Source organism: Micromonospora sp. NPDC048898 (genome assembly GCF_043198035.1).
Lineage (GTDB): Bacteria > Actinomycetota > Actinomycetes > Mycobacteriales > Micromonosporaceae > Micromonospora.
Window position 1 is genome coordinate 1 of sequence record NZ_JBICUF010000026.1, and the last position, 56,275, is coordinate 56,275.

51 protein-coding genes, 1 tRNA gene, 3 pseudogenes and 1 riboswitch (1 of these 56 cut by a window edge) are annotated in these 56,275 nt (G+C 72.1%); of the genes and pseudogenes, 31 read left to right on the plus strand and 24 right to left on the minus strand.

Going from position 1 to position 56,275, the window contains the following annotated elements:
* Positions 1–210 precede the first annotated feature (210 nt).
* The 5 genes from ACGFIQ_RS34410 to ACGFIQ_RS34430 form a co-directional block, all read right to left on the minus strand.
* Positions 211–711 (minus strand): hypothetical protein, encoded by a 501-nt coding sequence (locus tag ACGFIQ_RS34410; protein WP_393250225.1) that lies wholly within the window; start codon positions 709–711, stop codon positions 211–213.
* 238 nt (positions 712–949) lie between these two features.
* A complete protein-coding gene (locus ACGFIQ_RS34415; protein ID WP_393250227.1) occupies positions 950–2,020 on the minus strand; it encodes a coiled-coil domain-containing protein in 1,071 nt (356 codons plus the stop codon).
* 5 nt (positions 2,021–2,025) lie between these two features.
* Positions 2,026–2,157, minus strand: a riboswitch (cyclic di-AMP (ydaO/yuaA leader).
* 112 nt (positions 2,158–2,269) lie between these two features.
* Positions 2,270–3,187 (minus strand): cation diffusion facilitator family transporter, encoded by a 918-nt coding sequence (locus ACGFIQ_RS34420; RefSeq protein WP_393250229.1) that lies wholly within the window; start codon positions 3,185–3,187, stop codon positions 2,270–2,272.
* A gap of 107 nt (positions 3,188–3,294) precedes the next feature.
* Positions 3,295–5,409 (minus strand): HelD family protein, encoded by a 2,115-nt coding sequence (locus tag ACGFIQ_RS34425; protein WP_393250231.1) that lies wholly within the window; start codon positions 5,407–5,409, stop codon positions 3,295–3,297.
* Between the two features lie 108 nt (positions 5,410–5,517).
* Entirely contained in the window at positions 5,518–6,462 is a 945-nt protein-coding gene (locus tag ACGFIQ_RS34430; protein ID WP_393250233.1) for an alpha/beta fold hydrolase, read from the minus strand.
* A gap of 158 nt (positions 6,463–6,620) precedes the next feature.
* Between ACGFIQ_RS34430 and ACGFIQ_RS34435 the strand changes: the two genes are divergently transcribed.
* Positions 6,621–7,247 (plus strand): carbonic anhydrase, encoded by a 627-nt coding sequence (locus ACGFIQ_RS34435; protein WP_393250235.1) that lies wholly within the window; start codon positions 6,621–6,623, stop codon positions 7,245–7,247.
* A gap of 238 nt (positions 7,248–7,485) precedes the next feature.
* Here ACGFIQ_RS34435 and ACGFIQ_RS34440 read toward each other — a convergent pair whose 3' ends face one another.
* Positions 7,486–7,815 carry a hypothetical protein gene (locus tag ACGFIQ_RS34440; protein ID WP_007463527.1) on the minus strand — a complete coding sequence of 110 codons (330 nt, stop codon included), beginning with the start codon at positions 7,813–7,815 and terminating at the stop codon, positions 7,486–7,488.
* Positions 7,816–8,124: 309 nt separating this feature from the next.
* Between ACGFIQ_RS34440 and ACGFIQ_RS34445 the strand changes: the two genes are divergently transcribed.
* From ACGFIQ_RS34445 to ACGFIQ_RS34455, 3 genes are all read left to right on the plus strand, one after another.
* On the plus strand, positions 8,125–8,616 hold the full coding sequence (locus ACGFIQ_RS34445; protein ID WP_357070672.1) for a DUF3145 domain-containing protein: 492 nt from the start codon (positions 8,125–8,127) through the stop codon (positions 8,614–8,616).
* 88 nt (positions 8,617–8,704) lie between these two features.
* Positions 8,705–10,438, plus strand: a complete 1,734-nt coding sequence (locus ACGFIQ_RS34450) for a glycoside hydrolase family 3 protein (protein WP_393250237.1) — start codon at positions 8,705–8,707, stop codon at positions 10,436–10,438.
* Positions 10,439–10,493: 55 nt separating this feature from the next.
* Positions 10,494–10,712, plus strand: a complete 219-nt coding sequence (locus ACGFIQ_RS34455) for a hypothetical protein (RefSeq protein WP_112582579.1) — start codon at positions 10,494–10,496, stop codon at positions 10,710–10,712.
* A 51-nt stretch (positions 10,713–10,763) separates the two neighbouring features.
* Here the strand turns inward: ACGFIQ_RS34455 and fabF are convergent, their stop codons facing one another.
* From fabF to ACGFIQ_RS34495, 8 genes are all read right to left on the minus strand, one after another.
* Positions 10,764–11,990, minus strand: coding sequence for a beta-ketoacyl-ACP synthase II (gene fabF, locus ACGFIQ_RS34460; protein WP_393250239.1), 1,227 nt, complete (start codon positions 11,988–11,990; stop codon positions 10,764–10,766).
* Between the two features lie 2 nt (positions 11,991–11,992).
* On the minus strand, positions 11,993–12,232 hold the full coding sequence (locus ACGFIQ_RS34465; RefSeq protein WP_030330276.1) for an acyl carrier protein: 240 nt from the start codon (positions 12,230–12,232) through the stop codon (positions 11,993–11,995).
* Positions 12,233–12,317: 85 nt separating this feature from the next.
* The gene (locus ACGFIQ_RS34470) at positions 12,318–13,262 is read right to left on the minus strand and encodes a beta-ketoacyl-ACP synthase III (protein ID WP_393250241.1); all 945 of its coding nucleotides are present in this window, start codon (positions 13,260–13,262) and stop codon (positions 12,318–12,320) included.
* Positions 13,259–14,185: an ACP S-malonyltransferase gene (locus tag ACGFIQ_RS34475; protein WP_393250243.1), complete on the minus strand. Its 927-nt coding sequence runs from the start codon at positions 14,183–14,185 to the stop codon at positions 13,259–13,261. The genes ACGFIQ_RS34470 and ACGFIQ_RS34475 overlap by 4 nt, the downstream gene beginning before the upstream one ends.
* Positions 14,186–14,282: 97 nt before the next feature.
* The gene (locus tag ACGFIQ_RS34480) at positions 14,283–15,686 is read right to left on the minus strand and encodes a PucR family transcriptional regulator (RefSeq protein WP_393250245.1); all 1,404 of its coding nucleotides are present in this window, start codon (positions 15,684–15,686) and stop codon (positions 14,283–14,285) included.
* Complete coding sequence (locus ACGFIQ_RS34485) at positions 15,578–16,417, minus strand: septum formation family protein (RefSeq protein ID WP_393250247.1); 840 nt, start codon at positions 16,415–16,417, stop codon at positions 15,578–15,580. Before ACGFIQ_RS34485 ends, ACGFIQ_RS34480 begins: the two co-directional genes overlap by 109 nt.
* 93 nt (positions 16,418–16,510) lie before the next feature.
* Positions 16,511–17,194: a response regulator gene (locus ACGFIQ_RS34490; RefSeq protein ID WP_393250249.1), complete on the minus strand. Its 684-nt coding sequence runs from the start codon at positions 17,192–17,194 to the stop codon at positions 16,511–16,513.
* Positions 17,191–18,390, minus strand: coding sequence for a sensor histidine kinase (locus ACGFIQ_RS34495; protein ID WP_393250326.1), 1,200 nt, complete (start codon positions 18,388–18,390; stop codon positions 17,191–17,193). Before ACGFIQ_RS34495 ends, ACGFIQ_RS34490 begins: the two co-directional genes overlap by 4 nt.
* A 314-nt stretch (positions 18,391–18,704) precedes the next feature.
* On the opposite strand from ACGFIQ_RS34495, the gene ACGFIQ_RS34500 reads away from it, so the two are divergent.
* Entirely contained in the window at positions 18,705–19,031 is a 327-nt protein-coding gene (locus tag ACGFIQ_RS34500) for a hypothetical protein (protein WP_357522658.1), read from the plus strand.
* A 67-nt stretch (positions 19,032–19,098) separates the two neighbouring features.
* On the opposite strand, the gene ACGFIQ_RS34505 is transcribed toward ACGFIQ_RS34500, so the two are convergent.
* Positions 19,099–19,746, minus strand: coding sequence for a hypothetical protein (locus tag ACGFIQ_RS34505; protein ID WP_357070639.1), 648 nt, complete (start codon positions 19,744–19,746; stop codon positions 19,099–19,101).
* A 253-nt stretch (positions 19,747–19,999) separates the two neighbouring features.
* On the opposite strand from ACGFIQ_RS34505, the gene ACGFIQ_RS34510 reads away from it, so the two are divergent.
* Positions 20,000–20,605 (plus strand): copper resistance protein CopC, encoded by a 606-nt coding sequence (locus ACGFIQ_RS34510; RefSeq protein WP_393250252.1) that lies wholly within the window; start codon positions 20,000–20,002, stop codon positions 20,603–20,605.
* 231 nt (positions 20,606–20,836) lie between these two features.
* Here the strand turns inward: ACGFIQ_RS34510 and gltX are convergent, their stop codons facing one another.
* Genes gltX through ACGFIQ_RS34525 form a run of 3 tightly spaced genes read right to left on the minus strand, consistent with a single transcriptional unit; the run spans position 20,837 to position 24,920 of the window.
* Positions 20,837–22,246 carry a glutamate--tRNA ligase gene (gene gltX / locus ACGFIQ_RS34515; RefSeq protein WP_393250254.1) on the minus strand — a complete coding sequence of 470 codons (1,410 nt, stop codon included), beginning with the start codon at positions 22,244–22,246 and terminating at the stop codon, positions 20,837–20,839.
* Between the two features lie 50 nt (positions 22,247–22,296).
* On the minus strand, positions 22,297–23,574 hold the full coding sequence (locus ACGFIQ_RS34520) for an MFS transporter (protein ID WP_393250256.1): 1,278 nt from the start codon (positions 23,572–23,574) through the stop codon (positions 22,297–22,299).
* Entirely contained in the window at positions 23,571–24,920 is a 1,350-nt protein-coding gene (locus ACGFIQ_RS34525; RefSeq protein WP_393250258.1) for a GH1 family beta-glucosidase, read from the minus strand. The genes ACGFIQ_RS34520 and ACGFIQ_RS34525 overlap by 4 nt, the downstream gene beginning before the upstream one ends.
* 189 nt (positions 24,921–25,109) lie before the next feature.
* Between ACGFIQ_RS34525 and ACGFIQ_RS34530 the strand changes: the two genes are divergently transcribed.
* Positions 25,110–25,556, plus strand: a complete 447-nt coding sequence (locus ACGFIQ_RS34530) for an SRPBCC domain-containing protein (protein ID WP_088988232.1) — start codon at positions 25,110–25,112, stop codon at positions 25,554–25,556.
* A 266-nt stretch (positions 25,557–25,822) separates the two neighbouring features.
* Here the strand turns inward: ACGFIQ_RS34530 and aceE are convergent, their stop codons facing one another.
* Positions 25,823–28,561, minus strand: a complete 2,739-nt coding sequence (aceE, locus tag ACGFIQ_RS34535) for a pyruvate dehydrogenase (acetyl-transferring), homodimeric type (protein WP_393250260.1) — start codon at positions 28,559–28,561, stop codon at positions 25,823–25,825.
* A 178-nt stretch (positions 28,562–28,739) separates the two neighbouring features.
* Between aceE and ACGFIQ_RS34540 the strand changes: the two genes are divergently transcribed.
* The gene (locus tag ACGFIQ_RS34540) at positions 28,740–29,213 is read left to right on the plus strand and encodes a hypothetical protein (protein WP_393250262.1); all 474 of its coding nucleotides are present in this window, start codon (positions 28,740–28,742) and stop codon (positions 29,211–29,213) included.
* 26 nt (positions 29,214–29,239) lie between these two features.
* Positions 29,240–29,644 carry a YjbQ family protein gene (locus ACGFIQ_RS34545; RefSeq protein ID WP_393250264.1) on the plus strand — a complete coding sequence of 135 codons (405 nt, stop codon included), beginning with the start codon at positions 29,240–29,242 and terminating at the stop codon, positions 29,642–29,644.
* A 105-nt stretch (positions 29,645–29,749) separates the two neighbouring features.
* On the opposite strand, the gene ACGFIQ_RS34550 is transcribed toward ACGFIQ_RS34545, so the two are convergent.
* A complete protein-coding gene (locus ACGFIQ_RS34550) occupies positions 29,750–31,396 on the minus strand; it encodes an alkaline phosphatase D family protein (RefSeq protein ID WP_393250266.1) in 1,647 nt (548 codons plus the stop codon).
* Positions 31,397–31,747: 351 nt separating this feature from the next.
* Between ACGFIQ_RS34550 and ACGFIQ_RS34555 the strand changes: the two genes are divergently transcribed.
* From ACGFIQ_RS34555 to ACGFIQ_RS34590, 8 genes and pseudogenes are all read left to right on the plus strand, one after another.
* On the plus strand, positions 31,748–32,152 hold the full coding sequence (locus tag ACGFIQ_RS34555; protein ID WP_393250328.1) for a MarR family winged helix-turn-helix transcriptional regulator: 405 nt from the start codon (positions 31,748–31,750) through the stop codon (positions 32,150–32,152).
* A 69-nt stretch (positions 32,153–32,221) separates the two neighbouring features.
* A pseudogene (locus ACGFIQ_RS34560) lies at positions 32,222–32,566 on the plus strand (transketolase); the annotation flags it as partial.
* A 396-nt stretch (positions 32,567–32,962) separates the two neighbouring features.
* Positions 32,963–35,002, plus strand: a pseudogene (locus tag ACGFIQ_RS34565) (thiamine pyrophosphate-dependent enzyme); the annotation flags it as partial.
* 112 nt (positions 35,003–35,114) lie between these two features.
* On the plus strand, positions 35,115–35,552 hold the full coding sequence (locus ACGFIQ_RS34570) for a DUF3052 domain-containing protein (RefSeq protein WP_110565654.1): 438 nt from the start codon (positions 35,115–35,117) through the stop codon (positions 35,550–35,552).
* An 89-nt stretch (positions 35,553–35,641) separates the two neighbouring features.
* Positions 35,642–36,106, plus strand: coding sequence for a peroxiredoxin (locus ACGFIQ_RS34575; RefSeq protein WP_393250268.1), 465 nt, complete (start codon positions 35,642–35,644; stop codon positions 36,104–36,106).
* A 77-nt stretch (positions 36,107–36,183) separates the two neighbouring features.
* A tRNA-Val gene (locus ACGFIQ_RS34580) sits at positions 36,184–36,258 on the plus strand.
* A 244-nt stretch (positions 36,259–36,502) separates the two neighbouring features.
* Positions 36,503–36,703, plus strand: a pseudogene (locus ACGFIQ_RS34585) (integrase core domain-containing protein); the annotation flags it as partial.
* Between the two features lie 557 nt (positions 36,704–37,260).
* Positions 37,261–37,476: a hypothetical protein gene (locus tag ACGFIQ_RS34590; protein WP_393250336.1), complete on the plus strand. Its 216-nt coding sequence runs from the start codon at positions 37,261–37,263 to the stop codon at positions 37,474–37,476.
* A gap of 15 nt (positions 37,477–37,491) precedes the next feature.
* Here ACGFIQ_RS34590 and ACGFIQ_RS34595 read toward each other — a convergent pair whose 3' ends face one another.
* A complete protein-coding gene (locus ACGFIQ_RS34595; protein WP_393250270.1) occupies positions 37,492–38,232 on the minus strand; it encodes an SDR family NAD(P)-dependent oxidoreductase in 741 nt (246 codons plus the stop codon).
* A 164-nt stretch (positions 38,233–38,396) separates the two neighbouring features.
* On the opposite strand from ACGFIQ_RS34595, the gene ACGFIQ_RS34600 reads away from it, so the two are divergent.
* A complete protein-coding gene (locus ACGFIQ_RS34600; RefSeq protein ID WP_393250272.1) occupies positions 38,397–38,876 on the plus strand; it encodes a GNAT family N-acetyltransferase in 480 nt (159 codons plus the stop codon).
* Positions 38,877–38,967: 91 nt separating this feature from the next.
* A complete protein-coding gene (locus tag ACGFIQ_RS34605) occupies positions 38,968–40,110 on the plus strand; it encodes a polysaccharide pyruvyl transferase family protein (protein ID WP_393250274.1) in 1,143 nt (380 codons plus the stop codon).
* Positions 40,111–40,118: 8 nt separating this feature from the next.
* On the opposite strand, the gene ACGFIQ_RS34610 is transcribed toward ACGFIQ_RS34605, so the two are convergent.
* On the minus strand, positions 40,119–40,325 hold the full coding sequence (locus ACGFIQ_RS34610; protein WP_393250276.1) for a hypothetical protein: 207 nt from the start codon (positions 40,323–40,325) through the stop codon (positions 40,119–40,121).
* A gap of 83 nt (positions 40,326–40,408) precedes the next feature.
* Between ACGFIQ_RS34610 and ACGFIQ_RS34615 the strand changes: the two genes are divergently transcribed.
* From ACGFIQ_RS34615 to ACGFIQ_RS34625, 3 genes are all read left to right on the plus strand, one after another.
* A complete protein-coding gene (locus tag ACGFIQ_RS34615) occupies positions 40,409–40,927 on the plus strand; it encodes a DinB family protein (RefSeq protein WP_393250278.1) in 519 nt (172 codons plus the stop codon).
* Positions 40,928–41,084: 157 nt separating this feature from the next.
* Positions 41,085–44,312, plus strand: a complete 3,228-nt coding sequence (locus tag ACGFIQ_RS34620) for an SNF2-related protein (RefSeq protein WP_393250280.1) — start codon at positions 41,085–41,087, stop codon at positions 44,310–44,312.
* A gap of 73 nt (positions 44,313–44,385) precedes the next feature.
* Positions 44,386–45,303 carry an SWIM zinc finger family protein gene (locus ACGFIQ_RS34625; protein WP_393250282.1) on the plus strand — a complete coding sequence of 306 codons (918 nt, stop codon included), beginning with the start codon at positions 44,386–44,388 and terminating at the stop codon, positions 45,301–45,303.
* Between the two features lie 4 nt (positions 45,304–45,307).
* Here ACGFIQ_RS34625 and ACGFIQ_RS34630 read toward each other — a convergent pair whose 3' ends face one another.
* Entirely contained in the window at positions 45,308–45,565 is a 258-nt protein-coding gene (locus ACGFIQ_RS34630) for a DUF3040 domain-containing protein (RefSeq protein WP_393250284.1), read from the minus strand.
* A 144-nt stretch (positions 45,566–45,709) separates the two neighbouring features.
* Here ACGFIQ_RS34630 and ACGFIQ_RS34635 point away from each other — a divergent pair, with 144 nt between their 5' ends.
* The 6 genes from ACGFIQ_RS34635 to ACGFIQ_RS34660 all read left to right on the plus strand — a co-directional run bounded on the left by ACGFIQ_RS34635 (position 45,710) and on the right by ACGFIQ_RS34660 (position 52,300).
* The gene (locus tag ACGFIQ_RS34635; protein WP_393250286.1) at positions 45,710–45,880 is read left to right on the plus strand and encodes a hypothetical protein; all 171 of its coding nucleotides are present in this window, start codon (positions 45,710–45,712) and stop codon (positions 45,878–45,880) included.
* A 116-nt stretch (positions 45,881–45,996) separates the two neighbouring features.
* Positions 45,997–48,099, plus strand: coding sequence for a DUF1800 family protein (locus ACGFIQ_RS34640; RefSeq protein ID WP_393250288.1), 2,103 nt, complete (start codon positions 45,997–45,999; stop codon positions 48,097–48,099).
* An 8-nt stretch (positions 48,100–48,107) separates the two neighbouring features.
* Positions 48,108–49,490 carry a DUF1501 domain-containing protein gene (locus ACGFIQ_RS34645; RefSeq protein WP_393250290.1) on the plus strand — a complete coding sequence of 461 codons (1,383 nt, stop codon included), beginning with the start codon at positions 48,108–48,110 and terminating at the stop codon, positions 49,488–49,490.
* Positions 49,487–50,905, plus strand: coding sequence for a ferric reductase-like transmembrane domain-containing protein (locus ACGFIQ_RS34650; RefSeq protein WP_393250292.1), 1,419 nt, complete (start codon positions 49,487–49,489; stop codon positions 50,903–50,905). The genes ACGFIQ_RS34645 and ACGFIQ_RS34650 overlap by 4 nt, the downstream gene beginning before the upstream one ends.
* An 11-nt stretch (positions 50,906–50,916) precedes the next feature.
* A complete protein-coding gene (locus ACGFIQ_RS34655) occupies positions 50,917–51,528 on the plus strand; it encodes an FMN-binding protein (RefSeq protein ID WP_393250294.1) in 612 nt (203 codons plus the stop codon).
* A 49-nt stretch (positions 51,529–51,577) separates the two neighbouring features.
* Positions 51,578–52,300 carry an FAD:protein FMN transferase gene (locus ACGFIQ_RS34660; RefSeq protein WP_393250330.1) on the plus strand — a complete coding sequence of 241 codons (723 nt, stop codon included), beginning with the start codon at positions 51,578–51,580 and terminating at the stop codon, positions 52,298–52,300.
* A gap of 311 nt (positions 52,301–52,611) precedes the next feature.
* Here ACGFIQ_RS34660 and ACGFIQ_RS34665 read toward each other — a convergent pair whose 3' ends face one another.
* On the minus strand, positions 52,612–53,283 hold the full coding sequence (locus tag ACGFIQ_RS34665; protein ID WP_393250332.1) for a bifunctional DNA primase/polymerase: 672 nt from the start codon (positions 53,281–53,283) through the stop codon (positions 52,612–52,614).
* A 247-nt stretch (positions 53,284–53,530) separates the two neighbouring features.
* Between ACGFIQ_RS34665 and ACGFIQ_RS34670 the strand changes: the two genes are divergently transcribed.
* The 3 genes from ACGFIQ_RS34670 to ACGFIQ_RS34680 form a co-directional block, all read left to right on the plus strand.
* Positions 53,531–54,757, plus strand: a complete 1,227-nt coding sequence (locus ACGFIQ_RS34670) for a helix-turn-helix domain-containing protein (protein ID WP_393250296.1) — start codon at positions 53,531–53,533, stop codon at positions 54,755–54,757.
* A 16-nt stretch (positions 54,758–54,773) separates the two neighbouring features.
* Complete coding sequence (locus ACGFIQ_RS34675; protein ID WP_393250298.1) at positions 54,774–55,346, plus strand: flavoprotein; 573 nt, start codon at positions 54,774–54,776, stop codon at positions 55,344–55,346.
* A gap of 107 nt (positions 55,347–55,453) precedes the next feature.
* Positions 55,454–56,275, plus strand: the 5' portion of a protein-coding gene (locus ACGFIQ_RS34680) for a Nif3-like dinuclear metal center hexameric protein (protein WP_393250334.1). It continues 15 nt past the right edge of the window; only the first 822 of its 837 coding nucleotides appear in the window; the start codon lies at positions 55,454–55,456; the stop codon falls past the right edge of the window.

The following is a 56,275-nucleotide window of genomic DNA, read 5'->3' on the forward strand; positions in this document are numbered from 1 at the left end:
GTAACCCCGCAGACCTACACCTTCCACGCCACCATCACAACCTTCGACAAAGGGCTTGCCTCCAGGCCACAGCGCTAAACGCAACGGCGTTGACATCCTGGTTTTAGCGCGATCTTGGTGGCCCGGTCGTGGTGGCGCGATCTTGGTGGCCCGGTCGTGGTGGCGCGATCTTGGTGGCCCGGTTGCGGTGGCCCGGTTGCGGTCGCCCGGTCACGGGTTGCGGCCGTGCCCCGAGAGGGCGGGTTGGGTGGTTGGGCGGCGGCCCCACGGCTTGTACGTGGACAGCACCGTCGCGATGATCATCAGGATGGTCGATACCGCGGGCGCGATCACCAGGTCGACGCGGTCCCGTGCGGGGAGGGCGGCGCCCACCGCACCGGCGTGCCGCAGATTCGGCGTGAGCAGGAACAGCACCAGCCCGACCATCACCGTGGTGAGCACGAGCTTGGCCACCACCCAGCGATAGCGCCACAGACCCCACGGGGTGAGTAGCGCGCTGGCGACGCCGATCAGCCAGACCAGGACGCTCAACGGCGCGAACAGCACCGTGCCGACAAGCGCCGTGACCGGGTAGACCACCGCCGGGTCGGCGCCCCGCTGGACGGCGATGCCGAGCGTGAGGAGCACCAGGTCGGCACCGAGCCAGCCGAGCGAGGTGACCAGGTGCAGGGTGAGGAGCCCCTTGCGGGCGGTGGGTGGAATCCGACGCATACCGCGATGCTGCCCGCCGGCCCGTGCCGGGTCGTCCGACCGCCGACGACATCCGGGGTACGCCCGGCGACGTACCCCGGTCTGCCGACGACATCACCCGGCCTGGCGACGTAGCCGGGGCCTGGCGACGACCCGCCCTCATGATCGACACCACATCGCCAACTCCGGGGTGTCCCGTCGTCCCGGAGACCCCGGAGTTGGCGAACGAGAGTGGATCACCCCTGGACCGGGGGCGGGTCTAGTAGACCGACAGGTGGACGTGGTTGGTGTGGTCGGTGGACGGGGTGCCGCTGGCGCCGCTGTACGACTTCCACCCGCTGCTGGGCAGCCAGATCTGCCGGTACCAGATCACGTACAGCACGGCGAGCCGGTCGGCGTTGCGGATGAAGTACGCGGCCAGGTTGTTGCCGTACGTCTTGTCGCCACCGGTGGCGTTGCCGCCGAAGCCACTCGTCTGTGCGGCGAAGTCGCAGGCCCGGCCCTTCGGGTGTTCGCCGGAGCCGCTGGGGCGGTGACAGGAGACGTACCGGGTGAAGCCGGCGGCCTTGGCCTGGTTGAGCGCGTGCAGGGTGCGCGGGGTGATGCAGCCGTTGGCGGGCGTGGGGTCGTTGACGCTGCACGACTCGGATGGCCAGGAGCCGTCGGAGTTGCGCGGCGCCGCCTTCGCGTTGGCGGTGGAGGTGCCCCGGTTGGAGCTGGTGTCGGCGGTGGTCTGCGGCGGCTTGGGCGTGTTGGCGACGGTCAGGGCGCGTTCGGCCTGCTCCTTGCGCTTGGCCATCACGGTGACCTGCTTGCGTTGTTCGGTGATCTCGCCGTTGAGGGCGGCCCGGGTGCGATTGGCCTCGTCCTTGGTGGCGAGCAGGTCGCGCAGCACCCGGTCCTCGTTGGCGGCCACCGCCTCCAGGGCGGCGGCCCGGTCCATGAAGCCCTCCGGGCTGCTGCTGTTGAGCAGCGCCGACACCGCGCCGAGCCGGCCGGTGCGGTACGCCACGCCGGCGATCTGGCCGACCTTGCCGTCGCGCTGGGCCAGCTCGACCTCGATGGTCTTCAGCTGGGTGGCGAGCTGCTGCTGCCGCCGCACCGAGGTGTCCAGAGCGCGTTTGGCGTCCAGGTAGCCCTTGCTGGCGGCTTCGAGCTGGGCGCGCAGCGACGGGGTGCCGCCCTCCTCGTCGGTGTCGGGTGCGGCGGCGGCCCGCAGGCCGGTCGGGGGAGCGGCCGAGGCGGTGCCGGCCGGGATCGCGACGCCGAGGGCGAACATCGCGACGATCAGGGCCGCCAGTCGGGCGGCGGGTGGTCGTGCTGGTGCCACTGCGCATGTCCTTCCGTCAGCCGCCGACCGGGTTAGCTGACGGGTTCGGGACGGAAGATCCCTACCGCTGACGCGGATGCACCCCAGGAACGTGGTTCCCCGGTTCGCCTGGTTGGGCGATTAGGCGGCGACCGCCACCGGCGCCTGGAGGGCGCCGCCTGGTGGAGGCCGGGACCGAGCCTACCGGTGCCGGTGGGGCCGCTGCAGCCGATGTGACGGAAGGTGCGCAGGTCATCACGGAAACGGGTGTTACCACTCGATCGAGCCGCAGGCCCCGGTGGCGGCGCCGGGCTCGATCTGCAAGGTCGCGTGTTCGATCCGGAAGTCGTCGTGCAGGGCGGTACGCGCTGCGGTCAGCACCGCGCCGACCTCCGCGCCGGGTGCCATGGTCAGGTGCGCGGAGGCCACCTCCATGCCCGAGGTGAGCGTCCAGACGTGCAGGTCGTGCACCTCCACCACGCCGGGGACGGCGGCCAGCCGGTCGTGCACGGCGGTCACCTGGAGGTGTTCCGGGGCGGCCTGCACCAGGATGCGGACGGCGGCGCGGGCCAGCCGCCAGGTGCGCGGCAGGATGAACGCGCCGATGGCGACCGCGACCAGCGGGTCGGCCCACCACCAGTCGGTGACGGCGATGAGCAGTGCCGCGCCGATCACGCCCAGTGAGCCGAGCAGGTCGCCGAGCACCTCCAGGTAGGCGCCCTGCAGGTTGATGCTCTCCCGGGCGCCGGCGCGGAGCAGGGCGAAGGCGGCGACGTTCGCGAGCAGGCCGAGCACGGCCACCACGAGCATCGGGCCGGCGACGACCTCGTGCGGGTCGCCGAAGCGGCGGATCGCCGCGATCACCACGTAGATCGCGACGCCGGAGAGCAGGACGGAGTTGGCCAGTGCGGCGAGCACCTCGAGGCGGTAGAGCCCGAAGGTGCGCTGCGGGTCGCCGGTGGCCCGTCGGGTGGCGGTGATCGCGGCGAGCGCCATCCCGATGCCGAGCACGTCGGTGAACATGTGCCCGGCGTCGGAGAGCAGGGCGAGTGAGCCGGTGTGCAGGGCGGCCACCGCCTCGACCACCATCAGGGTGGCGAGCAGCCCGAACGCCGCCCAGAGGCGGCCCCGGTGCTGCTGTGCGGCATTGGCGACGGACCCGTGGTGGTGGTCATGACCTGCGCCCACGAGATCCACCTTCCGCTGCCGGCCGGGGCCCGGTCAAATGTATGTTCACATCGCTATGTGTGCAAGTGTCAGGTCGGCCGCTGGCCCGTGCGACGAGCGGGCACGGATCAGCCGGTCGGGTCGATGGTGGTGAGTCGCTGCGTGGCCCGGGACAGCGCCACGTACAGGGTGCGTACCCCGGCACCCGGATCCGCCCGGATCTCGCTCGGTGCGACGAGCACGACTCCGTCGTACTCCATGCCCTTGGCCTCCAGGCTGGTCACCACCTGTAGGCGCGGCGCGTCGAGCGCGGCGAGCCAACCGGCGACCTCGTCCCGGCGGGGGACCGGCGTGATCACCCCGACCGTGCCCTCCACCTCGGTCAGCAGGCCGGCGGCCGCCTGCACGGTCGTGGTCTCCAACCCCGTCGCGGGCACCACCAGCTCGACCGGATCGACCCCGGTGGAGCGCACCGCCGTCGGCAGCGGCAGGTCGGGGTAGAGCCGGCGGATCTCCGCCGCCGCCACCGCGAAGATCTCCGCGGAGTTGCGGTAGTTGGTGGTGAGCGTGAAATCGTGCCGCTTGCGTCGGCCCAGCGCCTGGTCCCGGGCCCGGTCCAACTCGTCGGGGTCGCCGGTCCACGCGGTCTGCGCGGGGTCACCCACCACCGTCCAGGAGGCCAGCCGACCCCGCCGACCGACCATCCGCCACTGCATCGGTGAGACGTCCTGCGCCTCGTCCACCACCACGTGCGCGTAGTCCCGGTAGTCCTCCGGACGCTCCCGCGCCGCCGCGCGGGCGGCCCGCTGCCGGTCGCTGGCGGTGCTCAGCTCGCGGACGCCGCCGGCCAACTGGAACGGGTCACGCCGGGCCCTGGCCGGCTGCGCCGGCTTGCCGAGCAGGGCGTCCAACTCGTCCAGCAGCGCGATGTCGGCGATGGTCAACCCGTCCGAGTCCAGGTTCCGGTACGCGGCGGTGAGCAGCCGGATCTCCGCGCCGGAGAGGATCCCCCCGGCGTACCGCCGCAGTCGGTCCGGCCGCGCCAGCCAGCCGAGCACGTGCCGCGGGTGCAGCCGGGGCCACCACGCCTTGAGGAACTCGCGGAACTCCGACCGCTCGGCGATCTCCGCCTCGAAGGTCCGCTGCTCCGGCAGTCGAACGCCCACCTCACGGGCCTGCGCCCAGAGCGCGGCGAAGATCCCGTCGAAGCCGGCCCGGCGGACCTCGTTGCGTCGGGCACCCCGGTGCAGCGCGCGGTCCCGGATCCGGTCCAGCGCCGCCCGGTCCAGCCGCAGCAACGTGCCCCGGTAGAGCAGCCGCAGCTCGCCCGGGCCGCCCGGCACCGCGTCGCGGGCCGCCCGCTCCAGCACCCGGCGCATCCGCAGCGAGCCCTTCACCGCCGCCACCTCGGGCGGGTCGGTGCGGGTGGCGCTCATTCCCGGAAACAGGGTGCCCAGCGAGTGCAGGGTCGCGGTGTCCTCACCGAGCGACGGCAGCACCGAACCGATGTACTCCACGAAGACCGACGACGGGCCGACCACCAGGATGCCGCCACCGGCGTACCGGCTGCGGTCGGAGTAGAGCAGGAAGGCGGCCCGGTGCAGCGCGACAGCGGTCTTGCCGGTGCCGGGGCCGCCCGCGACGATCGTCACCCCGGAACCGGGTGAGCGGATCGCCTCGTCCTGCTCCCGCTGGATGGTCGCCACGATGTCGCGCATGCCCCGGCCGGTGGCCTTGGACAGGGTGGCCAGCAGCGCGCCGTCGCCGACGACGGTCATCCCCTCCGGGGCGGCGTTCGGGTCCAGCAGGTCGTCCTCGATCCGGGTGACGCGCTCGGCGCGGGACTGGATCGTACGGCGACGCACCACGTCCAGCGGCTGCGCCGGAGTGGCCTGGTAGAAGGCGGCGGCGGCCGGTGCCCGCCAGTCGACGACAAGCGTGGTGGTGTCCTCGTCGCGGATGCCGAGGCGCCCGACGTGCAGCACCTGCCGGTCCCGCAGGTCCAGCCGGCCGAAGACCAGCCCCTCGTACTCGGCGTCCAGGACGTGCCGCCGCTGCGCGGCGTGGAAGACCATCGCGTCGCGCTCGACCAACGAGCCGTACGTGCCCACCCGGGCCATCCGGTAGCCGTCACGCTCGGCTCGGACCGCCGACTGCCGCAGTTCGGCGAGTCGCGCGTACACCCGGTCGAGGTGGCGTTGCTCGACGGCGATCTCCTGCTCCAGGCCGGTCTGGTCGGTCAACGCACGCTCCTTCGAAGGTCGCCGGCAGGCGGCGGGAACCGCGCGAGCCGACCGCAGAAGGGTACGGCCCCGCGCCTGGCCGGCCGCGCCCGAGGTGCGGGAACGCGCTCAGACACCCGTTTCGGCGGGCGTCGCCCCCCGGCTGCGGGGCGGCGGTTCGGCGAGCACCCGGCGCAGGACGCCGGTGAGGGCGGCGTTGACCTCGTCCGGGCGCTCCATCATCAGCATGTGCCCGGCACCCGGGCAGACGGTCAACTCGGTGGCCGGCAGGGCCGCCGCGATCGACTCGGCGCACGGCGGTGGGGTCAGCCGGTCCCGGTCGCCGACCAGGGCGGCGGCCGGCAGGTGGGCCAACGCGGTGAGGGTGTCCAGTCGGTGCTGGGTGCCGATGGAGGCGCGGAACCCGCCGATCGAGCGCAGCGACGCACGAGCCACCGCGGAGGTCACCAGGCGGATGTCGGAGGGGTCGCAGCGGTCGCCGAAGAGCATCCAGCGGATGCTCGGTCGCAGCGCGTTCAGCAGCGCCCGGGGCGCTCGCCAGGAGCCGCACCGGGCCAGCACTCCGGCACCTGTCGTCTCGGCCAACCGGATCAACCGGGCGATCCGGGGCGAGAGCCCGTAGACGGTGTGCGTGTGCCCCTCGGCGGTGGTCGACACGAAGACCAGACCGGCCGTACGGGCGGCGAAGTGCGCGGCGTGGCGGTGGGCGTACTCCATGATCGTCATGCCGCCCATCGAGTGCCCGACCAGGACCACCGGCCCGACCGGCGCCACCGTGTCGAGCACCGTGGCCAGGTCGTCGCCGAGTTGGGCCAGGGTGGCCGTGGGCAACGCCATGCAGCTGGACCGACCGTGCCCCCGCGCGTCGTAGGTGACCACCCGCACCGACCCGCCGAACGCCGCGGTCAGCGCGTCGACCTGCCGGTGCCACGCGCGCCCGTCCAACGTCCAGCCGTGCAACAGGACGGCGGTGACCTGGGCGTCCGTCGGCTCGGTCGCCTCGACGTTGAGCCGTACGCCGTCCGGCAGCCCGACCTCGAACCGCTCCGGCATCGCCACCTCCCCAGGGCCGCCCGGCACCACCAGTCCCACTGGTACCCGGCTACCCGCCACGGCAGCACACCAATCACGCCGTGGCCAACATTCCCGACCCCGCCCGTGGGGCCCGACGGCGGGCCAAGCTGGACGGCATGGGGTCCTCGGGAGCGCCCATGGGCGGGACGTCGGGGCCGGGGCGGCAGGCCGGCGGCACTCCGCGCGCCGCCCTGGCCGATCTGCTCGCCGGTAACCGGCGGTTCGTCAGCGGCCAGCCGATCCACGGGCACGACGTCACGGCCGCCGCGGCCGCCGCCTCCGGCGACCAGCAGCCGTACGCCGTGGTGCTCGGCTGCATCGACTCGCGGGTGCCGCTGGAGGCGATCTTCGACCAGACGTTCGGTGCGATCTGCGTGATCCGTACCGGTGGGCACGTGCTCGACCGGGCGGTGTGCGGGTCGATCGAGTACGTGGTCGGCCAGCTCGGCGTACCGCTGGTGCTGGTCCTCGGTCACGAGCGGTGCGGCGCGGTCGGCGCCACCGTGGACGCGCTGCGCGCCGGGGAGCGTCCCGGTGGCTCGCTGGCGCACCTGGTGGACGAGATCGCCCCGGCGGTGACCGAGGTGGGGATCGACGACCCGGCGGTGCTGCCGCTCGCGGTCCGTCGGCACGTCCGGCGAACGGTGGGCACGCTGCGCGCCGACGACCTGCTCGCCGGGCCGGTCGCCGCCGGACGGGTGGCCGTGGCCGGTGGCCTCTACGACCTGGCCACCGGCGAGGTCACACTGCTCGACCCGGCCTGAACCCGCCCGCCGCGCTCGACCGGCCCGCGCCCGACGCCGCTCGACCGGCCCGCGCCCGACGCCGCTCGACCGGCCCGCGCGCCGAGCGCTTGATCGACTCGGGTTTCGTGATCCCGGGGTGTCCGGCCTGCCGGGACACCCCGGTTTTCGGGAAGCCGAGTGGATCTCGCCCCGGACACGCGAAACCGCCCGCCGGGAACTCCCGGCGGGCGGTGTCGATGGTGCGATGGGGGAGGGCTCAGCCCTCGAAGACGCCGGCCGCGACCAAGCGCTTCTCGGTGGCCTCCCAGCCGTCGTTCGGGTGAACGGCAGCCAGGTTGTTGATCTCCGCCCGGATCTTGGCGGCGTGGCCGGCGGCGGCCAGCACGCGGATCTCCTCGACGAAGGCGTCGGAGTCCGTGCGCAGGTGCGCGGTCTTGCCGTTGGTCAGGTTCCGCACGTAGGCGTGCTTGCCGCCGTTGAGCGGGATGAGGTACTTGAACTCGCCCAGCACGCTGAGGGCGCCACCCTGGCCAGCCTGGCCGGCCCGGACGGACGCGCGCGCGGTCTTAGAGGTGTTGCTCGCCACGGAGGTACTCCTTGCAAGACGTACGGGAGGACTGGACGTCCGGGGGCTGTGTGCGGGCCACACTGCGCTCGACCCGCGAAGATGTAACGCGGCATAAGCCGCCGATGGAACTGTACAGGACCACGACATCATGCTGGTCGTCGCGGTGTCCTGAGAGGCAACGGCGGCCACCCGTCCGGCTATTCCACCCGGCGTTTTTTCCGATTCCCTGGCGCACCACGCGTCACACGAGTCATCATGTGTTGCAGCAACCACCTGGGTGGACGAGGTCGTAGGGGAAGACGCACCTCGCTCTCCCGGGAGGTCACCGTGCCAACGCGTGGCGTCGTATACGTCCACTCGACCCCACTCGCCGTGTGCTCGCACGTCGAGTGGGCGATCGCGCGCGTCCTAGCCGCGCCGGTCAACCTGCAGTGGACGGCTCAGCCCGTCGATCCCGGCGCACGCCGGGCCGAGTGCGGGTGGACCGGTCGTCCGGGGACGGGCGCCGAGCTGGCTGTTGCCCTACGGCAGTGGCCCATGATCCGTTTCGAGGTCACCGAGGAGCCGAGTCCCGGCGCCGACGGCGAACGGTTCATGTACGTGCCGGCCCGCGGCCTGTTCCGGGCCACCGTCGGCGTGGCCGGCGACATCCAACTCGGCGAGGACCGACTACGCGCGCTGATGGTCGCCTCCCGGGCCCCGGAGGCGCTGGCGCACGCCCTGGACAAGGCGCTCGGCACGGCGTGGGACGCCGACCTGGAGCCGTACCGGTACGCCGGCGACGGGGCTCCGGTGACCTTGCTCACCCGGGTCGGCTGATCCTGGCCGCCGGCCCGCTGGCCGCACACCGTCGGGCCGGCGGCGACCGGTAAGGTCAAGTTGCCCCGATAAGGGGGAAGCTGGTGGGATGGGCGGCGTGTCGAATCGCCCGTGGCGCACCGCCGTCGCAGTCGCCGCTCTGACCGCTCTGCTCGTCTCCGGCTGCTCAGGCGACCCCGAGCGCCCCGCGCCGCCGCCCAGCCCGACCGCCGCGACCGCCGCCCCGAGCGTCCCCGCCGCGACACCGGCCAACGACCCCGCCGCCCGTGCCGCGGCCCTGGTCGCCACGCTGTCCGACGAAGACCTCGTCGGTCAGGTGCTGATGCCGTACGCCTACGGCGACTCGGCGACGAAGGTCTCCGCCGGCTCGGCTGCCGGCAACCAGGCCCTCGCCGGGGTCGACACCCCCGCCGACATGATCGCCAAGTACCGGCTGGGTGGCCTGATCCTGGTCGGCTTCAGCGCCGACGACCCGACCAAGGGCAACCAGGAGACCACGAACGTCGACAACCCGAAGCAGGTGCACGAGCTCACCACCGGGCTGCGTACCGCCGCCGGTCGGCTCGCCGCCGGGCCCGCGCCGCTGCTGATCGGCACCGACCAGGAGTACGGTGTCGTCACCCGCGTGACCGACGGGGTCACCGTGCTGCCCAGCGCCCTCGCGGCGGGCGCGGCCGGCGACCCGAAGCTGACCGAGGCCGCCTGGCAGGCCGCCGGCGCCGAACTGGCCGCGATGGGGATCAACGTCGACTTCGCCCCGGTGGCCGACGTGCTGGCCACCCGCAGCACCGTGATCGGCTCCCGGTCGTACGGCTCCGACCCGAAGCAGGCCGCGGTGCAGGTGGGCGGCGCCGTCCGTGGCCTCCAGGCGGCCGGGGTCGCGGCCACCCTGAAGCACTTTCCCGGGCACGGCCACAGTGCCGACGACTCGCACCAGGACCTGCCGGTGCTCACCCAGTCCGCTGCCGAATTGCAGAGCGGCGCGTGGCCGCCGTTCACCGCCGGGATGGACGCCGGGGCGATGGCGGTGATGTCCGGTCACCTGGACGCCCGCGCGATCGACCCGGGGACCCCGGCGACCTTCTCCCACAAGCTGCTCACCGACGTGCTGCGCGGCCAACTCGGCTTCAAGGGTGTGGTGATTACCGACGGGATGAACATGCCGCCCGCGAAGCGCTGGGCACCCGGCGAGGCGGCGGTCCGCACGCTCAACGCCGGCAACGACCTCATCCTGATGACCCCGAACGTCGGCCAGGCGTACGACGGGCTGCTCGCCGCGCTGCGCGGCGGAACACTGCCCCGGACCCGGCTCGTCGAGGCGGTCACCCGGGTGCTGACCATGAAGTTCCGGCTCGCGGAGACCCCGGCCGCGCAGATGTCCACGCTCAACGCCCCGGCGCACCGGGCCGCAGCCGACGCGCTGGCCGCCGCCGCCGTCACCGTGCTGCGCGGCACCTGCGGCGGCGCGATCCCCGGCCCGGTCACCATCACCTCCTCCGGCGGCCGGGACGGCACCCGGGCCACTCTCACCGCCGCACTGACCGCCGCCGGGGTGCAGGTCAAGCCCAGCGGCGGCACGATCGTGCACCTGGTGGGCTACGGCGACGGCGCCAAGGACCTGCGCGCCGACGCGGCGGTCACGGTCGCCATGGACACCCCGTACGTGCTGGGTGAGGCGAAGTCACAGACGTTGCTGGCCACGTACTCCTCCAGCCGGGCGTCCATGACCGCGCTGGCCGCCGTGCTGGCCGGCAAGGCCCGGCCGGGAGGCCGGTCCCCGGTGGCCGTGCCCGGTCTGCCCGCCACCACCTGCGCGCACTGACCGGTCGACGGGAATCGGGTCGCCCCCGCCCGGGCCGGTCTGACAACCTGACCCCATGGGAGCGGCAGCGGGATTCCGGCACGTGCAACGGGCCGACGGCACGGTGGTGATCACGCACCACGGCCGGGTCGCCGGCACGCTGCGCGGCGCTCGGGCCGCGGAGTTCCTCGCCGAGGTCGACGACGACCCGCAGTTGGTGATGGCCCGCTGGACCGGCAACTACCGCCACGGCAACGAGCGCACCGCGAAACAGCACCCCCGCAACCGAGGCTGAACGACGAAAAGGGCCCCTCCTCGTCGACGAGGAGGGGCCCTTCGCGGGATCTCAGGGTCGGGCGAAGACGAGCGCCACGTTGTGGCCGCCGAAGCCGAACGCGTTGTTCAACGCGGCCGGGATGTCCATGTGGCGGGCCTTGTGCGCCGCGACGTCCAGAGTGAGACCGGGCTCCGGGTCGTCGAGGTTGATCGTCGGCGGGACGACACTGTCGCGGATGGCCAGGATGGTGGCGATCGACTCCAGCGCGCCGGCCGCACCGAGCAGGTGACCGGTCATCGACTTCGTCGCGGACAGCACCGGGTGGTCGCCGAGTGCCTTGTGCAGCCCGCCGATCTCCAGCATGTCACCGACCGGCGTCGACGTGGCGTGGGCGTTGACGTGCACGATGTCCCGCTTGGCCACGTCCGCGTCCGCGATGGCCTTGGCGATGGCCCGGACCGCGCCCTCGCCCTCGGCGTGTGGCTGCACGATGTCGTACGCGTCGGACGTGATGCCGGCCCCGGCGAGGCGCGCGTAGACCCGGGCGCCCCGGGCGGCGGCGTGCTCGGCCCGTTCCAGCACCAGGATGCCGGCACCCTCACCGAGGACGAAGCCGTCCCGGCCCCGGTCCCACGGGCGGGAGGCGCGCTCGGGGTCGTCGTTGCGGGTGGACATGGCCCGCATCGAGCTGAAACCGGCGATCGGCAGCGGGTGGATGACCGCCTCGGTGCCGCCGGCCACCACCACGTCGGCCCGGCCGGAGCGGATGATGTCCAGACCGAGCGCGATCGCCTCGGCGCCGGTGGCGCAGGCGCTGGCCACCGCGTGCACACCGGCCTTGGCACCCAGCTCCAGCCCCACCCAGGCGGCCGGACCGTTCGGCATCAGCATCGGGATGGTGTGCGGGGACACCCGCCGCGGCCCGGACGCTTCGAGGATGTCGTCCTGGGCGAGCAGGGTGGTGGCACCGCCGATGCCGGAACCGACGCTGACGGCCAACCGCTCCCCGTCGAGGTCGGACCCGGCGAGGCCGGCGTCCGCCCAGGCCTGTTGCGCCGCGATGATCGCGATCGCCTCGGAGCGGTCCAGTCGGCGCAGTCGGACCCGGTCCAGCACCTCGGACGGCTCCACGGCCAACTGGGCGGCGATGCGGACCGGCAGTTGCGCGGCCCACTCCTGGGTGAGGGCACTCACCCCGGAGCGGCCGGCAAGCATGGCGTCCCAGGTCGACGCGACGTCCCCGCCAAGCGGGGTCGTCGCGCCGAGCCCGGTGACGACGACGTCAGGACGACTCATGATCAGGACTGCGCCGCGATGTAGCTGACGGCGTCACCGACGGTCTTCAGGTTCTGTACCTCGTTGTCCGGGATCTTGACGCCGAACTTCTCCTCGGCGGCCACCACGACCTCCACCATGGAGAGCGAGTCGACGTCGAGGTCGTCGGTGAAGGACTTCCCCTCGGCCACGTCGTCCGGGTTCACTCCGGCAACCTCTTCGAGGATCTCGGCGAGGCCGGTGGTGATCTCGTCACGGGTCATTGCGGTTGGTTCCTTTCATCGGGGTTGTCCGACGGACGGCGTCGCCGACCGCCACTCCTCGACGCGTACGCGCCGGAGGGGGTCTTCAGGGGCAGCGGACGACCTGACCGGCGTAGGTCAGACCACCGCCGAAGCCGAACAGCAGCACCGGTGCGCCCGAGGGCACCTCCCGGCGCTCGACCAGCTTGGACAGGGCCAGCGGCACGCTCGCGGCAGAGGTGTTGCCGGACTCGACGATGTCCTTCGCGATGATCGCGTTGGGGATGTTGAGCCGCTTGGCGATGCCGTCGATGATCCGGGTGTTGGCCTGGTGTGGCACGAACGCGGCCAGCTCCGACGGGTCGACCCCGGCCCGCTCACAGGCCTGCAGGGCCAGCGGCGCCAGCTCGGTGGTGGCCCAGCGGAACACCGCCTGCCCCTCCTGCTGGACGTACGGGCGCCAGCCCTCGATGCGGACCGCGTCGCTCTTCTCCGGCACCGAACCCCAGACCACCGGGCCGATCCCGGCCGGCTCGTCGTCGGCGGTGGCGGTGACCACCGCGGCACCGGCGCCGTCGGCGAAGATGATGCAGGTGGAGCGGTCGGTCCAGTCGGTGAAGTCGGACAGCTTCTCCGCGCCGATGACGAGCGCGTTGCGCGACGCGCCGGCCCGGATGGCGTGGTCGACGGTGCCCAGCGCGTACGCGAAGCCCGAGCAGGCGGTGTTCACGTCGAACGCGGCCGGGGCGGTGATGCCCAGCTTGGCGGCGACCCGGCAGGCAACGTTGGGGCTGCGGTCGATCGACGTGCAGGTGGCGACCACGACCAGGTCGATGTCGGCGGCGGTCAGGCCCGAGTTGGCAAGGGCCTTGCCGGCGGCGGCGGCGGCCATGTCGGCCACCGTCTCGCTGTCGGCGATCCGCCGGCTCACGATGCCGACGCGGTCGCGGATCCACTCGTCGTTGGTGTCGACGAGCTGGGCGATGTCGTCGTTGGTCACCACCCGTGAGGGCTGGTAGTGCCCCATCGAGACGATGCGACTGCCAGTCATGAACGACCTCCGATGCGGGCGATCAGGTCCCGTGCGGCCGGCAGGTCGTCCGGGGTGTTCAGGGTGACGATCTCCGGGGCGCCCTCGCCCTTGAGGTCCCGTTTGACCAGCCCGGCGAGCGTGCCGGCGCGCGGCAGCTCGATCACGCCGGTGACACCGAGGTCGGCCAGCGTACGCATGCACAGATCCCAGCGCACCGGCGCGGTGACCTGACGGACGAGGCGCTGCACCAACTCGGCGCCGTTGTCGACAGCGGCGCCGTCGAGGTTGGAGAGCAGGGTCCGGGTCGGGTCGGCGGGGGTGATGTCGGCGGCGACCGCGGCGAGCGCGGTCGCGGCCGGAGCCATGTACGGGGTGTGGAACGCGCCCGCCACCTTGAGTCGGATGACCCGGGTCCGGGCCGGCGGCTCGGCGACGAGCTTGTCGAGACCGGCCAGCGTGCCGGCGGCGACGACCTGCCCGGCGCCGTTGCGGTTGGCCGGGTACAGCCCGTGCGCCTCGATGGCGGCGAGCACCTCGTCGGGGTCGCCACCCAGCATCGCGGCCATCCCGGTCGGCTCCAGTGCGCAGGCGGCGGCCATCTCCCGGCCGCGTACGCCGGCGAGGGTGATCGCGGCTTCGGCGGTCAGCACGCCGGCGAGGGTGGCGGCACTCAACTCGCCGACGCTGTGCCCGGCGGTGATGTCGACGCCCTCCAGTGGCAGGTGCTCGGCCGCGAGCAGTGCCGCGGCGACCAGCAGCGGCTGGGTGCGGGCGGTATCCATGATCTCGTCGGCATCGGCGGCGGTGCCCAGGTGCGTCAGGTCGACCCCGGCCAACGCCGACCACTCGCGCAGCCGCGCCTCGGTGCCGGTCAGGTCGAGCCAGGGGGTCAGGAAGCCGGGTTTCTGAGAACCCTGGCCGGGACTAAGTACGGCGAGCACGCCTATGACTCTCCCGGATTCGCGCGGGTAACGCTGTGCCGCCTCCGACCAAACCGCACTAGAACCTTTGGAGGTTTCCTACAAGAATCGGCGTGGATCAATCCTCGGTTTGGATGGTTTTCCGGTTCGCCGGGGTCATTGTCTGAGTCAAGACCGTCGAGGTGAGCGGGACGACCGGATCCAGCCGACCCACGGTGAGCGCGACCTGAAGTGCGAACGCGTCCCGCGGAGACAGCGGCGAGAAGCCGGTCACCTCGGCGATCCGCCGGAGCCGGTAACGCACCGTGTTCGGGTGGACGAACAGCGCCCGGGCGGCGCTCTCCAGCGTGCCACCGGCGGCCAGGAAGGCGTCCAGGGTCGCCAGCAACTCGCCCCCGGCGCGGACCAGCGTCGCGTACACGTCGTGCCGCAGCCGCCGCCGAGCCTCCGCGTCGCCGGCCAGGGCCCGCTCCGGCAACAGGTCCCCGGCCGGCACCGGACGGGGAGCACCGGGCCAGGCCGGCGCCGCCCGGAAACCGGACAGCGCCGCCCGCGCCGACTCGGTCGCCTCGTCCAGGCTCGGTACGGCCGGACCGACCACCACCGGCCCGTCACCGAACGCGCTCAGCAACTCGGCGGTGGCGGTGAGCGGGTCCGCCGCGCCGCCCAGCACGATCACCAGCCGGTCGCCGTGCACCCCGCCGATCACCTCCACACCGATCCGGCGGGCCTGCCGGTAGACCACGTGCAGTACCGCGGAGACCTCCCCGCCCGGCGATCGACCGACCGCCACCGCCACCGGCGGCGCGTCCGCCCAGCCGAGCGCGGCGGCCCGACTGGCCAACACGTCGGGCGAGTCACCGCGCAACAGCGCGTCGACGAGCAGGGCCTGCAACCGGGCGTCCCACGCGCCGCGTGACTCGGCCGCCCGCGCGTAGACCCGGGCGGCGGCAAACGCGATCTCCCGGGAGAAGCGCAGCACCGCCTCCCGGAGTTGCTGCTCCTCGCCCTCGGCGGCCAGGTGCGACACCTGCTCCTCGACCACGTCGATGGTCACCTTGATCAACGCGACGGTCTGCTGGAGGGTGATCGACCGGGCCAGCGCCTGCGGGGCGGCGGCGAAGACCTCGTCGGAGACCTCCTGGGTGCTGTCCGCGGTGCCGCCACCCTCGCTCAGCCACTGCACCAGCGACCGGGCGCCGGCCTGGGCCACCAGCATCACCCAGGAGCGCTGGTCGGCCGGCAGCGCCCGGAACCACGGCAGCGTCTCATCCATCCGGGCCACGCTGGAGGTGGCCAACGCACCCGCCGAACGCTCGATCCGGCGCAGCGTGGCCGCCAGCTCTCCACCCCCCGGCGTACTCACCGCCCTAGCCTGACACGTCGCGACCAGGCCAACCACGTCGGCACCGGTCAGCGGACCGCCGGAAGCAGGGTTCGACCGCCACCCTTCGCCGAGCCGTTGAGCACCGGACCGGGGCTGTGCAGGAAGCACAGGACGCCGAGCCTGCCCGCCAGCCACTCGGGCTCGCCCTCCGGCGTCAACCAGAACACCTGGAACCGGTATCCCACGTCACCCTCCGGCAACCCGACGTAGCGCGAGACGGTGGACAGGCAGCCCGCGTCCGTGTTGTCGTCGGTGAGTGCCTCGACCTCCGGACCCGGCCGCCAGATGCCGGCGAACTCGGTGTCGTGCGGCCCGGTGCAGGAGGCGGGCGGCAGATCGCCCGACTCGGTCGGATCGGTGAAGCACGTGTACCGGAACGGCGAATCACCGGTCAGCGCGCCGCGCAGGCTGTTCGACCGGGGTTCGGGAATCCACAGGTCCACCGCGTGCATCTCCAGCAGGTCGCAGCGGTACCACCGCTCACCCGCGTCCCAGTGCGCCGCCGACGGGATCAGCACCCGCATCGCCAGCCGTGACTCGCGCCACTCGCCGTCCAGGAAACGGGCGGCCTCCTGGTCGCAGGATTCGTACACCCGGCGGATCCCCTCGGTGCCGGCGGCCGGCGGCGCCGACGCGTCGGCGTCCGCGCCACCAAACCGGCCGACCAGGAACGTCTCCACCTCGTGCTTCGACGAGCAGGGGATCGGCGTGTACGTCTCGGGGCTGCGCTCGTCGGAGGCCACGGCGTGACACACCCCCGCCTCGGGGGTGTAGGACGGGAGCGACTCGTCGGCGAAGATGCTGTCGCAGCCGCCCGCCCCCATCATCAGCACCGCCAGGACCGTCGTCCCCCACCACCGTCGCACGTCGTCTCCGTTCCGGGCCGCCGCTGTCGGCGTCGATGGCGCGCATCGTACGGCAGCAGGGCGGCAGCAAAGTCCAGGGTGGACCGGCGGCGATCAGGGTGGCGGCAGGCCCAGCTCCTGGGCCAGGATCGCGGCCTGTACCCGGCTGCGCAGGCCCAGTTTCGCCAGGATCCGGCTCACGTGCGTCTTGGTGGTGCTCTCCGCCGTCGCCAGCCGGTCGGCGATCTGCTGGTTGGACAGGCCCAGCCCGAGGCAGGCCAACACGTCACGCTCACGAGGGGTGAGGGTGCCCAGCGCGGCCCGGGTGTCCGCGGACGCACCCGGCGCGGCGGCCGCGAAGGCCGCGATCAACCGACGGGTCACCGCGGGCGCGATGAACCCGTCGCCACGCGCCACCGTCCGCACCGCGGTCACCAGGCCGTCAGCGTCGGTGTCCTTGAGCAGGAACCCGGCCGCACCGGCGCGCAGCGCGCCGAAGACGTACTCGTCGAGGTCGAAGGTGGTGAGCACCAGCACGTCCGCGAGCAGGTCGGCGACGATCGCCCGGGTCGCCCAGATCCCGTCCTGGCGGGGCATCCGCACGTCCAGCACCGCCACGTCCGGGCGTAACTCCCGGCACAGCCGCACCGCCTCGTCGCCGTCGGCCGCCTCGCCGACCACCTCCAGGTCGGGGGCGGCGCCCAGGATCAGGGCCAGTCCGGCCCGTACCGCCGGCTGGTCGTCCGCGAGCACCACCCGGACGACCGCGTCCTCCGGTGCGCGCGCCGGCCCGGTCACCCGCCCTGCCCGGTGGGCAGCGCGGCCCGGACCTGCCAGCGCCCGTCCCGCGGCCCGGCGGTGAACCGCCCGGCCAACAGCGTGACCCGCTCCCGCATCCCGATCAGCCCGGCCCCGGCGCCCGGCACCCCGCCCCCGGGTGCGCGCACCGGATTCTCCACAGTCACCACCACCTCCGCCGGCCGGTACGCGATGGTCAACTTCGCCGCACCCGTACCGTGCTTGAGCGCGTTGGTCAGCGACTCCTGCACGATCCGGTACGCGGCGAGGTCCACCCCCACCGGCAGCGGGCCCGGGGTGCCGTCGGTGCGTACCCGTACCGCGAGGCCGGCGGCCTGGATCCGCTCGACCAGCCCGTCCACCTCGGCGAGCCGGGCGGTGACCACCTCCGGCCCCGCCCGGCCGTCGCCCGCGGGACCGTCGCCGGTCGCCGGCTCCCGCAGCACCTCGATCATCTGACGCATCTCCGCCAGACCCTGCACACTGCTCTCCCGGATCACGTGCAACGCCGAGGTGACCTGGCCGCGATCCAGGCCGGGTACGGACAGCACGGCGGTGGCGTGGATGGCGACCGCGCTGAGGTGGTTGGCGACCACGTCGTGCAACTCGCGGGCCATCCGGGCCCGTTCGGCGCTGACCGCCTGCCGGCGGTCCAACTCGACAAGCCGGGCGGTCTGCTCGGCCCGCGCCCGCTCGGCGACGGCCTGGTCGCGGTACTGCCGCACGCTGATGCCGGTCAGGACCGGCAGCAGCCCGGCGAGCACCACCAGCACCCCGATGGTGACCCCGCGCCAGTTGTCGAGGGAGACCACGCCGACGACGGCCCCGAGCAGGCTCAGTCCGATGGTCGCCCGCAGCAGCCACCGCCACAGCCGGGGCGGGCCGTACACGCAGGCGTCGTAGAGCACCTGCGTGTAGACCAGGATCGTGCCCAGCGAGTTGCCGAGCGCGGTGTCCACCACCAGCGCCCCGGTGCCCACGGCCAGGCTGGCGCGTGGGGCGACCCGACGCATGCCCACGGCCGCGCACATCACCAGCAGCGGCGGCAGGAACAGCGCCGACGGTACGCCCGTGTCCGGACGGACCTGCGGCTGCCAGCCCAGGGAGTAGAGCACCAGGCCGCCGGCCAGCGACGCGGCGGCGAGCGCGAGGTCGCGCCCGAGAGTGCCGGATCCGAGCCACGGTGGCGGTCGCATACCCACGATCCCACCACAGCCGCCGACCCCCGGACACCGACCGGAGGAGGAGCCCGACAGCGTCGACATGCACCGAAAGGGGTACGCGGCAGCCGGCCGGCTCCGTCTGCGCCCTCTGTCTGCGGCCTCCGGATTAACGGCGCGAAAAGAGGCTGTGAACTGCGCGGCAGGGTTCCGCGCTCACCGTCGTTTTCGCGAGCTGGCCGGTGCCGGCCCCGGGTACGCCGTGCGCGGCCCGTCGGTCCCGGCCAGTACGGTGACAGGGGCACGTCGGGGGAGCACCCGCGGGTGAGGCGAACGTGAGGAGACCGGGGATGGCGCACGGGGAGGCCGAGCACGGCTGCGCCCAGGGCGAGCCCTGCCGGCCGGGGCACCACGACCCGCAGGCGGCTGGCAAGCACCGCCGGCCGGCTGCCGGCGCGACGGGGCACCCGGGGGAGCCGCTCACCGGCCGGGACGACGAGACCACGCTCCCGCGTCAGCGCTCCGCCGAGGGCGCCGCCCTGGCCGAGCCCGACGCAGACGTTCCTGCTGGTTGCCTCAGCGAACTTCCCGGCTGGGCCGGGGCGCATCGGCACGGCCCGGTCCGGCCGCGCCCACGGGCCACCCGCCGGGAGCGCCCACCACGCCGCTGGTGCTGAGCGCCCGCCGCGCGAGACAGCGCGTGCGGCGGGTCAGCGGGTGCGGCGGGTCAGCGGGTGCGGCGGGTCAGCGGGTGCGGCGGCGGATCAGCAGGGCGATCCCGGCCAGGCCGACCGTGATCGTCAGCATCACCCCGACGTTGAGCAGCAGCAGGCGTTGCAGGTCGCCAAGCGCGTCGTCGAGGTCCTTCGCCGGGTCGAGCGTGTCCTCCGGGAGCACCCGTTCGCCACCGCCCGCACCACCGCTGACCGTGTCGAACTGCCGCTCCAGCGGCACACCGGCGGTGCGTAGGGTCTCGGACATGCTCAGCCGTCCCAGGAACCAGCCAGCGCTGGCCTTGCCGGCTGGCTGCTTCGCCGGCCGGTAGACCCGCGGGCCACCGACCGCCCGGGGATAGAGGTCGTACGTCTGCTGCGGCGTCTCACCGGCGAACACCACGACCGTGTACTTCGGACCGAGGTCGGCCGGCTTCGGGCCGGTCGGCATGCCGGTGCGCCCCAGGAAGTTGACCTGGTCGATGACCGCGCCGACGTGGGCGGGTTGGGTGTCCACGCGCAGCCGCAGTGGCGCGGCGAGCCCCTCGCCCGTGATGTCCACCCCGGCCGGTGCCGTGTTCGGCGCCGCCGAGACCGGGCCGGCGGTGCCGAGCGACAGCAGCGCCGTCGCCAGCGCGCCCGCCAGCACGGCGGCCAACCGCCTCATGTGTCGGACCATCCCGCCTCCTCGCCCCGTTCGATGGATGGCTTCGGTGTGACGCCTGAAGCGGTCTGCCGGTGCGGGCATCGACCAGATGGCCGGGCCTACTCCTACAGACTCCGCAGAACGTCGATGGGTTGCAGCTTCTGGAACAGTAATTGGAACTATCTGCGATCTCTGCTCAACTAATGAGGAGCCGTTTGATCAGCGGGCGGATCGTACCCTTACGGAGGGGTTCATGGGGGGCAGGGTTACACGTACGGTGCGGGTCATGCCAGTGGTGCTCGGCGTGGCGTTCGGTGTGTCGTTCCTGATGCCGGCAACTCCGGCCGCCGCGCACAACTCGCTGACCGGCAGCGATCCGCGCGACGGCGCCCGAGTGGCGAAGGCACCTGCCCGGATCGAGCTGCGCTTCCTCGCCAAGCCGGCACCGGCTACGACGAAGATCACAATAACGGGACCGAACAATGTGGTCGCTGGCGGCCCACCCGTCTTCGACGGCAGCCGCGTGCGGGTGCCGTTCACGCCGACGGCCGCGGGGCTCTACGTCGTCGGCTACCAGCTCGCGTCCAGCGACGGGCACCCGGTGAAGGGCGAGGTGCGGTTCACCCTGACGACCGGGACCGCCGCCGACCCGTCCGCCTCGCCGTCGGCCGCCGTCGGCACCAGCCCGTCCGGATCACCCTCGGCCGTCGGCACACCCTCCGCCGGGCCAGCGTCGGCGACACCTGGCAGCTCGACGGCCTCCGCGGTGCCGGCGGCGTCGGAGCAGTCCGACTCCGGCGGTCGCCCGTGGATCTGGGCGTTCGGCGGCCTGCTGCTGCTCGCCGCACTCGCAACCGGCCTCATGTTCCGTCGGCGCCGACGCGTTCGGTGACCCGCTGATCTCACCGCTCCCGGTGGGTCAGGGGTATGAGTCATCTTTGCTCTGCACCCGCAGATGCGACAGCTACGGTCTGTGACCGGCGCATATTGGGGTGCAGAGCAAAGGCGGGGCGATGCGCAGTTGCGCCGGCGACGCGCGAGGGCGACGCGCGAGGGCGACGCGCGAGGGCGAGGGCGAGGGCGGCGACCCCGTCGCCGTTCTCGACGCGTCGACGAGCGACGGTCAGACCAGACGGAGTCGGGCGGCGCGCATCCGGGTCAGGGTGCGCTCGCGACCGAGCACCTCCAGCGACTCGAACAGCGGCAGACCCACGGTGCGGCCGGTGACCGCGACGCGTACCGGTGCCTGTGTCTTGCCGAGCTTGAGGCCACGCTCGGCGCCAACCGCCTCCAGCGTCGACTTCAGCGCCTCGGCGTCCCACGACTCCAGCGACTCGAACGCCGCGATGGCCGCGTCCAACAGCTCGGCCGAGCCGTCCTTCATCGTCTTGGCCCAGGCGGCCTCGTCGATCAGCGGCGAGGCGAGGAAGAGGAAGTCGACGTTCGGGACGATCTCGCTGAGCACCGCGAGCCGGGTCTGGGCCAGCGGGGCGACCGCGGCGAACGCGTCGGCGTCGAACTCCTCCGGCTGCCAGGGCGGCGGCGCGATGGTCCCGGTGCCGGTCAGCCACGGCTGGCAGGCGTCGATGAAGTCGGGCACGGACAGCGCCCGAATGTACTCACCGTTGAACGCCCGCAGCTTCTTCTCGTCGAAGAACGCGGGGGAGGGGTTGACCTCCTCCAACCGGAACTCGTCCTCGATGACCGACCAGGCAACGATCTCGCGGTCGCCCGACGGCGCCCAGCCGAGCAGCATCAGGTAGTTGCGCATCGCACCGGCGAGGTAGCCCTCGTCGCGGTACGCCTCCAGGGCGACCTTGTCCCGGCGCTTGGAGAGCTTCTGCCGCTTCTCGTTGACGACCACCGGCACGTGCGCCCAGATCGGCGGCTTGACCCCGAGCGCGTCCCAGAGCAGCTGCTGCTTGGGCGTGTTGGGCAGGTGCTCCTCGGCCCGGATCACGTGGGTGATCCCCATGGTCATGTCGTCGACGACGTTGGCCAGCAGGAAGACGGGCGAGCCGTCGCCGCGGGCGATGACGAAGTCCTCGATGAGCTTGTTCTCGAAGGTGGGCTCACCGCGGATCAGGTCGACCACCACTGTCGTGCCCTCGTCGGGCGTACGGAAGCGCAGCGCGTGCCCCGGGCCGGGGCCGAGGCCACGGTCGCGGTGGTAGCCGTCGTAGCCCTGGTGCTGGGAGCCGGTGCGGGCCTGCACGTCCTCGCGGGTGCAGTCGCAGTAGTAGGCGCGGCCCGAGTCGTAGAGGCGAGCGGCGGCGGCCCGGTGCTCGCCGGCGTTCTCCGACTGGAAGTACGGACCCTCGTAGCTGCCCCGGGAGATGCCGATCCAGTCCAGCGCGGAGAGGATGCCCTCGGTCCACTCGGGCTTGTTGCGCGCCGCGTCGGTGTCCTCGACGCGCAGCACGAACACCCCGCCCTGCTGCTTGGCGTAGATCCAGTTCTGCAGTGCCGAGCGGGCACCGCCGACGTGGAACATACCGGTCGGGGAGGGGGCGAAGCGCACACGTACCGTCACGTCCCCCAGCCTACGGCGGCCGGCCAGCGCATTCCGCCAGGGGCCTCGACTCACGGCACCGAACGGATCTTCACCACCAGGGCGCTGCCGATCAGGGTGACCACGGCGGTGACCGCGTAGAGCGTGGGGTAACCGCCCAGGTACACCACGAGCGGGGCGGACAGGGCCGGCCCGAGCACCTGCGGCGCTGAGTTGGCGATGTTGATGACGCCCAGGTCCTTGGCCCGGTCGGTGGCCCGGGGCAGCACCTGGGTGATCAACGCGGCGTCCACCGAGAGGTAGACGCCGTAGCCGGCGCCGAGCAGCAACGCCGCGACGATGGCCATCGGCCAGACCGGTGCGACCGCGAGCAGCAGCGCCGCCACCGCCATGATCAGCCCGGAGACGATCACGTAGATCTTGCGGCGTCCGGAGCGGTCCGACAGCCGGCCGGCCACCACGGCGGTCAGCATCATGCCGAGCGTGTAGAGCAGGATCAGTACGAGCAGGCCACCCTCGGGGTCGGCGTGGTGCACCCCGTCGGTGAGGAAGTACAGCAGGTAGAGGGTGCCCAACGCGTTGCCGAGCTGGACCAGGAATCGGGTGATCCAGGCCCAGGCGAAATCCGGGTGCCGGCGCGGGCTGATCCACATCGAGGCCAGCAACGCCCGGGTGCGCACCACGGGCCGATGGGTACGCGGCAGCGGCTCGTCGGGAGTGAGCAGCGCGAACGGCAGCGACAGCAGCAGGATCGCCACCGCGATGGCCAGATAGCCGGCGGCGTTGCCGGTGACCACGGCGGTGACCAGCACCGCGCCGAGCACCAGCCCGAGCGCCTGTGGGATGCCCACCCAACCCGAGACGCCGCCGCGTTGCGTCACCGGCACCCGGTCCGGGATGGCCGCGCTGAGGCTGGCCAGCATCGCGTTGAAGCAGACCTGCGCGGCCACCCAGCCGAGGGCGACCCCGAGGATGGTCCGCTGCTGGGCCAGCAGCACCAGGGCCGCCGCGCCGAGCAGGGCCCCACCCGCCGTCCAGACGTGCCGGCGACCGAACTCGCGGCCGGCGATCCGCAGGCAGGTCCGGTCGGAGAACGCGCCGGCCAGGGGGTTGGCGAGCACCGCGGCCAGCGCGCCGAGGCCGGTGACCATGGCCAGCATGTTCTCCTTGTCGCCCGGTGCGATCTGCTCGATCTGCTGCGGCAGCAGCACCTGGATGGGCGTGAAGAACGCCATCCACACGCCGAGGTTGGCGGCGAAGATCAGACCGATCCAGCCGCGCCGCACCGGCACCGTCGGCTCGGCGAGCGCCGCCGGCAGCGACGCCGGCGTCGGGTCCAGGGTGGTCACCGCGCCGACCCGTCCCGGGAGGCCGCGATCACGTCCCGCAACCAGGTGTACGACGACTTCGGCGTACGCGTCTGGGTGGCGTAGTCGACGTGCACCAGACCGAAGCGCTTGGTGAACCCCTCGGCCCACTCCCAGTTGTCCAGCAGCGACCAGACGAAGTACCCGCGGACGTCCACCCCGTCGTCGATGGCGGCCCGGACCGCCCGCAGGTGCCCGTCGAGGTACGCGATCCGCTCCGGATCCGCCACCTGCCCGTGCGCGTCGGGTGCGTCGTCGTACGCGCAGCCGCCCTCGGTGATCTCGATGGGCGGCAGCGCGTCGCCGTACGTGTCGCGAAGCCAGCCGAGCAGCTCGTGCAGCCCGTCGGGGGCCACCGGCCAGTCGAAGGCGGTACGCGGATAGCCGTCCAGCGGCACCAGGTCGAACGGCAGTGGTGAACCCTCCTCGGCGGCCCGTACACCCGTGGGGTTGTAGTAGTTGACCCCGAGCACGTCGATCGGCGCGGCGATGGTGTCCAGGTCGCCGGGGCGGACGACGCCCGGGTCGAAGCCGGGCAGCTCGGGGTAGCCGCGGCCGAGCAGCGGATCGGTGAACAGCCGGTTGTGCAGCACCTCGTACGCGGCCCCGGCGGCCCGGTCGGCGTCGCGGTCGCCGAGCACCCGCACCGGCGAGTAGTTGTTGGCGATCGCCACCGGGCTGGTGGTGTGCGATCGCAGCGCGGCGACGGCGAGCCCGTGTCCGAGCAGTTGGTGGTGGGCGACCGGGAAGGCGTCGAAGAGCAGCGCCCGGCCGGGGGCGTGCTCGCCCATGCCGTAGCCGAGGCTCATGTGGATGAACGGCTCGTTGAGGGTGATCCAGAGCCGGACCCGGTCGCCGAGGCGGGCGGCGGTCAGATCGGCGTACTCGGCGAAGCGGGCGGCGGTGTCGCGGTGCAGCCAGCCGCCGACGTCCTCGAGCGGTTGCGGCAGGTCCCAGTGGTAGAGGGTGGCCACCGGGTCGACGCCTGCGGCCAGCAGCTCGTCCACCAGCCGGTCGTAGAAGTCCAGGCCGGCCGGGTTGGCCGGGCCGGTGCCGGTGGGTCGCACCCGGGGCCAGGCGATGGAGAACCGGTACGCGGACACGCCCAGGCCGGCCAGCAGCGCGACGTCCTCGGTGTGCCGGTGGTAGTGGTCGCAGGCCACCGCGCCGCTGCTGCCGTCGCTGATCCGGCCGGGGGAGTGCGCGAAGGTGTCCCAGATGGACGGACCTCGTCCGTCGGCCGTGCTGGCGCCCTCGATCTGGTGGGCCGAGGTGGAGACGCCCCAGCGGAAGCCGGCGGGGAACTCGGGCATCGGTGCGGTGGACATGCGCCCCTCCCGATCAACATGAAACGTGTTCGGGACTTTAGGACGCTCTCGATGAATGCGCCATAGGCCGGCCTGGCGCAATCCGCAATGGTTGATCGGCGTGTCTTTTTCCGAACCCGTCCAGGTAAGTCCGATTTAGCGCATAGAGTGCCGATATCGTGGGATGTCCTCACCGGAGGAAAGACGGAAATGATCCTCGTTGAACGCAGTGCGCACGTGGCGGCGCCAATTGAAGTGGTCTGGGATGTTGTCCAGCGGGCCGAGCAGTTGCCGGCCTGGCTGGCCGGGGTTCGCGCGGCCGAAGTGCTCTCGGGAGAGGGCTTCGGCCGGCGACAACTGGTCCAGGCGGGGCGCGGCTCGGCGCACGAGGCCGAGGTGATCGCCTACCAGGAGCCGACGTTGATCGGCTGGCGGGAACGGGCCAAGGGCGCCGGCTCTCGGGCGGAGGCACGCACCGAGATCTACGTCCAGCTCACCACCGATGAGGAGGAGGGCGGGACGATCGTGCGGCTCATCGTGGTCCGCTGGCCGGCCGGCCCGGTCAAGGCGGCCCTGCTGCGCCTCGGCCTGCGTCGGGTCGGCGCCGACCTGGAGGACTCGCTGGCCCGGCTCACCGACCTGGCCGCCGTCGGCTGACGAGCGCCCATCCTCCCGGCGTCACCCGCGACGGCGGTGGTCCGGATCCCCGCCAGGGCCCCGGACCACCGCCCCGGCCGACCCCACCCCACCCCACCCCACCCCGTCGCCGCTCGGCGTCGATCATGGACTTGTGGTGCCTGGGACGTAGGCATTCGACCGCTTCGCCCCCCACCACAACTCCATGATCGACGGGGTGTTGTGGGTGGGCAGACATGCGGAAGGGCCCGGCGCATCGCGCCGGGCCCTTCCGTTTGTGCTGGGGTCTAGCTGTCGCCGCCGGTCTCGCCCACCGGGGCGGCGTTGACGTCGTCGATCGCGTACTTCTTGGCGGCCTCGGCCGGGATCGTGGCCGCGATCGCGCCGCTGCGGGCGAGCTGCCGCAGCGTGGCCACCACGATCGACTCCGCGTCGACGTGGAAGTGCCGACGCAGCGCGTGCCGGGTGTCCGACATGCCGAAGCCGTCCGTGCCGAGCGACGTGTAGTCGCCGGGCACCCAGCGGGCGATCAGATCCGGTACCGCACGCATGAAGTCGCTGACCGCGACCTTCGGCCCGTCCGCGTCGGCCAGCTTCTGCTGGATGTACGGAACCTTCGCCTCGGCGCCCGGGTTGAGGAGGTTGTACTCCTCGGTCTCCACGGCGTCGCGGCGCAGCTCGGTCCAGGAGGTCACCGACCAGACGTCGGCGCCCACCCCCCAGTCCTGGGCGAGCAGCTGCTGGGCCTTGAGCGCCCACTGCATCCCGGTGCCCGAGGCCAGCAGGTTGGCCTTCGGGCCGTCGACCTGCGGGGCCGGCGCGTAGCGGTAGATGCCCTTGAGCAGGCCCTCCACGTCCACGTCGGCCGGTTCGGCCGGCTGCAGCGTCGGCTCGTTGTAGACCGTCAGGTAGTAGAAGACGTTCTCCTGCGCGTCCCCGTACATCCGGTGCAGGCCCTGCTCCATGATGTGCGCGATCTCGTACGAGAACGCCGGGTCGTACGCGACCACCGCCGGGTTGGTGGCGGCGATCAGCAGCGAGTGCCCGTCCTCGTGCTGGAGGCCCTCACCGTTGAGCGTGGTCCGACCCGCGGTGGCGCCGAGCAGGAAGCCCCGGGCCATCTGGTCGGCCGCGGCCCACAGCCCGTCGGCGGTCCGCTGGAACCCGAACATCGAGTAGAAGATGTACATCGGGATCATCGGCTCGTCGTGCGTGGCGTACGCCGAGCCGGCCGCGGTGAACGACGCCACCGAACCGGCCTCGTTGATCCCCTCGTGCAGGATCTGCCCGGAGGTCGACTCCTTGTACGACAGGAACAGCTCCCGGTCGACCGAGGTGTAGCGCTGGCCGTGCGGCGAGTAGATCTTCGCGGTCGGGAAGATCGAGTCGAGACCGAAGGTGCGGGCCTCGTCCGGGATGATCGGCACCCAACGCTTGCCGAACTCCTTGTCCTTCATCACGTCCTTGAGCAGACGGACGAAGGCCTGCGTGGTGGCCACCTTCTGCTTGCCCGAGCCGCGCTTGACGTCGGCGAACCGCTCCGGGCCGGGGATGGTCAGCCGCTTCGTGCTGGTCCGCCGGGACGGCAGGAAACCGCCGAGCTGCTCGCGCCGTTCCTTGAGGTACGCCAGTTCCTCGGACTTCTCACCCGGGTGGAAGTACGGCGGCAGGTAGGGGTTGTCCTCCAGCGCCTTGTCCGGGATGTCCAGGTAGAGGCGGTCGCGGAAGGTCTTCAGATCCTCCAGCGTCAGCTTCTTCATCTGGTGGGTCGCGTTGCGGCCCTCGAAGTGCGAGCCGAGCGTCCAGCCCTTGATCGTCTTCGCCAGGATGACCGTGGGCTGACCGGTGTGCTCGGTGGCCGCCTTGTAGGCCGCGTAGAGCTTGCGGTAGTCGTGCCCACCCCGCTTGAGGTTCCAGATCTCGTCGTCGCTGAGCGGCTCGACCATCTTGCGGGTCCGTGCGTCCCGGCCGAAGAAGTGCTCCCGCACGTACGCGCCCGACTCCGCCTTGTAGGTCTGGTAGTCGCCGTCGGTCGTGGTGTTCATGAGGTTGACAAGCGCGCCGTCGGTGTCGGCGGCGAGCAGCGGGTCCCACTCGCGGCCCCAGACGACCTTGATCACGTTCCAGCCGGCACCCCGGAAGAACGCCTCCAGCTCCTGCATGACCTTGCCGTTGCCCCGCACCGGGCCGTCCAGCCGCTGCAGGTTGCAGTTGATCACGAAGGTGAGGTTGTCCAGCTCCTCGCGGGCGGCCACGCCGATGGCGCCGAGCGTCTCCGGCTCGTCCATCTCGCCGTCGCCGAGGAACGCCCAGACGTGCTGCTGGGAGGTGTCCTTGATGCCGCGGTGCTGCAGGTACCTGTTGAACCGGGCCTGGTAGATCGCGTTCAGACCGCCGAGGCCCATCGAAACGGTGGGGAACTCCCAGAAGTCCGGCATCAGCCGCGGGTGCGGGTACGACGGCAACCCGCCACCGGGGTGCGACAGCTCCTGGCGGAACCCGTCGAGCTGGTGCTCGCTGAGCCGTCCCTCCAGGAACGCCCGCGCGTACATGCCGGGGGAGGCGTGGCCCTGGTAGAAGATCTGGTCGCCACCGCCCGGGTGGTTCTTGCCCCGGAAGAAGTGGTTGAAGCCCACCTCGTAGAGCGACGCGGAGCTGGCGAAGGTGGAGATGTGCCCGCCGACGCCGATCTCCGGGCGCTGCGCCCGGTGCACCAGCATGGCGGCGTTCCACCGGACGTACGCCCGGATCCGCCGCTCGACGTGCTCGTCACCCGGGAACCAGGGCTCGCGCTCGGACGGGATGGTGTTGATGTAATCGGTGGTGGTCAGGGGCGGAACCCCGACCTGGCGCTCGCGGGCCCGCTCCAGCAGGCGCAGCATGACGTAGCGGGCGCGCTTGGCTCCGCGTTCGTCGATGACACCGTCAAGCGACTCGACCCATTCGCTTGTCTCGTCAGGGTCGATGTCCGGAAGCTGGCTCGGTAGGCCGTCGCTGATCACCGGGCGCTTGCGTTCCGTAGCCACAGGCGTTCCCTCGGTTGTGTGTGGGATAGGTCTCTAGCGCCATCCTGCCCCCTGGTGGCACCCCTCGTCACGTCTAGGTCCCCCGGACGCGATGCTGAACACAGGTACCCGTCGGTAACTTAACGCTACGGCCCGGTGAAACCTGAGCGGTTTGACCGGCACTCCTACCGTCGGCACCATGAACCGACGTTCTGCCGCGGTTGCCGCCAGCATGATCGTTTTCGGGGTGGCGGGCCTGGTCATCGGCACCTTTGCCCTCGCTTCCGGCAACAACTGGCCGACGGTGGGACTGATGGCCCTCGCGGCCCTACTGGTCGTGTTCGGCGTGGTCCTGCTGCGGGAGACGAGCCGCGCGGCCCGCCTGAGCGGCCAGGCCGGAGGTCGTCGCCGCCGTCCGGACTCGGATGGTGGCGGGTACCCCCTCTACCCGATGCCCGCCGGGGACGCCGGGAGCGGGCACGTCGACCGCCAGCGCGACGGCGACCACGACCGCTCCGACGGTACGGAACCGGTCGGCGGCGGCGATTCCGGGGGAGGTTGGTCCGGCTGGGGATGGTCCAGCGGTGACTCCGGCGGGGGCTCGTCCAGCGGCGGTGACTCCGGCGGCGGTTGGTCCGGTGGCGGGGACTCCGGTGGCGGCGGCAGTTACTGACCCCGCTCTGCGGCAGAATGCGACGTATGCGCAGCGACGTGATCACCGTCCAGACCGGGTCCCGGCCGACCGTCCGGGACATCACCGCCGAAGCCCAACAGTTCGTCTCCGGGGAGGGTGACGGCCTGCTGCACGTCTTCGTGCCGCACGCCACGGCTGGCCTGGCGATCATCGAGACCGGGTCGGGCTCCGACGACGACCTGCTCGGCGCACTGGACGCCCTGCTCCCCACGACGGACCGCTGGCGGCACCGGCACGGTTCACCCGGCCACGGTCGGGATCACGTGCTGCCGGCGCTCGTCCCGCCGTACGCCACGCTGCCGGTGCTCGGCGGGCGTCTGGCGCTGGGCACGTGGCAGTCGATCTGCCTCGTCGACACCAACGGCGACAACCCCACCCGCCAGGTCCGCTTCTCCTTCCTCCCCGGCTGACGGCCGCGCCGCCGTCCCGCGTCACGATCCGCGCGACGTCCCGGAACTGCCGCCTCGACGGGAGTGGGGGCGGTGCCGAGCGCGGATCGTGACGCGTCGAGCGGGTTACGGGCGGACCGTCTCCTGGTCGATGGTCTGCTGGCCGGGGTCCGCGGCCGGCGTGGCGCTGCGGACCGCTGACGGGACCGGGTTGTCCGCCGTCTGGTGCAGGCCGGGCACGCGGTCCTCGATCACGAACGAGGCCCGGGTGTACGCGGGCGCGCCCGGCCGGCTGACGTACGGCAGCACGTCGAAGTCGGCGGTGAGCTGTCCCGGGGTGATCGTGGTGCGCACGTACCCCCGCAGGTTGTTCTGGAAGCGCAGGTGCGGGTTGAACGCGAACCACGGGTGCGAGCCGGACGCCGAGTCCGCGCCGTCACCGGTCGAGGTGATCGAGGAGCAGACCAGTTCGGTGCCGACGGTGCGCGAGGTCGGGTCGGCGTAGTCCAGCTTGAGATCGCTGGCCCAGTGCGCGTGCACGTCGCCGGTCAGCACCACCGGGTTGCGTACCCCGGCGGCCAACCAACCCCGGGTGATGCGGTCCCGCGAGGCGACGTAGCCGTCCCAGGAGTCCATGCTGGTGACGGTGAGCGGACCGGAGTTGTTGTCCCGTTGAGCGAAGAAGACCTGCTGGCCCAGGATGTCCCACTGGGCGTCCGAGCGCCGGAAGCCGTCCAGCAGCCACGCCTCCTGCTCGGCCCCGGTGATCGACCGGGCCGGGTCGGATGCCGCCGCGCAGTCCCGGTAGCCGTCGCCGCAGGCCTGGTCGTCGCGGTACTGCCGGGTGTCGAGCATGTGGAACGTGGCGAGCCTTCCCCAGCGCACCCGCCGGTAGAGCTGCATGTCGATGCCGCGGGGGATCGAGGTGCGCCGCAGCGGCATGTTCTCGTAGTACGCCTGGAACGCCGCCGCCCGCCGCGCGGGGAACTCCGGGTCCGGCGCCTCGGGCACCTCGTCGGCCCAGTTGTTCTCCACCTCGTGGTCGTCGAACACCACCGCCCACGGCGCCACCGCGTGCGCGGCCTGCAGGTCGGCGTCGGTCTTGTACTGGGCGTGCCGCTGCCGGTAGTTGGCCAGCGTCCGGGTCTCCGGTCCCTCGTGGTCACGCGGGTTGCCAGCGGGGACGTTGTACGTGTCCGGGGCGTACTCGTACTGGTAGTCGCCCAGGTGCAGGATCAGCTCCGGCTCGGTCTCGGCCAACCGCCGGTAGGCGGTGAAGTAGCCGTGCTCGTACTGGGAGCAGGAGGCGAAGCCCATCGCCAGGGCGGTCGGCATGCTCCACGGTGCCGGGGCGGTGCGGGTGCGTCCGGTCGGCGAGACGTGGCGCTCGGCACGGAACCGGTAGAAGTACTCGCGCCCGGGCAGTAGGCCGGCCAACTCCACGTGCACGCTGTGCGCCGAGCGGGTGCGGGCGACGGCGACGCCGCGGCGCACCACATGCCGGAACCGCTCGTCGGCGGCCAGCTCCCAGTGGACCGGCACGTCGCGGTCCGGCATGCCGCCGAGGCCGTCCTCGGCCAGTGGCTGCGGGGCCAGGCGGGTCCACAACACGAACCCGTCGTGGTCGGGGTCGCCGGAGGCCACACCGAGGGTGAACGGGTAGGCCAGCGGCCGGCTCGCCGCCGCGCCGGCCGCCACCGGCAGCCCGGTGACCGCGCCTGCGGCGCCGATTGCGGCGCCGGACAGCAGGATGGTACGTCGGGACAGTGACACGAATCCTCCCCAGAGTCCGATCTGCGTGACTCCGGGAGCCTCGCGATCCGCGGTGGCCGACAGGTGACAGCGAGTGGCCCTGCTCGTCGCCGGCAGTCGAACACCGACGACGCTGCCGATTCGTCCTGACCCACCACGCACCGATCGGCCGTCCGACGGCCCGCCGTCCGACGGGTGATCCGGCCGGCTGGTCCGTGACCGGCGATGCCCGTCCGACCGGTGTGCCCGAACCTGATCGCTGAGCTGCACGACCGGCGCACTGCGTACGATGTGGCCGTGCCGCAGAAGGTGGGTTCGGCAGCAGGTGGACCGGTGGATCGCGCTGGTCTCGCCGCCGATGTGCTGCGCCGGATGGCCCACGTGAGCGACGCCCTGCGTCACCGGCAGGGCTCCGCGTTCGCCGAGTTGGGGCTCACCCCGGCGACGGCCCGGGCGTTGCGCGAGCTGGACCCGGACCACCCGCTGCCCGCCCGTGACCTCGCCGGTCGACTGGGCTGCGACCGGTCGAACGTGACGGCGCTCGTCGACAAGCTGGAGCAGGCCGGGTTGGTCGAGCGCCGCACCGACCCGGCGGACCGCAGGCAGAAGACGTTGGTGGTGACCGAGCGGGGACGCGTCGAACGGGACCGGGTGACCCAGGTGATGTCCGACTCCCGACTCCTGTCCGGGCTGACCGACCAGGAGTTGAGCACCCTTCGTGACCTGGTCCGGAAGATGTCCGACGGTGACTGTTCGGAGCCCCGTGGGCTGGCGTGACCCTGTGGGCCGGAGTGAGTCGACAGGCGCCAACCGTGTCCCGCTGGGCGACACTGGCTCTCGTCGGTAATGCTGTCCCACGTGACGACCCCGCAAGATCTCGACGACCGGTTCCGGGAGACGCTGGCGGCGCTGCCCGCCGCGGTGCGGCGGCGTGACCCCGCCGACCCGGTCAGCGACGATGCCCCCCTGACCGGGGCGCAGGTGCTGGACCTGTTCGACGCGCAGGTGACCAGCCGGCAGCTCGACCTGGCCGGCCGTTGGCTGCGCGGCTTCGGCGAGGGCTTCTACACAATCGGCTCGGCCGGGCACGAGGGCAACGCCGCGGTCGCCGCCGCGCTGCGCCCCACCGATCCGGCGCTGCTGCACTACCGCTCCGGCGCCTTCTACTGCGTCCGCGCCGCGCAGGCCGCCGCCGATTCGGCAGCGACCGCGGGTTCGGCAGCGACCGCGGGTTCGGCAGCGACCACCGACCCGAAGCAGTCCGGTTCGGTGCCGTCCGGTTCGGTGCCGTCTGGCTCCGTGCTGACCGGTTCCGTGCTGTCCGGTGCTGTACCGACCGGCTCCGAGCGCTCCGAGTCCCGGCCGACCCGTGCCGAGACGCGTGACCGTGAGTCCACCGGCGCCGAGTGGCGTGACCGTGAGTCGACCGGCGCCGAGTGGCGTGACCGCGAGTCGACCGGCGCCGAGTGGCCCGGCCCCGAGTCGGCCAGCGCCGAGCGGCCCGACATCGAGCGGCCCGACATCGAGCGGCCCGACATCGAGCGGCCCGACATCGAGCGGCCCGACATCGAGCGGCCCGACCGCGAGGCGACCGGCCCCGAGGCGACCGAGCGTGATCCCGCCGGGTCCGCGCCGGTGGTCGGCGGGTTCGCGGCGTACGAGGACGCGGCCCGGGACGTACTGCGCGGGATGGTCGCCTCCAGTCAGGAGCCGATCGCGGGCGGCCGGCACAAGGTGTTCGGCCGGGCCGACCTGGCCATCGTGCCGACCACCTCCACGATCGCCTCGCACCTGCCCCGCGCGGTCGGGATGGGACTGGCCGTGGAGCGGCTGCGCCGGCTGGACAGCGTCGGGCGGCGTACCGGGGCCGGGGTGCGGGTCGGCGGCGGTGCGGGCCCCGCGTCCGCACCGTGGCCCCCGGACGCGATAGTGGTCTGCTCCTTCGGCGACGCCTCGGTCAACCACGCCACCGCCACCGCCGCGTTCAACACCGCCGGCTGGTACGACCACGCCGGTCTGCGCATCCCGGTGCTCTTCGTCTGCGAGGACAACGGGCTGGGCATCAGCGTCCGCTCACCGGAGGGCTGGGTCGAGGCGACCCTGCGGGCGAAGCCGGGCATCCGCTACTTCAGCGTGGACGGGGCCGACCCGGTGCAGACGTACGCGGTGGCGGCCGAGGCCGCGGCCTGGGTGCGTCGTAACCGGCGGCCGGCCGTGCTGCACCTGCGCACGGTACGGCTGATGGGGCACGCCGGTGCGGACGCGGAGTCGGCGTACCGGAGCACGGCCGAGTTGGCCGAGGACCTGGACCGGGACCCGGTGGTCGCCACCGCGCGGCTGCTCGTCGACGCCGGCGTGGCCACCGGCGAGGAGCTGCTGGCCCGGTACGACGAGACCGGCTGGCAGGTACGCCGGCTGGCCGAGGAGGTGCTGGGCGAGCCGAAGCTGGCCTCCGCGGCCGACGTGGTGTCGGCGCTGGCCCCACGCCGTCCGGTGCGGGTGGCGCGGGCGGTGGCCGACGCCGCGGCGCGGGCCAGCGGGCCGGGCGCCGGCACCCGGGTCGAGGCGTTCGGCGGTAAGCCGCCGGAGTTGGCCGGCCCGATGAGCCTGGCGCAGAGCATCAACGCGGCGCTCGCCGACGGGATGCTCGACCACCCGCAGATGGCGATCTTCGGCGAGGACGTGGCCGCCAAGGGCGGTGTGTACGGGGTGACGAAGGGGCTGCGCGACCGTTTCGGGGCGGCCCGGGTCTTCGACACACTGCTCGACGAGACGTCGGTGCTCGGGCTGGGTCTCGGCGCCGGGTTGGCCGGGATGCTGCCGGTGCCGGAGATCCAGTACCTGGCGTACCTGCACAACGCCGAGGACCAGCTGCGCGGCGAGGCGGCGACCATGCAGTTCTTCTCGCGGGGGGCGTTCCGCAATCCGATGGTGGTCCGGGTCGCCGGGTTGGCGTACCAGGAGGGTTTCGGCGGGCACTTCCACAACGACAACTCGGTGGCCGTACTCCGGGATGTGCCGGGTCTGGTGGTCGCGGTGCCGGCGCGGCCGGACGACGCGGCGCCCATGCTGCGGACCTGCCTGGCCAGCGCGGCGGTGGACGGCAGCGTCTGCGTGTTCGTGGAGCCGATCGCCCTCTACCACACCCGTGACCTGTACGCCGAGGGCGACGGGGAGTGGCTGGCCGCCTATCCGGAGCCGGGCGCGTGGGTTTCCGGGCACGTGCCGATCGGTCGGGCCCGCGTCTACCGGGTCGGCTCGGCCGACGACCTGACCATCATCACCTTCGGTAACGGGGTGCGGATGTCGCTGCGGGCCGCGGCGGTCCTCGCCGAGGAGGGGGTGGGCACCCGGGTGGTGGATCTGCGCTGGCTGGCCCCGCTGCCGGTGGCCGACATCATCCGGGAGTCCTCGGCGACGGGTCGGGTGCTGGTGGTGGACGAGACGCGCCGTTCCGGTGGGGTCGGCGAGGGAGTGATCGCCGCGCTTGTCGACGCCGGATATGTCGGTGCCGCGCGGCGCGTGGCCGGAGTTGACTCGTTTGTACCATTAGGTCCAGCAGCGCGTCATGTTCTGGTCTCGGCGGAAGCCATTACCGACGGTGCCCGTACGCTGCTGGCACGGTAAATTCCGTTGCACCCGGTGCGCCACTTGCGCGGGGACGCACAAGTGTGTGGACTTTGCCTGACGGCGTCGCACCGACGCCGCGAGCAGGGACGAGATGAGGAGGCACGCGACAGTGAGCGCGACCGCTGGTCAGGCCGCCGACGGGGTACGCAGCCTGGCGGACCGGTTCGGAATCGAACCGGGGATGGTCGTCATGGAGATGGGGTACGACGACGACGTCGACCAGGATCTCCGGGACGCCCTGACCGACCGCTGTGGAGAGCTGGTCGACGAGGACACCGACGAGGTGGTCGACGCGGTGCTGGTTTGGTACCGCGACGGCGACGGTGACCTTTTCGAACTTCTCGTCGATGCCCTCGGCCCGCTGGCCGACAACGGGGTCGTGTGGCTACTCACCCCGAAGGCGGGGCGTGACGGGCACGTCGAGCCGAGCGAGGTCGCGGAGTCCGCGCCCACCGCCGGCCTTCAGCAGACCTCGACCGTCAACGCCGGCCGGGACTGGAGCGGCGCACGTCTGGTGCTGCGCCGAGGGGCCAAGGCCAAGAAGTAGCCCGCGCCGTTTCGTCGGCCCGGCGGTCCGCACCGTCGGGTGGCAGGCTGGTGCCGTTCCCCCCGACTCGACCCCCGAGGAGATCACGCATGCCCATCGAGGTTGGTGCCGAGGCACCGGACTTCGTGCTGAAGGACCAGAACAACCAGGAAGTCCGACTCTCCGATTTCCGGGGCAGGCGCGGCGTGCTGCTGGTCTTCTACCCGTTCGCCTTCACCGGCACCTGCCAGGGCGAGCTGAGCGAGGTGCGAGACAACCTCGACGCGTACGTGAACGACGACGTCCAGGTGCTGACGGTCAGCGTCGACTCGGTCTACAGCCACAAGGTCTGGGCCGACCGCGAGGGCTACCAGTTCCCCATGCTTGCCGACTTCTGGCCGCACGGCGCCGTCGCCCAGGCGTACGGGGTCTTCAACGATGTCGCCGGCTTCGCCAACCGGGGCACCTTCGTCATCGACAAGGCCGGTGTGGTCCGCTACGCCGAGATGAACGGCCCGGGCGAGGCCCGCGACCAGCAGGGCTGGCGCAAGGCCATCGCCGAAGCGACCATCTGACCGGGGTACGCCGTGCGCCGAGGTCGGCGGTGAGCAAGGTAAGCTTGCCAGCCACCGGCCCGCCGCACGGGCGATCCGGGCGCGTAGCTCAGTGGGAGAGCACTCGCCTTACAAGCGAGGGGTCGCAGGTTCGAAACCTGCCGCGCCCACCATCCTGACCAGCAACGAAGCACGTTACAAGATTGAGCGGGCGGCTGTTGACAGCAATGCTGACAGCAACGGGTTCACGATAGCCGTCTGTCCCGCTTGCCGAGCGCTTGGCGCAGCGCGTCCAAGTTCGTGCGTGAATAGACCGTCAGCGTGAGTCTGATGTCAGCGCGCCGAGCGATGGCCTGGACGACGTGCGGTGTGTCGCATGTCGGTGCAACCGGACTGTTGGAAGGCTGGCTGTTTCCCGTGTGCACCCAACGAGGGCTCTCCGACAACGGCAGCTGCTACCGCAGCCACGCCTGGCGTGACGCCTGAACCCAGCTGGGCATCACCGCCAAACGCACCCGCCCCTACCGCCCACAAACCAACGGCAAGATCGAACGTTTCCACCGCACCATGGCCCAGGGCTGGGCCTTCAAACGGATGTACTCCAGCGAGTCAGCCCGCTGAAACGTCCTACCCGCCTGGCTAATCGTTTCTTGATCGTTCGGTTGCCGTCGCCGGTTGTGCGTACTCCCATCTGGTCGCGCCGATGCCAACTACGGACGTAGATCCCAAGAGCGCGAGATGCGGGGCCGGCTGAAGCGCTCTACATTTAGTAAACGCGGTCACCGGCATGCGTTCCAAGATGGGAAGTGCCGACACATGGGACTTTTTCGCAAGCGACGCCACAAGGTCACCTGTCCGTTCTGTAGCGGTAGTGGCGGAACGAATGTACCGAGGCCCACGTCGACCGACACGATCTGGAATCAGCAAGGCTACGAGACTCGAACGTTCGGCGGGGGCACTAAGTGGGAGTCCTGCGGCATTTGCCACGGCAGCGGCAAGGTAAAAGTGGACGATGAGTGACTAACTGAGTGACTACCCAGGCGTCTGCGGCCCTGAACTTGCGAGCGAGGGGTCGCAGGTTCGAGACCTGCCGCGCCCACCCTTCACCACAAGCGGAAACCGCCCCGACGCGATAAGGGGCTGCATGATCACCGCTCGTCAGTCAGCATGACGGGGTGCCTGACCTTTTGTGGGACGACGTCAAGAACTTCTTCGACCCGGACCTGATGGGTGCGTTGCCGGACGTGCGTGTCGAAGATGCTTCGGTGGAGGACTGGCAGGCGGTGTTCGACCTGGTCCAGACCCAAGGCTGGACGTGGGAGTACTCAGTGGGCCGCTGGCCGATCCACGGTTGGCCGGCTAGGCACAGTGCTGTCCGTTGGCGGGTGTAGCGCCGCCCGGGGCCCTCAGCTGGTGAAGCCGCCGTCCACATTGAGCACCGCACCTGTCACGTACCCGGCCTCGGGGCTGGCCAGGTGCGCGACGGTGGCCGCGATGTCGGCGGGGCGAGCGTAGCGGCCGACGGCGGTGAATCCCCTGATGGCCGCCGCGTTCGGGCCGTCCGCCGGATTGGCGTCCGTGTCGGTCGGCCCGGGGTTGACCAGGTTGACGGTGATGTTCCGGGGGCCCAGTTCGCGGGCCAGGCCCCGGGTCAACCCGACGAGCGCGGTCTTGCTCATGCAGTAGAGCGTCAGCCCGGGGAAGACGGCCCGTTCACCGACGTTGCTGCCGATGCTGATGATCCGTCCGCCTTCGCCCAGGTGCCGCAGCGCCGCCTGCACGGCGACGTACGGTGCCCGGATGTTCACCGCGATGGTCTGCTCCAGCTCCGCCGGGCCGAGTTCGTCCACGGCGCCGACCAGGAAGACCGCCGCGTTGTTCACCAGGATGTCCAGCCGACCCAGGTCGGCGGCCACCCGGTCGACGGCGCCCCGCACGGCGCTCGGGTCGGCACCGTCGGCCTGGATGGCCAGCGCCCGCCGGCCCAGCGCCTCGATCTGCTTCACCACTGTCGCGGCCCGATCCGCGTCCTGCCGGTAGGTCAGCGCCACGTCGGCACCGTCCTGGGCCAGGCGCAGGGCGATGCCGGCCCCGATGCCGCGAGAGCCCCCGGTCACCAGGGCGACCCTGTCGTTGAGTGTCATCATGCGAACGATCATGTGGCCGCGCGGACCTGCCCGTCTGGCGGCAATCGGACCCCTCGTCCCCACCCCCAGGTCCGAAACCCGCGCCCGTACGGGACCGAACCCGGTGGCGTGCCCGGGTCGGATCTGCTGCACTCTTCACCGGCGACGACAGAGGGGAGGATTCGGTGGAGTTGACGTTGACACCGATGACGGCGCAGGACCTGGCCCGGTTGCTCGGGGAGTTGGAGCAGGGGTACGCGGAGGACCTGGTCGTGAACCGTGGGTTGACCCCGGAGGCGGCCCTCGAACGGTCGGTCAGCCAGATCCGGGAGACGCTGCCGGCCGGCGCGGCGACCGAGGGGGCCCTGCTGCGGCTGGGCCGGGTCGACGACACCGAGATCGGCTGGATCTGGGTGACCCTGCCGGCGGCGACCGCCCCGCGCCAGGCCTGGATCCACAACATCGAGGTGCATCCGGAGCACCGGGGACGCGGCTACGCACGTCGGATGATCCAGCTCATCGAGGCCGAACTCGCCCAGCTCAACGTGCCCGAGTTGGGTCTGAACGTCTTCGGTTCGAACGCCGTGGCGATCGGGCTCTACCGGAGTCTGGGCTTCGAGGTCATCTCGCAGCAGATGGCGAAGCGCATCACCGCGGCGAGCTGAGTCGGGAGCGACCCAGGACGGTCCCCCCGGCAGGACTGTTCACCTGCCCAGCGGGAAACCGGCGCGGACCGCACCTGGGGAGGAGCGACGGATGACGCATGGCGCCGGACTGACCATCGGTGTGCTCGGCTCGTACGGTGGGCGAAATCTCGGCGACGAGGCGATCCTCACCGGCCTGCTCACCGATCTGCGCACGCAGGAACCAAACGCCCGGATCATTGTCTTCTCCCGTAACCCGGAGCACACCCGGGCCGCCCATCCGGATGTCGAGGCGGTGCCGTGGGAGGGCGTCAGCCGTACCGACTCCGCCCTGGTCCTGGCCCAGCTCGACCTGCTCATCCTGGGCGGCGGCGGCATCCTCTACGACCGGGAGGCCCGCCGCTACCTGCGGGTGGTCCGGGTCGCCCAGGAGCGTGGCCTGCCCCTGATCACGTACGCGGTGGGGGTCGGGCCGCTCAGCGACGGGGTGGACACCGGCATGGTCCGGGAGACGCTCTCCGGCGCAACCCAGGTGACGGTCCGTGACCAGGAGTCCCGGATGGTGCTGGAGGAGGCCGGTCTGCTCAACCCGATCACGGTCACCGCGGACCCGGCCTTCCTGTTGCAGCCCGAGGACTTCCCGGCGCACCTGCTCGCCGAGGAGGGCGTGCCGGTCGGTAAGCGGCTGGTCGGGATCAGCGTGCGGGAGCCGGGGCGGGCCGCCGAGCGGCTGGACGTGGACGGCTACCACCGGCTGCTGGCCCAGATCGGTGACTTCCTGGTGCACCGGATCGACGCGTACGTGCTGTTCGTGCCGATGGAGCGCGACGACATTCGGCACGCCCACGGGGTGCTCTCCCACATGGTCGCCGCCGATCACGGTCGGATCCTGCACGGCACCTACTCTCCGCAGCAGGTACTCGGGCTGATGCGGCACTTCGACCTGGCCGTCGGCATGCGCCTGCACTTCCTGATCTTCGCGGCGATGGTCGGCACACCGTTCCTGCCCCTGCCGTACGCCGGCAAGGTCTTCGACCTGGCCCAGCGGCTCGGCGTGCCGGCCCTGCGCGGTGTGGAGCGGGAGGTCGAGGGCCCGCTGTTGGCCGAGGTCGACAGGCTGTGGGACGAGCGGGAGCAACGCGCCGAGGCCACCGCCCGCCGGGTGGCGGAGGTGTGCGAGCAGGCGCGGGGCACCTCGGAGGTCACCCGCGGCGTGTTGGAGGGCCTGCGCAGTCAGGCCCTGACCCGGGTCTGAGTGGGCGCTCAGACCGCGGGGCCGGTCCACCGGTAGCGCCACTCGCTGGCCTCTTCGTGGGCGGTCTCCAGCTCGTAGATCTGTGCCCCCGCCAGCCCACCCGAGCCGAGGTGGTGGTGGGTCAGCGGTGGTCGGCCGTTGCTGTCCAGTTCGACGGTGATGGTCTGCCCGTCCGCCGAGCCGCCGACGAGAGGGATTCGCACGGATGAAGCCATGCGCCCATCCTGCCCGTCGTGTCGCCCGCCCGCAGCGATAAGCGGGGCAGCGGGGAGACCCGGCCCGTGGCTAGGGTCGGCGGATGGAGCAGACGATCGATCCGACGCTCGGTCCGGTGCTCGCCCGCACCGGCGACGAGCGTGCCGTACTGGACTCGTTTCTCGACTTCCACCGTGGCGTGCTGCTGCGCAAGGTGCGCGGTCTCTCCGACGCCGACGCCGGCCGGCGGCTGGTGCCCTCGGCGACCACGCTCGCCGGGCTGGTCAAGCACCTGACCCTGGTCGAGCGGAACTGGTTCCCGACCCTGCTGGCCCCCGAGCCGGGCGACGTCCACCTCACCTCGGCGGAGGACGCGGCGGCGAGCTTCACCCTCGGCGACCAGGACACCGTCGCCGGGCTCACCGAGGCGTACGAGCGGGCCTGCGCCCGGTCCCGGTCGATCGCCGCGCGTTTCGACCTCGACCACGTGGTGCCGCACCCGCAGCTCGGCGAGGTGTCGCTGCGTTGGATCCTGGTGCACCTGATCGAGGAGACGGCCCGACACGCCGGCCACGCCGACATCCTCCGCGAGCTGACCGACGGCGAGTCCGGCGCGATCTGACCCTCCTTGATCAGGTGATGAAAAGTAGGTCAGGAACCGTCCCTGAACCTACTTTTCATCACCTGATCTTCGTTGGGTCGGTGCCCGGGCCGGTGGGGCGCGTGATCGCCCAGCGGGGCCGCATATCCTGGGCGCGGGCGGCGACGAGGGGGAGCAGGTGCTGGTCATCCACGGGCTGTGGAAGCCCGGCGACGGCTCGACCGGCGGTCTCGCCGTCTGGGCCGAGGACAGCGCCGCGCCACAAGCGTCGACCCGTCCCGGCCGGCCGCCCCGGGAGCGCCCGCACCCCTTCGCCGCCGGGCACGCCGACCTGGCCGCCGTCCTCGGCGACGTCGCCGAGCCGACCCGCCCGGGCACCGCGCTGCTGACCCTGCCCACCCGGGCCGGCACGCCCACCGACTCACCCGAGCTGATCCGGACCGCCGTCGCACCCCCGGCCCGCGGCCGGCTCACCCTGGCCGGGTGGCGGGTCCCCGTGCTGGTGTACGCCCCGGACGACGCGCTGCCACTGCTACGCGCCCTGGACGACCTCCCGGCGGTGCCCGGCGCCACCCTGCGCCACCTCGCCGAGTTGGCCGACTTCGCCGCCGACCTGGTAACCCGGGGCCGGGTGCTCCCCGGCGTCGCCGCGGCGACGGATTCACCGCTTGCCGCAGGGGCTTCGTCGGGCGGTTCCGCGCAGGTGTCGGCGCGTGCGGTATGGCGGCCGCTGTTGACCGGCACCGACGCCGGCTGGGCGCGATCACTGGCGCTGGCCCTGCCGCCGGCGTCCCGAGCCGCCGCCGCGCAGCCCACCCCGACCTCGGCAGTGCCGACCTCACCCGTCTCGGCCTCGGCCGATCCGGGTGGGGTTGAGCTGACGGCCGCCGCGCTGGTCGCGGACGCGCTCGACGCGTTGACCGACGCCGCCGCGCGGGCTGCTCTGGCGACCACCACGCTGGCCCGGGGACTGCGGCCGGGTGGCCCGGCACCGGCCTGGTTGGCCGCGCTCGCCGGCCCTCGGCGTGACTTCACCGTCGATCCCCTGGCGTTGGCCACGCTGCGCGAAGAGCTGGACGTCTGGCAGCGGGACGCCGCTGGCGGCCCGGTGCGGGCCAGTTTCCGGCTGGTGGAGCCAGCCCCCGACGAGGTCACCGAACCGATCCTCGCCACCCGCCCGGCGCCGGCCGACAGCACGCCACTGCTGGCCGACAGCACGCCGGTGCCGGCGGAGTCGGTCGGTGGCGGTCGGTGGCGGCTGGAGTTCGGGTTGCAGGCGGCGGACGAGCCCGGTCTGCACGTCGACGCCGGGCAGGTCTGGCGGGCGCCGCAGACGCTCGGCGGCCTGGCCGGTCGCACGAGCAGCCCGCAGGAGACGCTGCTGGCCGAGCTGGGTCGGGCCAGCCGGCTCTGGCCGGACCTGGACGCCGCGTTGCGCACCGCCGCTCCCGAGGCGATGGACCTGGATGTCGAGGGGGCGCACCGGTTCCTCAGCGAGGGTGCCCCGGTGTTGCACGCGGCCGGCTTCGGGGTGCTGCTGCCCTCGTGGTGGCAGCGCCGGTCGGCGCGGCTCGGCGCCCGGCTGCGGGCCCGCAGCCGCACCGCGCCGGGCACGGTCGGTGGCACCGAAACCGGTGTCGGTCTGGACGCCCTGGTCGACTACCGCTGGGAGATCGCCCTCGGTGACCAGCCGTTGTCGGCCGAGGAGTTGGCGGCACTGGCCGAGATGAAGACCCCGCTGGTGCGGCTGCGCGGCCGGTGGGTCGAACTCGATCCGGGGCGGCTCGCCGCCGGTCTGCGTCTGCTCCGCTCGGCGGGTGAGCTGAGCGTCGCCGACCTGCTCCGCCTCGGCCTGGACGACGGCGAGGCCACCGGGGCGCTGCCGGTGCTGGAGGTGACCGCCGACGGGGCACTTGGCGACCTGCTCGCCGGGGCGGTCGAGCGCCGGCTCACCCCGCTGGACCCGCCGCCGGGTTTTCAGGGGACGCTGCGGCCGTACCAACAGCGTGGACTGGCCTGGCTTGCCTTCCTGCGCTCGCTCGGCTTGGGCGGCGTGCTCGCCGACGACATGGGGCTGGGCAAGACCGTGCAGTTGCTCGCGCTGCTCGCCGGGGATCCACCGGACGCCGGGCCGACGCTGCTGGTCTGTCCGATGTCGCTGGTCGGCAACTGGCAACGGGAGGCGGCACGGTTCACGCCGACGCTTCGGGTGCACGTACACCATGGCGCGGAGCGCGCGCGGGGGGCGGAGTTCACGACTGCCGCGCACGGCGCGGACCTGGTCCTCACCACCTACTCGGTGGCCGCCCGCGACGCCGTCGACCTGGCCGGCATCGACTGGCACCGGGTGGTGGTGGACGAGGCGCAGGCGATCAAGAACGCGTCGACCCGGCAGGCCGAGGCGGTCCGCGCGCTGCCCGCCCGGCAGCGGGTGGCGGTGACCGGTACGCCGGTGGAGAACCGGCTCGCCGACCTGTGGTCGATCATGCAGTTCGCCAACCCGGGTCTGCTGGGGCCGGCGGCGACGTTCCGTAAGCGGTTCGCCGAGCCGATCGAGCGCAACGGCGACGTCGAGGCCGCCGAGCGGCTGCGCCGGATCACCGGGCCGTTCGTGTTGCGCCGCCTCAAGACCGACTCGTCGATCATCTCGGATCTGCCGGAGAAGCTGGAGATGGAGGTGGTCTGCAACCTCACCGCGGAGCAGGCCGCCCTGTACCGGGTGGTGGTCGACGACATGCTGGCCCGGATCGAGACCAGCGACGGCATCGAGCGACGCGGCCTGGTGCTGGCCACCATGACCCGACTGAAGCAGGTCTGCAACCACCCGGCCCAACTGCTGCGCGACGGCTCGGCGTTGGAGGGTCGCTCCGGCAAGCTGGCCCGACTGACCGAGATCCTGGAGGAGGTGCTGGCGGCGGGGGAGCGGGCGCTGCTGTTCACCCAGTACGCCGAGTTCGGGGCGATGCTGCGGGGTCACCTGTCGGCGCGGTTCGGCCGGGAGGTGTCGTTCCTGCACGGCGGTCTCGGCAAGGCCGAGCGGGACGCCCTGGTGCAGCGCTTCCAGTCGGCGGACGGTCCGCCGCTGTTCGTCCTCTCCCTCAAGGCCGGTGGCACCGGCCTCACCCTGACCGCCGCCAACCACGTGGTGCACGTGGACCGGTGGTGGAACCCGGCGGTGGAGGACCAGGCCACCGATCGGGCGTTCCGCATCGGTCAACGTCGGCGCGTGCAGGTCCGCAAGTTCGTCTGCGCCGGCACGGTGGAGGAGAAGGTGGCCGCGCTGATCGCGGACAAGCGCAACCTGGCCGAGCGGGTGGTCGGCACCGGCGAGCAGTGGATCACCGAGTTGTCCACCGGCCAGTTGCGCGACCTGTTCGCCCTGGAGGCCGGGGCGGTGGTGGAGTGAGCGAGCGGAGCGCGCGAACCATCAGGCACAGCGTGGTGCCTCACGCCGGCGTGGAGCGCAGCGGAGCGCTGGAGTGAGCCAGCCGAGTACCGACCGGTTCGCCGACTACGGGCGTCCCCGCCGGGTCGACGGGGGTCTGCGGGCGCGCAGCGCCCGGGGCGCGATCGGCAGTTCCTGGTGGTCGCGACGATTCCTGGAGGTGCTGGAGTCCTTCGCGCTCGGCACCCGGCTGACCCGTGGCCGTTCGTACGCGCGGGCCGGTCAGGTGCTCGCGCTCGACATCGCACCGGGGCGGGTCAGCGCGGTGGTGCAGGGCTCGCGCCCGCAGCCGTACCAGGTGTCGATCGCGCTGAGGCCGTTCCCGGCCGCACTCTGGTCCCGGATCGAGGCGGAGCTGGCCGGCCAGGCGTTCTTCAGCGCCCGACTGCTCGCCGGGGACCTGCCCGACGAGTTGGAGGAGCTGTTCGTCGCCGCTGGCGCGCCGCTCTTTCCCGCCGCCGTCGACGAGCTGACCCAGCGGTGCAACTGCCCCGACTTCGCGGTGCCGTGCAAGCACCTCGCGGCGACGTTCTACCTGTTGGCCGAGGCGTTCGACGCGGACCCGTTCGAGTTGCTGCACTGGCGCGGCCGGTCCCGTGCCCAGTTGCTCGACGAGTTGCGCGCCCGGCGGGTCGAGGCCACCGGCGCCGCGTTGCCACCCGCACCGGCCGGCCCACCGTCCGAACCGGACCGACCGGGGTCGACTGTGGACGTCGTGGCACCGGTCGGCGCGGCCCGCGCGCTCGCCGGGCTGCCGGCAACCCCGCTGGCCGAATCGGCGGACCGGTTCTGGATGCCGTCGGTGCCGCTGCCCGATCGGCCACCCCGACTGGCGACCGGCCCCGACCTCCTGCTGCGCCAGCTCGGAGCGCCAGCTCCGGCCATCGGTGGGCCGGGGCTGCTGGAACGCTTGCGTCGTGCGTACCGGGCCTTCGGCCCGGCCGACCGGTGAGCCGTCACGTCCACCGGCGGCGGAACCGCCACATGATCGCGGCGTTCGCCACGAGCACCACCGCGCAGATCGCGCCGGTCAACTGGCCGGCGAACACGGCTATCGCTGGCAGCGACGCCCACAGCACGATGGTCAACAACATCAGGTAGCGGCCCCTGCGGGCCCGGGCCCGGTGGTCCAGCCGGGCGAAGAAGGCCGGGTCACTCTCCCGGAGCTGACGGGTGATCTGGTCGAACCTGCGCTGATCCTCTTTGCTGAGCATGGCGCTGCCTTCCCCTCACGCGTTCAGCGGTTCGGCGGCATACCCGCCGTGACGGCGGCTCACGCCCGCCCGCTGCTGCTACTTTTCCGCCACGCGAGCGCACCTCATGTCCGGCTTACCCAAACCTTAAGTTTGTCTGTGGTGATGGGCGGCGCGGAACGTGTCGCCCACGGCGGGGTGGTCCGATCTGTGCCCGGCTGCCGCGCGTACGCCCTGCTGGGAGGGTCCGCGCTCGACTCCGACCCGCCGCCCGATCCCGACGACGCGCTGAGCGCTGTCTTAAGTGCCCTCCTGCGGGTGGTCGGCCCACCTTGAAGGCACCTGAGGGCTTGGCTACCTTGCCGTAGCAACCCCCTCAGGCAACAGTCGCCGCACCTGCCGCACCTGCCCGGTCGCAGTTCTCGGCGCTCATCAGAAATCGGGATTGGTACATGGCCGACCAGAATGTGCCACCACGTCGACCGCGGGACGACCGCGGTTGGGACGGACGCCAGCACCACAGCGCGGACGGCTACGGCGACCCCCACACGCCCGCGCCGTACGGGTACGACTCGCCCCACCCCTACCAGGGCGGCTACCCGGCGCAGGCCGACCCGCGTGAGCAGTACGGCGACGGTTACGCCCACGCCGGACAGCCGGCCCCCGGCCCGCGCGGACCGCAGTGGGTCGGCCCGGAGGGTCTCGGCCGGCCGGCGCCGGCGCGACCGGCCGGTGCCGGACTGCCCGCCCTGGACGATGACGGCGACCCGGGCCGCAAGGTCGGCCGGCGCAGGGCCATGGCCGCCCTCGGCGGCACCGCGGCCGTCGTCGCCGGTGGCGCGGCGATCGCCATGACCCCGCAGTTCCGTGGCCTCTTCGGCGACGAGGCGGCAGCGGCCGGCGACGCGACCGGCAGCACGGTGACCGACGGCACCGCGGCGCGGCCCAGCGGCCAGCAGCCCAGCACGGTGCGTACGTACACCGAGCAGAACGAGAGCTACATGGGCTCCCGGGCCGGTGAGGCGCTGAAGAAGAACGCGCCGACAAGTGGACGGACCCTGCCCGGCCCGGCCGCCGCCGCGGCGGCGACCAAGGTGACAGTCAAGACGGTGCTGGCCAAGGACCCGATCCTGCACCTGGCCCGGCGTGCCACCTTCGGGCCGACGCCCGCGGTGGTCGCCGACATCAAGAGCCAGGGCATCGACGCCTGGATCCGCGCCCAGTTGGAGCCGGACAAGCTGGAACCGAGCAAGGCCGAGCTGAAGCTCTCCGAACTGCCCACCCTGAAGCTCAACCCGCAGCAGTTGCGCACCCAGCGGGACCAGCTCAACGAGCAGGGCGCCCAGCCGGAGCGGGAGATGGTCGACGCCACCATCGCGCGGCAGATCTGGTCGAAGCGCCAGCTGTTCGAGGTGATGGTCGACTTCTGGAACGACTTCCTGCACGTCGCGGCCGACTTCGACGGCGGCGAGGTCTACCGCAACTCGTTCGACCAGGACGTCGTGCGCAAGCACGCGCTGGGCAGCTACCCCGAGATGCTCGTCGCCGCGAACAAGCACCCCGCGCTGCTGATCTACCTGAACCAGAAGGACTCCCGCAAGGACGCGATCAACGAGAACCTCGCTCGGGAGAACCTCGAGCTCTACTCGGTCGGCGTCGACGGCGGCTACGAGGAGCAGGACGTCCGGCAGGCGGCCATGCTGCAGACCGGTCGCGGCATCGACCGGGACGGCAAGTACGTCTTCAAGCCGGAACAGCACTACGTCGGCAAGGTGAAGATCCTTGGCTTCACCCACGCCAACGACTCACTGGACCCGAAGAAGGCCGACGCGGCGATCGACGCGTACATCGCCTACATCGCGCTGCACCCGTCGACGGCGAGGTACGTCGCGCAGAGCCTGGCGACCCGGTTCGTCTCGGACACCCCGCCGAAGTCCCTGGTGGACCGGCTGGCCAAGACGTACACCACCAACAACGGCCTGATCAAGCCGGTGCTGATGGCGCTGTTCAGCTCCTCGGAGTTCTGGGCCGGCGTGGGCCAGAAGGTGCGCCGGCCGATGGAGTACCTGGTCGCCACGTACCGCACCCTGGGCGTCTCACCGGACCCGTCGCCGAAGCACAACAACGGCGACAACAAGCGCACCCCGTACGCCCGCGGCCTGCGGCAGATCCACGACAAGCTGCGCGAGCTGGGCCACTACCCGATGGGTCAGCCCACCCCGGACGGCTACCCGGACGTCTACGTCGCCTGGACGTCGGCCGGCACCATGGTCAACGGCTGGAACGAGGCGGGCGAGATCATCGCCGGCTACCGTACCGCCTTCACGTACACGGCGCCCGAGAAGTTGATCGCCAAGCCGCCGGCCACCGCCGGGGCGTACGTGGACGCGCTCTCCCAGCGGCTGGTGGGCCAGCTGCTGAGCACGCGGGAGAAGAACCTCATCCTCGGTGTGGCCGGTGTGCCGGCGACTGCCAAGGTGGACGCCACGTTCAACGGGGCCATCACCGCCGTCGCGCGGGCGATCCTCGCTTCCCCCCAGCACCACCTCCGGTGAGGCACCCGATGGAGAAGACTGTGTACAACTCTTTCCCCCTGCACCCCGAATGCCCCGACGTGCGACGGCTGGCCGACAACCCGGCCGAGGCGTTGCTGCGCGCGGAGGCGGACATCGTCGCCGCCGAGAACGCCGCCGAGGCCGACCGCTACCGCACTCTGGAGAACCTGGAGGAGGCCCAGCAGGACGGTCGTGGCGTCACCCGGCGGACCTTCGTCGTGGGTGCCGCGGCCACCGCCACCGCCCTGGCCACCGCCCAGTTCGTGACCACGTCGGCGTCGTTCGCGGCGACCCCGACCGGCACCCTGATCCACGTCTTCCTCTACGGCGGCCTGGACGGGCTGAGCCTGGTCGCGCCGGACAACGAGCCGGTGCTCGCCAAGGCCCGCCCCGACCTGCTGCTCGGCAACGACTCGCTGGCCCTGGACCGTGGTTTCAAGCTGACCAGCGCGTTCAAGCCGCTGGAGAAGTGGCTCGCGGCCGGTCAGCTGGGCTTCGTCCCGGGGACCTCGGACCCGCGGTTGTCGCGCAGCCACTTCCAGGCCGCGGACGCCTGCAACCTGGGCGGCCTGCCCAACGAGACCGGTGGCCGGGGCTGGCTCGACGGTCTGGTCGACCACCTGGGCAAGGGCACCGCGTTCCGCAGCGTCGGCATCGGCAGCACCCTGCCCCGCTCCCTTGTGGGCACCAACGGCGCGCTGTCGCTGAACAACGTGGGATCGCTGCGGCTCAACGGCGACCAGAAGTTCCGGGCCGCCACCGAGGCCGCCATCAAGGGGCTCTTCACCGGGATCAACCACCCGGTCGAGGAGGCCGTGCAGGAGGGCATGGGCGCGCTGGCCACCGCCCAGCAGTTGGCCGCCAAGCCGTACGAGCCCGCCGAGGGCGTCAAGTACGAGGGCGTCGGCAACTCGTTCAAGCAACTCGCCCAGCTCATCAAGGGCGGCGCGAACGTCCGGGTCGCCACCGTCGGGATGGGCGGCTACGACACCCACGAGAACCAGGGCACCGCCGCCGGCGGCCAGTTGCACCGCCGGTTGAACGAGCTGGCCAGCGCGATGGCGGCCTTCTTCACCGACCTCGGCCCGCAGGCCGCCGACGTGACGATCATGGTGTCCAGCGAGTTCGGCCGCCGGGTCGGTTCCAACACCGGCGGCACCGACCACGGGCACGGTGGGGTGGTCACGATCCTCTCCGGCAAGAAGCTGGCCGGTTCGCTGCTCGGCGACTGGAACGGTCTGGACAAGCTGGACTCCGGTGACGTGCCGGAGTACAACAACATGTTCAACGTGTACGGCGCGGTGGCCCAGGGCCGGTTCGGGCTCACCAACGCGGAGGTCGAGAAGGTCTTCCCCCGCCAGAAGTACGCCCCGATGAAGCTGTACGCGTGACGCACTCGCACACCCACGCCGCCGGCCGTCGTACCGGGACCTCGTCCCGGCACGGCGGCCGGTCGGCTGCGCCCGTACCCCCGCAGGTGCCGGACCGGCGCGGACCCGGCGGCCGGCGGCTGCTCGGCCTGTTGCTCCTGGTCGGGCTACTCGCCAGCGTGCTGCCGTGGTGGCTGGGCACCCCCGCCGGTTCGTTGCGCAGCACCGCGTCCACCGTCACCGCGGCCGGCCGGATCACCGGCCTGATCGCCGGCTACCTGCTGCTGGTGCAGGTGCTGATGATGAGCCGGCTGCCGGTGCTGGAACGGTGGATCGGCGGCGAGCAGATGGCCCGCTGGCACCGCGACGTCGGCGCCACCCTGCTGGTCGCCGTGCTGGCGCACCTGTCGCTGATCATCGTCGGCTACGCCGACCTGCGGAACCAGTCGCTCCTCGCCGAGGTCGGCACGCTGCTCGGCGACTACGAGGACATGGTGTCGGCGTTCGTCGCCGCCGGCCTCATGATGCTTGTCGGGTTCAGCAGCATCCGGGGGATCCGCCGGGCGCTGCCCTACGAGCTGTGGCACCTGCTGCACCTGTCCAGCTACCTGATCCTGCTGCTCGGCTTCGGCCACCAGTTCACCCACGGCGCGCAGCTCTACAAGCCCGGCCCGGTCCGCACCGGTTGGATCGCGCTCTACCTGCTGGTGGTCGCCGCCCTGCTCTGGGGTCGGGTGCTCGCGCCGCTGGCGTTCAACCTGCGCTACAAACTGCGGGTCGCCGACGTGGTCGCCGAGAGTCCCGACACCATCTCCATCTACCTCACCGGCGAGCGGCTCGGCCGGCTGGCGATGCTCGGCGGCCAGTACTTCCGCTGGCGCTTCCTCACCAGGGGCTGCTGGTGGCAGTCGCACCCGTTCTCCGTCTCCGCCGCCGCGAACGGGCGCTGGTTGCGGCTCACCGTCAAGGTCGTCGGCGCGCACACCGGGGACCTGCGGGACCTGACCCCGGGCACCCGGGTCTGGGCCGAGGGCCCCTCGGGCACCTTCACGGCGGCGCACCGGGTCCGCGAGCGGGCCCTGCTGATCGCGGGCGGCAGCGGCATCACGCCGATCCGGGCGATGCTGGAGGAGTTGCCGCCGGGCGCGGCCCTGATCTACCGGGCCCGTACCCCCACCGACGTGCTGCTCAGCCGCGAGCTGGACTGGCTGGCGCAGGAGCGCGACACCTCGGTCTGGTACGTCATCGGGTCCCGCGACGACCCCGGCCCCCGGCAGCTGATGAGCCCGGACGGGTTGCGTCAACTGGTGCCCGACGTGGCCCGGCGCGACGTCTACCTGTGTGGGCCACCCGGCCTGGTGGAGCAGTCGGTGCGCGCGCTGCGCCGGGCCGGCGTGCCCCGACGGCAGATCCACCTGGCCACGTTCGAGTTGTAGGAAGGCATCAGATGCGTCGCGCGTTGCTCGCGATCACCGGCCTGGCCGCCAGCACCACCGCGCTCGTGGTGTTCAAGGGGTCGCCGGCCGCCACCCAGGTCGCCCAGAACCTGCCGACCGCCCAGCCGGTCGACCCCACCCCGCAGGACGTCGACCCGGCCGCCGCCCCGGCCCCCGGCGCCGCTGCCGATCCGGCCGCCGGGGCACCGACGCCGTCGGTGGCGCCCAGCGCGCCGCCGTCGGCCAAACCCACCAAGAGCGCCACCCGGCCGCCCAGCACCCCCCGCACCACCACGAAGGCTCCGCCCGCGCCGCAGCCCACCACCAAGGCGCCGCAGCCGACCACCCGCCGGATCACCGGGCCGGGCGTGGACAACGAGTACGGGTACGTGCAGGTGCAGATCGTGGTCTCCGGCAGCCGGATCGTCGACGCCGTCGCACTGTCGCTGCCCAGCGGGGGTGAGTCCGACATCCACAGCGACGACGTCAGCGGCCGGTACGACGGAAGCGGCGGCGAGGTGGTGCAGAAGCAGAGCGCCAACGTCAACACCGTCTCCGGTGCCACCGAGACCAGCAACTCCTACAAGCAGTCGCTGCGGGGCGCGATCGAGCAGGCGTTCTGAGGTGCCGGTGGCGCTGATCCGACCCGGGCTGTGCCGGGTCGAGCAGATCATGGGTACGGCGATCACCCTGGACCTCGCCGACGACCTGCCGCCGGCCACCCTGTCCGAGTTGGCCGACGACGTCTTCGCCTGGATGCGCGAGGTGGACGCCCGGTTCAGCACGTACCGGCCGGACAGCGAGGTGTGCCGCTTCGACCGGGGTGCGGTGCTGCTCTCCGAGGCGTCGGCGGAGCTGCGGTTCGTGCTGGAGACCTGTGCCGACCTGTGGGGTGCCACCGACGGGTTCTTCGACGCGTACGCCACCGGGCGGCTCGACCCGTCCGGCTTCGTCAAGGGGTGGGCCGCCCAGGTCGCCTCGGACCGCCTGCTCGCCGCCGGTGCCGTGAACCACTGCGTGAACGCCGGCGGTGACCTGCGGGTGCGGGGCCTGTCCCCGACCGGGGCACCGTGGCGCATCGGCATCCGGCACCCCTGGGACGCCATGGCGACCTGCCTGGTGCTCACCGGGACCGACCTGGCCGTGGCGACGTCCGGTGTCTACGAGCGGGGCCGGCACGTGTTGGACCCACGCCGGGGCACCCCGGCCAGCGGGTTGCGCTCGGTGACAGTGGTCGGCACGGACCTCGGCGTGGCCGACGCGTACGCCACCGCCGCCCTGGCCATGGGCACCCCCGGTCTGGGTTGGCTGAACAGCCTGGACGACCACACCCACGCGGTGGTGACCGACGACGCCCGCCAATACCATTCCGCCGGCCTGCCCCGAACCACCTAGCCCCCCGCCCCCCGTGCGGGGGCGGGGCGAGGGTTGGGTGGTCTAGCGGACTGGGCGGTGGGTGCCGGCTGGGCGGGAGCCGGTGGGGCGTGGGCGGCCGGGGCGCGAGCCGGACGGTCGGGTGCCGGCCCAACGGTGCCGTGGGTGGCTGCGTCGGGGCGGCTCGGTGCCGCCGGGATGAGGCGCTCTGTCGTCCGTGGACATCGTTCCCCCGTTCGTGGCGCGCGTTGCGCGCTGTCTCACCTGTCAACGAGGACCGGCGCCCCGGCGACGCTGTCGGGCACCGGATCGAATCGTCGGTCGGGCCGCTCTCATCGGCCTCGTCGGGGCAGCGGCAGGTGACCGGGGAGCAGGTCGGGGGCGAGGGTCACCCCGGTGGCGCGCAGCGCCCCGATCAACGTGTTCTGTACGAGGTACGAGTCCGGCAGTTGCCAGCGGGCCTGCTCGGGGGCGACCGCCCAGCGGACCGGCCCCTCCGGCAGCCGGGTGGGCGGCGCGGGGATCCACGAGCCCGGCCCGTGCCGGACCACGTGGAAGCAGTGCTCCAACTCCGGCCGGAGCGGGTCGCCGGGGCGGACCAGGAACATCCACCGCCCGGTGGGGGTGACGAGCACCGGGCCGCGTACGCCGGTGCCGGCCGGGTGGATCTGTACCGCGTCGAGGACGTGCCGGCCCAGGTGGGCGGGCACCTCCAACACGTCGAAGGTCCGGCCGGTGGGCAGCAGCACCCCGTGTGGACGGTTCCGCCACCAGGTGGCCACCCGGGCGGGGTCGGCGCTGGCGGCCAACTCCCAGTTCTCCAGGGCGGGGTGGCAGCCCACGGTGGGACATCCGGCCCGGCCACAGACGAAGCGACTTCGGGCCAGGCAGGCCCCTGGCGTGACCTCCCAACCGTGTGTGACGTATCGCATGGCGACCCTGCGCAGCCGGACTCGTTCCAGTGGTGACAGTTCGGCGACGCGCGGTCCGACGTTCCCCCACATGTGTGCCATCTCCCCTCGTCGGGCCCGGCGGTCGCCAGGTCGCATGTCGAGCACCGTCACTGCCGTAACCCACGATCGTTGAGGTTGACGAACGGCTCGTGCAACTTGCACGAAAGTACGAGGACTAGCCGTTCGACTGACGTACATCGTGTGCGACCAGCGAGAACCTGAAAGCGAACGGCGGCCGTCGCACCCGCTGACATCGCCCCCGCTCGATCTATCGGCGGCGGCAGAGGAGGATGGGCAGATGGACGAGCTACCCATAGGACGGCGAGTGGCCTACTGGCGGGGGCGCCGCAAAATGTCGCAACAGGTCTTCGCCGACCGGCTCGGCAAGTCCAAGAGTTGGGTGGACAAGGTCGAACGCGGCGTCCGCCGGTTGGACAAGTTCTCCGTCCTCTACGAGATCGCCGACATCCTCCAGATGGACGTGCAACTGCTGATGGGCAAGGATCCGGAACGGCGCGCCGACGCCCTCAACTGCATCGACCAGGTCGAGGTGCAGGAGATTCGTTCCGCGCTGGAACGCTACGACTCGATGAGCGCGTACTTCGACGCGGTGCCGTGTCCGCCACCGCTGGACGACCTGCGCAAGGCCGTCAACCACGCCTGGCTCACCTACCAGTACGGCCGCTACGGCATGCTCACCCGGGCCCTGCCGAAGCTGCTGCGCGACGCCCAGGCGGCCGACGCCGCCTACGGCGGTGAGCGGGCCGCCGAGGCGGCCCACCTGCTCGGCCAGGTCTACCAGATCGCCTCCTCGGTGCTGCGCAAGCTCGGCGAGTGCGAGCTGGCCTGGCTGGCCGCCGACCGGTCGATGGCGGTGGCCCAGCGCGCCGACGACCCCCTACTGGCCGGCATCGCCACCACCCGGGTGTGCAACGCGCTGGCCGCGATGGGTCGGGCCCGCCCCGCACTGGAGCTGAACGTCCAGATCGCCAACCGGCTGGCACCGGGCGGAAGCAACGAGGTCACCCCGGCCCGGCTCTCCGTCTACGGGATGCTGCTGCTGCAGGGCGCGATGGCCGCGTCCCGCATCGGCGACTCGGCAAGCGTCGACGACCTGATCAACGGTGCCCAGGAGGCCGCGACCCTGCTCGGCGGCGACCACAACCACTACTGGACGTCGTTCGGCCCGACGAACGTCGAGCTGCACCGGGCCGCCGCCGCGGTGGAGTTGGGCGACGGGGGTCGGGCGGTGGAGGTGCACCACCGCATCGCGGAGCACTCCTTCAACGCGCTGCTGCCCGAACGCCGCGCCCACCACCTGCTCGACATCGCCCGCGGGTACGCCCAGGTCGGCGACGTGGCGAACGCCGGCGAGATGTTGCTGATGGGTGATCGGCTCGCGCCGTCGGAGATCCGCTGCCGGCCGATCGCCCACGAGGTGATGTCGGACGTCCTTCGTCGCACACGTGGTGCGCCGTCTTCTCTGGTAGCGGAGTTGGCTGAGCACATGGGAGTAGGGGTATGACCGCGGAGCCGGTGTGATGGCCGGTTCGGCGCGCGGCAGCGGGCACCGTGCGGTGCTCTACGTCATCGCCTGTGGTTCGCCGCTGGCCCGCAGGGTCGGGCAGTTGGTCGACCTGGCGCAGCAGGACGGCTGGGACGTCTGCGTGGTCGTCACGCCGGACGGCGCCAAGTTCGTCGACCAGGCCGCCCTGGCCCGGCAGACCGGCCACCCGGTGCGGACGCACTACAAGAATCCCGACGACCCGGACGTGTTGCCCCCCGCCGACGCCATGATCGTCTGCCCGGCGACGGTCAACACGGTCAACAAGTGGGCGGCCGGGATCACCGACACACTCGCGCTGGGGCTGCTGGTCGAGGCGCAGGGCAAGGGCATCCCCATCGTGGCGGTGCCGTACACCAACGTCGCGATGGCCGCCCATCCGGCGTTCCGCGCCGGTGTGGCCCGGCTGGCCGAGTGGGGTGTCACGGTGCTCTTCGGTGACGACGTGGTCGCCCTGCACCCGCCCGGCACGGGAGAGCAACACCTGCACGCCTTCCCGTGGGCGATGCCGCTGGCCGCGCTGCACGCCGTCACCGTGGGAGCCGTCTAGGGCCCACGGCGCGACGCGACCGGGCCGGGCGTCACCGCTGGGCCGCCCCCGCGCCGGTAAGCTGGCCCGCCGTGAGCACTAGCAGATCCGTTCCCACGGTGACCGACGTGGTGGCCGAGCTGGAACGGCGCTATCCACCGGTCTGGGCCGAGGACTGGGACCGGGTGGGCCTGGTGCTCGGCGAGCCGACCGCCCCGGTTCGCCGGGTGCTCTGCGTGGTCGACGTGGTGCCCGAGACGGTCGCCGAAGCACTGGCCGCCGACGTGGACATGATCGTCGCGCATCACCCGCTGTTGCTGCGCGGGGTCTCGTCGGTGGCGCCGACGACCTTCAAGGGGCGGATCATCCACCAGATGATCCGGGCCGGGGTGGCGCTCTACGCGGCGCACACCAACGCCGACGTGGCCTCCCCGGGCGTCTCCGACGCCCTCGCCGCCCGATTCGGGCTCACCGATCTGCGCCCGCTCCAACGGCCCGCGCCCGGCTCGCCCGCCCACGGCGACGACCGGGGTTTCGGCCGGATCGGCGAGCTGCCCGAGCCGATGACCCTCGCCGAACTGACCCGGCACGCCGCCGTGGTGCTCCCCGTCACGTCCTGGGGAGTTCGCGCCGCGGGGGATCCCGGGCGTATGGTTCGTACCCTCGCCGTCAGCGGCGGGTCGGGGGACAGCTTCCTCGGCGCCGCGACCGCCGCCGGGGTGGACGCGTTCCTCACCGCCGACCTGCGGCACCACCCGGCCGGCGAGCACCTCGCCGCCGATGGTCCCGCCCTGATCGACGCCGCCCACTGGGCGACCGAACGACCGTGGCTGGACGACCTGGCCACCCTCCTACGGGAGGCGCTGGGCGTCGAGACGCTGGTGTCCGACCTGGATACCGACCCGTGGACCGTGCATGCCGCCGCACCCGTTGTGGACGACAAGGAGCCC

Excerpts from the sequence above, each read along its gene's own strand:
- ACGFIQ_RS34505 (WP_357070639.1), bottom strand. The coding sequence starts at position 19,746 with ATGGTCCGACACATGAGGCGGTTGGCCGCCGTGCTGGCGGGCGCGCTG.
- ACGFIQ_RS34510 (WP_393250252.1), top strand. The coding sequence starts at position 20,000 with ATGCCAGTGGTGCTCGGCGTGGCGTTCGGTGTGTCGTTCCTGATGCCG.
- ACGFIQ_RS34655 (WP_393250294.1), top strand. The coding sequence starts at position 50,917 with ATGCGTCGCGCGTTGCTCGCGATCACCGGCCTGGCCGCCAGCACCACC.
- ACGFIQ_RS34465 (WP_030330276.1), bottom strand. The coding sequence starts at position 12,232 with ATGACCCGTGACGAGATCACCACCGGCCTCGCCGAGATCCTCGAAGAG.
- ACGFIQ_RS34610 (WP_393250276.1), bottom strand. The coding sequence starts at position 40,325 with ATGGCTTCATCCGTGCGAATCCCTCTCGTCGGCGGCTCGGCGGACGGG.
- ACGFIQ_RS34500 (WP_357522658.1), top strand. The coding sequence starts at position 18,705 with ATGGCGCACGGGGAGGCCGAGCACGGCTGCGCCCAGGGCGAGCCCTGC.
- ACGFIQ_RS34615 (WP_393250278.1), top strand. The coding sequence starts at position 40,409 with ATGGAGCAGACGATCGATCCGACGCTCGGTCCGGTGCTCGCCCGCACC.
- ACGFIQ_RS34410 (WP_393250225.1), bottom strand. The coding sequence starts at position 711 with ATGCGTCGGATTCCACCCACCGCCCGCAAGGGGCTCCTCACCCTGCAC.
- ACGFIQ_RS34495 (WP_393250326.1), bottom strand. The coding sequence starts at position 18,390 with ATGCGACCGCCACCGTGGCTCGGATCCGGCACTCTCGGGCGCGACCTC.
- ACGFIQ_RS34675 (WP_393250298.1), top strand. The coding sequence starts at position 54,774 with ATGGCCGGTTCGGCGCGCGGCAGCGGGCACCGTGCGGTGCTCTACGTC.
- ACGFIQ_RS34525 (WP_393250258.1), bottom strand. The coding sequence starts at position 24,920 with ATGTCCACCGCACCGATGCCCGAGTTCCCCGCCGGCTTCCGCTGGGGC.
- ACGFIQ_RS34665 (WP_393250332.1), bottom strand. The coding sequence starts at position 53,283 with ATGTGGGGGAACGTCGGACCGCGCGTCGCCGAACTGTCACCACTGGAA.
- ACGFIQ_RS34435 (WP_393250235.1), top strand. The coding sequence starts at position 6,621 with ATGGGCGGGACGTCGGGGCCGGGGCGGCAGGCCGGCGGCACTCCGCGC.
- ACGFIQ_RS34450 (WP_393250237.1), top strand. The coding sequence starts at position 8,705 with ATGGGCGGCGTGTCGAATCGCCCGTGGCGCACCGCCGTCGCAGTCGCC.
- ACGFIQ_RS34545 (WP_393250264.1), top strand. The coding sequence starts at position 29,240 with ATGCGCAGCGACGTGATCACCGTCCAGACCGGGTCCCGGCCGACCGTC.
- ACGFIQ_RS34470 (WP_393250241.1), bottom strand. The coding sequence starts at position 13,262 with ATGACTGGCAGTCGCATCGTCTCGATGGGGCACTACCAGCCCTCACGG.
- ACGFIQ_RS34635 (WP_393250286.1), top strand. The coding sequence starts at position 45,710 with ATGGGCGGCGCGGAACGTGTCGCCCACGGCGGGGTGGTCCGATCTGTG.
- ACGFIQ_RS34640 (WP_393250288.1), top strand. The coding sequence starts at position 45,997 with ATGGCCGACCAGAATGTGCCACCACGTCGACCGCGGGACGACCGCGGT.
- ACGFIQ_RS34630 (WP_393250284.1), bottom strand. The coding sequence starts at position 45,565 with ATGCTCAGCAAAGAGGATCAGCGCAGGTTCGACCAGATCACCCGTCAG.
- ACGFIQ_RS34555 (WP_393250328.1), top strand. The coding sequence starts at position 31,748 with ATGGCCCACGTGAGCGACGCCCTGCGTCACCGGCAGGGCTCCGCGTTC.
- ACGFIQ_RS34540 (WP_393250262.1), top strand. The coding sequence starts at position 28,740 with ATGAACCGACGTTCTGCCGCGGTTGCCGCCAGCATGATCGTTTTCGGG.
- ACGFIQ_RS34530 (WP_088988232.1), top strand. The coding sequence starts at position 25,110 with ATGATCCTCGTTGAACGCAGTGCGCACGTGGCGGCGCCAATTGAAGTG.
- ACGFIQ_RS34595 (WP_393250270.1), bottom strand. The coding sequence starts at position 38,232 with ATGATGACACTCAACGACAGGGTCGCCCTGGTGACCGGGGGCTCTCGC.
- ACGFIQ_RS34660 (WP_393250330.1), top strand. The coding sequence starts at position 51,578 with ATGGGTACGGCGATCACCCTGGACCTCGCCGACGACCTGCCGCCGGCC.
- ACGFIQ_RS34575 (WP_393250268.1), top strand. The coding sequence starts at position 35,642 with ATGCCCATCGAGGTTGGTGCCGAGGCACCGGACTTCGTGCTGAAGGAC.
- ACGFIQ_RS34455 (WP_112582579.1), top strand. The coding sequence starts at position 10,494 with ATGGGAGCGGCAGCGGGATTCCGGCACGTGCAACGGGCCGACGGCACG.
- ACGFIQ_RS34430 (WP_393250233.1), bottom strand. The coding sequence starts at position 6,462 with ATGCCGGAGCGGTTCGAGGTCGGGCTGCCGGACGGCGTACGGCTCAAC.
- ACGFIQ_RS34645 (WP_393250290.1), top strand. The coding sequence starts at position 48,108 with ATGGAGAAGACTGTGTACAACTCTTTCCCCCTGCACCCCGAATGCCCC.
- ACGFIQ_RS34670 (WP_393250296.1), top strand. The coding sequence starts at position 53,531 with ATGGACGAGCTACCCATAGGACGGCGAGTGGCCTACTGGCGGGGGCGC.
- fabF (WP_393250239.1), bottom strand. The coding sequence starts at position 11,990 with ATGAGTCGTCCTGACGTCGTCGTCACCGGGCTCGGCGCGACGACCCCG.
- ACGFIQ_RS34605 (WP_393250274.1), top strand. The coding sequence starts at position 38,968 with ATGACGCATGGCGCCGGACTGACCATCGGTGTGCTCGGCTCGTACGGT.